The 57,671-nt window shown below is 53.0% G+C and carries 51 protein-coding genes (2 of these 51 cut by a window edge); 33 read left to right on the forward strand and 18 right to left on the reverse strand.

Going from position 1 to position 57,671, the window contains the following annotated elements:
- The 4 genes from parE to serB form a co-directional block, all read left to right on the forward strand.
- Positions 1 to 1,802: the 3' portion of a DNA topoisomerase IV subunit B gene (gene parE, locus HVE01_RS07255; RefSeq protein ID WP_146943264.1), read on the forward strand. Its footprint begins 94 nt before the window's first position; 1,802 of the gene's 1,896 nt are visible here — the last part of the coding sequence; its start codon lies off the left edge, out of view; its stop codon occupies positions 1,800 to 1,802.
- 159 nt (positions 1,803 to 1,961) lie between these two features.
- On the forward strand, positions 1,962 to 3,929 hold the full coding sequence (locus HVE01_RS07260; RefSeq protein ID WP_125749306.1) for a methyl-accepting chemotaxis protein: 1,968 nt from the start codon (positions 1,962 to 1,964) through the stop codon (positions 3,927 to 3,929).
- 74 nt (positions 3,930 to 4,003) lie between these two features.
- Entirely contained in the window at positions 4,004 to 6,259 is a 2,256-nt protein-coding gene (gene parC / locus HVE01_RS07265; RefSeq protein ID WP_213017518.1) for a DNA topoisomerase IV subunit A, read from the forward strand.
- 3 nt (positions 6,260 to 6,262) lie between these two features.
- Positions 6,263 to 7,468 carry a phosphoserine phosphatase SerB gene (serB, locus tag HVE01_RS07270; protein WP_146943266.1) on the forward strand — a complete coding sequence of 402 codons (1,206 nt, stop codon included), beginning with the start codon at positions 6,263 to 6,265 and terminating at the stop codon, positions 7,466 to 7,468.
- A gap of 49 nt (positions 7,469 to 7,517) precedes the next feature.
- On the opposite strand, the gene HVE01_RS07275 is transcribed toward serB, so the two are convergent.
- The 7 genes from HVE01_RS07275 to HVE01_RS07305 form a co-directional block, all read right to left on the reverse strand.
- Positions 7,518 to 8,351, reverse strand: coding sequence for a DUF6694 family lipoprotein (locus tag HVE01_RS07275; protein WP_307725259.1), 834 nt, complete (start codon positions 8,349 to 8,351; stop codon positions 7,518 to 7,520).
- A 143-nt stretch (positions 8,352 to 8,494) separates the two neighbouring features.
- Positions 8,495 to 8,881 carry a Na+/H+ antiporter subunit G gene (locus HVE01_RS07280; protein ID WP_125749297.1) on the reverse strand — a complete coding sequence of 129 codons (387 nt, stop codon included), beginning with the start codon at positions 8,879 to 8,881 and terminating at the stop codon, positions 8,495 to 8,497.
- Positions 8,882 to 8,909: 28 nt separating this feature from the next.
- Complete coding sequence (locus HVE01_RS07285) at positions 8,910 to 9,179, reverse strand: K+/H+ antiporter subunit F (RefSeq protein WP_125749294.1); 270 nt, start codon at positions 9,177 to 9,179, stop codon at positions 8,910 to 8,912.
- Positions 9,173 to 9,670: a Na+/H+ antiporter subunit E gene (locus HVE01_RS07290; protein WP_146943268.1), complete on the reverse strand. Its 498-nt coding sequence runs from the start codon at positions 9,668 to 9,670 to the stop codon at positions 9,173 to 9,175. The genes HVE01_RS07285 and HVE01_RS07290 overlap by 7 nt, the downstream gene beginning before the upstream one ends.
- Entirely contained in the window at positions 9,667 to 11,178 is a 1,512-nt protein-coding gene (locus HVE01_RS07295) for a monovalent cation/H+ antiporter subunit D (protein WP_146943270.1), read from the reverse strand. The genes HVE01_RS07290 and HVE01_RS07295 overlap by 4 nt, the downstream gene beginning before the upstream one ends.
- Entirely contained in the window at positions 11,175 to 11,507 is a 333-nt protein-coding gene (locus HVE01_RS07300; RefSeq protein ID WP_125749285.1) for a Na+/H+ antiporter subunit C, read from the reverse strand. Before HVE01_RS07300 ends, HVE01_RS07295 begins: the two co-directional genes overlap by 4 nt.
- On the reverse strand, positions 11,507 to 14,338 hold the full coding sequence (locus HVE01_RS07305; RefSeq protein WP_146943272.1) for a monovalent cation/H+ antiporter subunit A: 2,832 nt from the start codon (positions 14,336 to 14,338) through the stop codon (positions 11,507 to 11,509). Before HVE01_RS07305 ends, HVE01_RS07300 begins: the two co-directional genes overlap by 1 nt.
- A 159-nt stretch (positions 14,339 to 14,497) precedes the next feature.
- On the opposite strand from HVE01_RS07305, the gene HVE01_RS07310 reads away from it, so the two are divergent.
- A complete protein-coding gene (locus HVE01_RS07310) occupies positions 14,498 to 15,352 on the forward strand; it encodes an ion transporter (protein ID WP_146943274.1) in 855 nt (284 codons plus the stop codon).
- A 61-nt stretch (positions 15,353 to 15,413) separates the two neighbouring features.
- On the forward strand, positions 15,414 to 17,120 hold the full coding sequence (gene leuA / locus HVE01_RS07315) for a 2-isopropylmalate synthase (RefSeq protein WP_146943276.1): 1,707 nt from the start codon (positions 15,414 to 15,416) through the stop codon (positions 17,118 to 17,120).
- A 92-nt stretch (positions 17,121 to 17,212) separates the two neighbouring features.
- On the opposite strand, the gene epmB is transcribed toward leuA, so the two are convergent.
- Positions 17,213 to 18,235 carry an EF-P beta-lysylation protein EpmB gene (gene epmB / locus HVE01_RS07320; protein WP_146943278.1) on the reverse strand — a complete coding sequence of 341 codons (1,023 nt, stop codon included), beginning with the start codon at positions 18,233 to 18,235 and terminating at the stop codon, positions 17,213 to 17,215.
- Positions 18,236 to 18,354: 119 nt separating this feature from the next.
- Between epmB and efp the strand changes: the two genes are divergently transcribed.
- Together efp and epmA are read left to right on the forward strand one after the other, a co-directional pair.
- Positions 18,355 to 18,921, forward strand: coding sequence for an elongation factor P (efp, locus tag HVE01_RS07325; RefSeq protein WP_038485642.1), 567 nt, complete (start codon positions 18,355 to 18,357; stop codon positions 18,919 to 18,921).
- 134 nt (positions 18,922 to 19,055) lie between these two features.
- Positions 19,056 to 20,036 carry an EF-P lysine aminoacylase EpmA gene (epmA, locus tag HVE01_RS07330; protein ID WP_146943280.1) on the forward strand — a complete coding sequence of 327 codons (981 nt, stop codon included), beginning with the start codon at positions 19,056 to 19,058 and terminating at the stop codon, positions 20,034 to 20,036.
- Positions 20,037 to 20,052: 16 nt separating this feature from the next.
- Here the strand turns inward: epmA and asd are convergent, their stop codons facing one another.
- From asd to rsgA, 3 genes are read right to left on the reverse strand one after another with little or no spacing between them, the layout of a single operon-like run.
- The gene (gene asd / locus HVE01_RS07335; RefSeq protein ID WP_125749268.1) at positions 20,053 to 20,886 is read right to left on the reverse strand and encodes an archaetidylserine decarboxylase; all 834 of its coding nucleotides are present in this window, start codon (positions 20,884 to 20,886) and stop codon (positions 20,053 to 20,055) included.
- Between the two features lie 10 nt (positions 20,887 to 20,896).
- On the reverse strand, positions 20,897 to 21,739 hold the full coding sequence (locus tag HVE01_RS07340; RefSeq protein WP_125749266.1) for a sulfurtransferase: 843 nt from the start codon (positions 21,737 to 21,739) through the stop codon (positions 20,897 to 20,899).
- 53 nt (positions 21,740 to 21,792) lie between these two features.
- On the reverse strand, positions 21,793 to 22,812 hold the full coding sequence (rsgA, locus tag HVE01_RS07345; protein WP_125749263.1) for a small ribosomal subunit biogenesis GTPase RsgA: 1,020 nt from the start codon (positions 22,810 to 22,812) through the stop codon (positions 21,793 to 21,795).
- A gap of 146 nt (positions 22,813 to 22,958) precedes the next feature.
- On the opposite strand from rsgA, the gene orn reads away from it, so the two are divergent.
- Positions 22,959 to 23,552 carry an oligoribonuclease gene (gene orn / locus HVE01_RS07350; protein ID WP_125749260.1) on the forward strand — a complete coding sequence of 198 codons (594 nt, stop codon included), beginning with the start codon at positions 22,959 to 22,961 and terminating at the stop codon, positions 23,550 to 23,552.
- Between the two features lie 18 nt (positions 23,553 to 23,570).
- Here the strand turns inward: orn and queG are convergent, their stop codons facing one another.
- Positions 23,571 to 24,683: a tRNA epoxyqueuosine(34) reductase QueG gene (gene queG / locus HVE01_RS07355; RefSeq protein ID WP_125749257.1), complete on the reverse strand. Its 1,113-nt coding sequence runs from the start codon at positions 24,681 to 24,683 to the stop codon at positions 23,571 to 23,573.
- 95 nt (positions 24,684 to 24,778) lie between these two features.
- Here queG and HVE01_RS07360 point away from each other — a divergent pair, with 95 nt between their 5' ends.
- The 11 genes from HVE01_RS07360 (at position 24,779) to HVE01_RS07410 (ending at position 37,961) form a co-directional block, all read left to right on the forward strand.
- On the forward strand, positions 24,779 to 26,272 hold the full coding sequence (locus HVE01_RS07360; protein WP_146943282.1) for an NAD(P)H-hydrate dehydratase: 1,494 nt from the start codon (positions 24,779 to 24,781) through the stop codon (positions 26,270 to 26,272).
- Positions 26,273 to 26,283: 11 nt separating this feature from the next.
- Positions 26,284 to 26,781 carry a tRNA (adenosine(37)-N6)-threonylcarbamoyltransferase complex ATPase subunit type 1 TsaE gene (gene tsaE / locus HVE01_RS07365; protein ID WP_120386757.1) on the forward strand — a complete coding sequence of 166 codons (498 nt, stop codon included), beginning with the start codon at positions 26,284 to 26,286 and terminating at the stop codon, positions 26,779 to 26,781.
- Positions 26,772 to 28,265 carry an N-acetylmuramoyl-L-alanine amidase gene (locus tag HVE01_RS07370; protein WP_146943284.1) on the forward strand — a complete coding sequence of 498 codons (1,494 nt, stop codon included), beginning with the start codon at positions 26,772 to 26,774 and terminating at the stop codon, positions 28,263 to 28,265. The genes tsaE and HVE01_RS07370 overlap by 10 nt, the downstream gene beginning before the upstream one ends.
- Before the next feature lie 22 nt (positions 28,266 to 28,287).
- On the forward strand, positions 28,288 to 30,222 hold the full coding sequence (gene mutL / locus HVE01_RS07375; protein WP_422822484.1) for a DNA mismatch repair endonuclease MutL: 1,935 nt from the start codon (positions 28,288 to 28,290) through the stop codon (positions 30,220 to 30,222).
- A 42-nt stretch (positions 30,223 to 30,264) separates the two neighbouring features.
- A complete protein-coding gene (gene miaA, locus HVE01_RS07380; protein WP_125749245.1) occupies positions 30,265 to 31,203 on the forward strand; it encodes a tRNA (adenosine(37)-N6)-dimethylallyltransferase MiaA in 939 nt (312 codons plus the stop codon).
- A gap of 151 nt (positions 31,204 to 31,354) precedes the next feature.
- The gene (gene hfq, locus HVE01_RS07385; protein WP_009099947.1) at positions 31,355 to 31,603 is read left to right on the forward strand and encodes an RNA chaperone Hfq; all 249 of its coding nucleotides are present in this window, start codon (positions 31,355 to 31,357) and stop codon (positions 31,601 to 31,603) included.
- Positions 31,604 to 31,639: 36 nt separating this feature from the next.
- Entirely contained in the window at positions 31,640 to 32,950 is a 1,311-nt protein-coding gene (gene hflX / locus HVE01_RS07390) for a ribosome rescue GTPase HflX (protein ID WP_125749242.1), read from the forward strand.
- 175 nt (positions 32,951 to 33,125) lie between these two features.
- Entirely contained in the window at positions 33,126 to 34,388 is a 1,263-nt protein-coding gene (hflK, locus tag HVE01_RS07395; RefSeq protein WP_146943286.1) for an FtsH protease activity modulator HflK, read from the forward strand.
- Entirely contained in the window at positions 34,389 to 35,273 is an 885-nt protein-coding gene (gene hflC, locus HVE01_RS07400) for a protease modulator HflC (RefSeq protein ID WP_125749239.1), read from the forward strand.
- A gap of 199 nt (positions 35,274 to 35,472) precedes the next feature.
- Positions 35,473 to 36,666 (forward strand): ATP phosphoribosyltransferase regulatory subunit, encoded by a 1,194-nt coding sequence (locus HVE01_RS07405; protein WP_125749236.1) that lies wholly within the window; start codon positions 35,473 to 35,475, stop codon positions 36,664 to 36,666.
- Entirely contained in the window at positions 36,666 to 37,961 is a 1,296-nt protein-coding gene (locus HVE01_RS07410; protein ID WP_146943288.1) for an adenylosuccinate synthase, read from the forward strand. Before HVE01_RS07405 ends, HVE01_RS07410 begins: the two co-directional genes overlap by 1 nt.
- A gap of 129 nt (positions 37,962 to 38,090) precedes the next feature.
- Here the strand turns inward: HVE01_RS07410 and cobO are convergent, their stop codons facing one another.
- Positions 38,091 to 38,690, reverse strand: a complete 600-nt coding sequence (gene cobO, locus HVE01_RS07415) for a cob(I)yrinic acid a,c-diamide adenosyltransferase (RefSeq protein WP_125749230.1) — start codon at positions 38,688 to 38,690, stop codon at positions 38,091 to 38,093.
- Positions 38,691 to 38,911: 221 nt separating this feature from the next.
- Between cobO and HVE01_RS07420 the strand changes: the two genes are divergently transcribed.
- From HVE01_RS07420 to HVE01_RS07435, 4 genes are all read left to right on the forward strand, one after another.
- Entirely contained in the window at positions 38,912 to 39,397 is a 486-nt protein-coding gene (locus HVE01_RS07420) for a YajQ family cyclic di-GMP-binding protein (RefSeq protein WP_125749226.1), read from the forward strand.
- Positions 39,398 to 39,481: 84 nt separating this feature from the next.
- The gene (pepN, locus tag HVE01_RS07425) at positions 39,482 to 42,112 is read left to right on the forward strand and encodes an aminopeptidase N (RefSeq protein WP_146943290.1); all 2,631 of its coding nucleotides are present in this window, start codon (positions 39,482 to 39,484) and stop codon (positions 42,110 to 42,112) included.
- Positions 42,113 to 42,151: 39 nt separating this feature from the next.
- A complete protein-coding gene (gene yegS / locus HVE01_RS07430) occupies positions 42,152 to 43,111 on the forward strand; it encodes a lipid kinase YegS (RefSeq protein WP_146943292.1) in 960 nt (319 codons plus the stop codon).
- Positions 43,112 to 43,148: 37 nt separating this feature from the next.
- Positions 43,149 to 43,934, forward strand: a complete 786-nt coding sequence (locus HVE01_RS07435) for a hypothetical protein (protein ID WP_146943294.1) — start codon at positions 43,149 to 43,151, stop codon at positions 43,932 to 43,934.
- 70 nt (positions 43,935 to 44,004) lie between these two features.
- Here HVE01_RS07435 and HVE01_RS07440 read toward each other — a convergent pair whose 3' ends face one another.
- The gene (locus HVE01_RS07440) at positions 44,005 to 44,208 is read right to left on the reverse strand and encodes a cold-shock protein (RefSeq protein ID WP_009721950.1); all 204 of its coding nucleotides are present in this window, start codon (positions 44,206 to 44,208) and stop codon (positions 44,005 to 44,007) included.
- A 135-nt stretch (positions 44,209 to 44,343) separates the two neighbouring features.
- On the opposite strand from HVE01_RS07440, the gene HVE01_RS07445 reads away from it, so the two are divergent.
- A complete protein-coding gene (locus HVE01_RS07445; RefSeq protein WP_146943297.1) occupies positions 44,344 to 45,000 on the forward strand; it encodes a LysE family translocator in 657 nt (218 codons plus the stop codon).
- Between the two features lie 34 nt (positions 45,001 to 45,034).
- Here HVE01_RS07445 and HVE01_RS07450 read toward each other — a convergent pair whose 3' ends face one another.
- Entirely contained in the window at positions 45,035 to 46,987 is a 1,953-nt protein-coding gene (locus HVE01_RS07450) for a transglycosylase SLT domain-containing protein (RefSeq protein ID WP_146943299.1), read from the reverse strand.
- Positions 46,988 to 47,114: 127 nt separating this feature from the next.
- On the opposite strand from HVE01_RS07450, the gene HVE01_RS07455 reads away from it, so the two are divergent.
- The 4 genes from HVE01_RS07455 (at position 47,115) to sixA (ending at position 51,131) form a co-directional block, all read left to right on the forward strand.
- Positions 47,115 to 47,462: a YkvA family protein gene (locus tag HVE01_RS07455; protein ID WP_125749212.1), complete on the forward strand. Its 348-nt coding sequence runs from the start codon at positions 47,115 to 47,117 to the stop codon at positions 47,460 to 47,462.
- A 102-nt stretch (positions 47,463 to 47,564) separates the two neighbouring features.
- Positions 47,565 to 49,469, forward strand: coding sequence for a molecular chaperone HtpG (gene htpG / locus HVE01_RS07460; RefSeq protein WP_146943301.1), 1,905 nt, complete (start codon positions 47,565 to 47,567; stop codon positions 49,467 to 49,469).
- Between the two features lie 116 nt (positions 49,470 to 49,585).
- Complete coding sequence (locus tag HVE01_RS07465) at positions 49,586 to 50,656, forward strand: NAD(P)H-dependent glycerol-3-phosphate dehydrogenase (RefSeq protein ID WP_146943303.1); 1,071 nt, start codon at positions 49,586 to 49,588, stop codon at positions 50,654 to 50,656.
- Positions 50,649 to 51,131 carry a phosphohistidine phosphatase SixA gene (gene sixA, locus HVE01_RS07470; protein ID WP_146943305.1) on the forward strand — a complete coding sequence of 161 codons (483 nt, stop codon included), beginning with the start codon at positions 50,649 to 50,651 and terminating at the stop codon, positions 51,129 to 51,131. Before HVE01_RS07465 ends, sixA begins: the two co-directional genes overlap by 8 nt.
- Before the next feature lie 69 nt (positions 51,132 to 51,200).
- Here the strand turns inward: sixA and gatB are convergent, their stop codons facing one another.
- The 3 genes from gatB to gatC all read right to left on the reverse strand — a co-directional run bounded on the left by gatB (position 51,201) and on the right by gatC (position 54,471).
- On the reverse strand, positions 51,201 to 52,655 hold the full coding sequence (gatB, locus tag HVE01_RS07475; RefSeq protein ID WP_146943309.1) for an Asp-tRNA(Asn)/Glu-tRNA(Gln) amidotransferase subunit GatB: 1,455 nt from the start codon (positions 52,653 to 52,655) through the stop codon (positions 51,201 to 51,203).
- On the reverse strand, positions 52,655 to 54,115 hold the full coding sequence (gene gatA / locus HVE01_RS07480; protein WP_146943311.1) for an Asp-tRNA(Asn)/Glu-tRNA(Gln) amidotransferase subunit GatA: 1,461 nt from the start codon (positions 54,113 to 54,115) through the stop codon (positions 52,655 to 52,657). Before gatA ends, gatB begins: the two co-directional genes overlap by 1 nt.
- Before the next feature lie 68 nt (positions 54,116 to 54,183).
- On the reverse strand, positions 54,184 to 54,471 hold the full coding sequence (gene gatC, locus HVE01_RS07485) for an Asp-tRNA(Asn)/Glu-tRNA(Gln) amidotransferase subunit GatC (RefSeq protein WP_083005849.1): 288 nt from the start codon (positions 54,469 to 54,471) through the stop codon (positions 54,184 to 54,186).
- A 229-nt stretch (positions 54,472 to 54,700) separates the two neighbouring features.
- Between gatC and HVE01_RS07490 the strand changes: the two genes are divergently transcribed.
- The 4 genes in view from HVE01_RS07490 to HVE01_RS07505 are tightly spaced (at most 53 nt apart) and all read left to right on the forward strand, a layout consistent with a single transcriptional unit that may run on beyond the window.
- Complete coding sequence (locus tag HVE01_RS07490) at positions 54,701 to 55,738, forward strand: rod shape-determining protein (RefSeq protein ID WP_009721960.1); 1,038 nt, start codon at positions 54,701 to 54,703, stop codon at positions 55,736 to 55,738.
- A 23-nt stretch (positions 55,739 to 55,761) separates the two neighbouring features.
- Positions 55,762 to 56,700, forward strand: coding sequence for a rod shape-determining protein MreC (mreC, locus tag HVE01_RS07495; protein WP_125749195.1), 939 nt, complete (start codon positions 55,762 to 55,764; stop codon positions 56,698 to 56,700).
- Positions 56,700 to 57,188 carry a rod shape-determining protein MreD gene (gene mreD / locus HVE01_RS07500; RefSeq protein WP_125749192.1) on the forward strand — a complete coding sequence of 163 codons (489 nt, stop codon included), beginning with the start codon at positions 56,700 to 56,702 and terminating at the stop codon, positions 57,186 to 57,188. The genes mreC and mreD overlap by 1 nt, the downstream gene beginning before the upstream one ends.
- 53 nt (positions 57,189 to 57,241) lie before the next feature.
- A protein-coding gene (locus tag HVE01_RS07505; RefSeq protein ID WP_146943313.1) for a Maf family protein crosses the window boundary here: on the forward strand, positions 57,242 to 57,671 show its 5' portion. Its footprint extends 182 nt past the window's final position; the window shows 430 of its 612 coding nt (coding positions 1–430); the start codon lies at positions 57,242 to 57,244; its stop codon lies beyond the right edge, outside the window.

Raw genomic sequence — 57,671 nt, forward strand, 5'->3', positions numbered from 1 at the left:
ACACCTCGCGGCCCAATCACTTAGCTCAAGAGGTGATTGATAATAGTGTCGATGAGGCCCTCGCAGGGCATGCATCGGCTATCAGCGTGGTGCTGCATAGCGATGGCGCCATCGAAGTGCAGGATAACGGCCGTGGCATGCCAATCGATATGCATCCTGAGCATGGTGTGTCGGGCGTCGAGCTCATCTTCACTAAGCTCCACTCGGGTGGCAAATTTTCCTCCTCCAGTTATCGCTTCTCGGGTGGTTTGCATGGGGTTGGCGTATCGGTGGTTAATGCCTTATCGCGCCGTTTAGATGTTGAAGTTACGCGTAATGGCGCGCGCCATGCCATGGCCTTTGAGTTTGGCGAAAAAGTCGAAGAGCTACACGAAATTGGTAAAGCGGCGAAAAAAGCGACGGGTACTCTCGTGCGTTTCTGGCCCGATGAGAGCTACTTTGACAGCCCAAAGCTTGCCCTTTCAAAGTTAAAGCACTTGTTACGTGCCAAGGCCGTGCTGTGCCCTGGTCTGGCGGTGACGCTAGTAGAGCCTGATGGCACCAAAACCGAATGGGCCTATGCCGATGGCTTAAAGGACTACCTAGCTGAAGCTACCGATGGCTATGATGTGGTGCCAAATGAGCCCTTTGTAGGCCATTTTAGCGACGATGAGCATGGCGTTGACTGGGCGATTCAGTGGTTGCCCGAAGGCGGCGACGCATTGTTGGAAAGCTACGTGAACCTGATTCCCACGCCCCAGGGCGGCACCCATGTTAATGGCTTCCGTTCAGGATTGTTGGAAGCGCTGCGGGAGTTCTGCGAATACCGCAGCCTGTTGCCCCGCGGCATTAAGCTGACCGCCGACGATTTATGGGAGCGGGCTTCCTTCGTGCTTTCGGTTAAAATGCTTGATCCTCAGTTTGCCGGGCAGACCAAAGAGCGGCTCTCCTCACGCACGATTGCGGGCTTCGTGTCGGGGGTGTTGAAAGATGCTTTCTCGCTTTGGCTTAACCACCACATTGAACAGGCCGAACAGCTGGCCGAAATGGTGATCAGCGCCGCTCAGCAGCGCCAGAAAAAGTCCAAAAAGGTCGCCCGTAAAAAAGTGACTTCTGGCCCCGCGCTACCAGGCAAACTGGCTGACTGTTCCGGTCAAGACCCTGCCCTTAGTGAGCTGTTTTTAGTCGAGGGCGACTCGGCAGGTGGTAGCGCCAAACAAGCGCGCAACCGTGAAACTCAAGCCATTCTTCCGCTGCGCGGAAAAATCCTCAATACCTGGGAAGTCGATACCCACGATATCTATGGCTCTCAGGAAGTGCACGATATTGCTGTGGCGATTGGCGCCGATCCCGGCAGCGCAGATCTTGAAAAACTGCGCTATCACAAAATTTGTATCCTGGCGGATGCGGACTCCGACGGCTTGCACATTGCAACGCTGTTGTGCGCGCTGTTTGTAAAGCACTTCCCCAGCCTTGTGGATGCTGGGCATGTGTTTGTTGCCATGCCACCGCTTTATCGAATCGACTTAGGTAAAGAAGTGCACTACGCCCTGGATGAGAGCGAGAAAGCTGCCATTCTCAAGCAGTTGGCGAAAAAGCGTGGCACACCCAACGTTCAGCGCTTTAAAGGCTTGGGTGAAATGAGTCCGCTACAGCTGCGTGAGACCACTATGTCAGTGGAAACCCGTCGTTTGGTGCAGTTAACGCTGGATGAGGGCGATGGCACGATGGAAATGATGGATATGTTGCTGGCCAAGAAACGTGCCGGTGACCGCAAAAAGTGGCTGGAGGATTACGGTAATCTGGCTGATGTAGAGGTGTAGTGACCGCTATACCAGTTGTAAACACCAGAGGTGTCAGCCGAACCTGCTGAGCAAACGTTAACAGGCATTATTACAGTGCCATGTTATTTGGCCGATAGTTGAATAGGTAGCCTACATACTAAGACGCGTAAAAAAACGCTCATAGACAGGGGAATAACTTTGTTCAACACAATCTCTCGGCAGTTAACGTTGTCTGCAGTGGTGCTCACACTACTCATGGCTGTCAGTATTTACGGCGTGATGGCTTGGCGTGGCCAGCCATTAGTGATCGATGCAAGCCAGTCATTGATTGAGCGGACGGGTGGCTCTATCGTGAATGCGCTGAATGGCCAGTTGGCTCGCGTCGAGGGGAATACCTCGAGCTTAGCAGCGCTGGCCGAGTCGCTTCCCCAAGATGAAGCGATTTACCGGCAAGCACTGCCTAATGTGGTCGATGATAACGGCAATATGACGATTGCCGGAGGTGGTATTTGGCCTGAGCCAGACGCATTTTCGCCAGGTGTTGAGCGCTTTAGTTTTTTCTGGGCACGGAATGCTCAGGGAACGTTGGAGTTTCTGGATGACTACAACGCAAGCACTATTGCGCCTTATCATGACGAAGCATGGTACAGCAGTGCCCGCGATGCCACGCCAGGGCAGTGCGTTTGGTCTGCCGCGTACCGCGACCCAGCCACAGGGGTTGCCATGGTGACCTGTAGTGTTCCGTATTATATCGATGGCGCTTTTTCAGGAGTGGCGACCATTGATATGCAGCTAGGCGGTGTGGCTGAGTTTCTTGCAGAAAATGGCGGTGGCACGGGCGGCTACGCCTTTGTACTAGATAAGGAACACAACGTCGTTGACCTGCCGGGGGTAGAGCAAGCCTCGGATGAGATGAAGCGTTTAGCGGACGTTGCCCGTGATATGCCCTGGCTTCAGCCCGTTGTTACGGCGATCACGGCTGGCCGTGAACAAGCGAGTGTCGAAAACGCAGGCGTGTTAGCAGAACCTGCAGAGGTGCGTTTGTTTGATATGCCACGTACGGGGTGGACGCTAGGGTTAGTAACGCCTAGCGAGCAGGTTACGGCTTTGGCACGCACGCTAACACGTGATCTGCTGCTATTTATTGTTCCCTTACTGGCACTCTTGCTGGGGCTTGGATGGTGGGGCGGTCGCATTTTGCTAGCGCAAATACGCAGTACTACCCGCCAAATCGATCAGCTAGGGCAGGATGACTCGAGTCGCGAGCTGACGATCTATCGCGAGGATGAGATTGGCGAGCTGCGCCGAGCTGTTAATCGATACTCGGAGAAGCTACAGCGGCTATTTGGTGACGTGCGGAGTGTGGCCGATGCCATTGCCAGCGAGTCTACTGAAATTGCGGCAGGTAATACGGAGCTTTCTAGCCGAACAGAACAGCAGGCGGCTTCTCTTCAGGAGACGTCATCAACGATGGAAGAGATGGCGGCTACGGTGAAGCGCAACGCTGATAACGCTCAAGAGGCAGACCTGCGGGCAAAAGAGTCAGCGGATAAAGTGAAGCGCGGCGGCCAACAGGTATCGAGGCTGGCGCAATCCATGGAAGCGATCAACGAAAGTTCTGTTGAAGTCGCTTCAATTGTTCAAGTAATTGAAAATATTGCTTTTCAAACCAATATATTAGCTCTGAATGCCTCAGTAGAAGCAGCGCGTGCGGGTGAGCACGGAAGAGGCTTTGCGGTGGTTGCCAGTGAAGTACGTGAGCTTGCTTCGCGTAGTGCTACATCGGCCAGAAATATTAATGAGCTGATCAAAACCACCTCTGAGCAGATCGCGACGGGCAGCGGTTATGCTCAACAAGCTGAGTCGGCTATGAAAGAGATTGTGGGCGCCATTGAGGAAGTAACGGCACGCATTAGCGAAATCAGCCAAGCTTCCAGCGAACAAACCAATGGCATTGATGAGATTAACCGTGCGGTAACGCAGATGGATACGGTGACCCAGCAGAATGCGGGTTTGGTTAGCCAAGCCGCAGGGGCTGCTAATGAACTGTCGTTACAAGCCCAGCGCTTAAAAGGCTTGCTAGACGAGTTTCACGGCGGTGCGCAAGCGGCATCCCAGGCTCCAGCACTGTCGAATGCATCGCATGAAAAGTATCAATTAACATAGCGTGCCATGCTAAGTGGCCGCGTGTCCGCTTATCAGCCGCCCCGACTGGGGCGGTTTTGTTGTTAAGGTAGGATATGATCGACATGGATATTCAGGTAGCAGAGGGTGACGTCGAACGGCTGTCCCTGCGCGATTACACCGAAAAAGCGTACCTCGACTACTCGATGTACGTCATTTTAGACCGCGCCTTGCCCAATATTGGCGATGGGATGAAACCTGTGCAGCGGCGGATTATTTACGCCATGCGTGAATTGGCGCTACACGCCAATGCCAAGTACAAAAAGTCGGCGCGTACTGTCGGTGATGTACTGGGTAAGTTTCACCCCCATGGCGACGGCGCGTGCTATGAAGCAATGGTGCTAATGGCCCAGTCGTTTAGCTATCGCTATCCACTGGTAGATGGGCAAGGCAACTGGGGGAGTCCTGATGACCCCAAATCCTTTGCCGCCATGCGCTATACCGAAGCCAAGCTGTCTAAGTTTGCAGAAGTGCTGCTTAGCGAGTTAGGTCAGGGTAACGTAGACTGGACTCCCAATTTCGATGGCACGATGCAAGAGCCGGTAGTGCTTCCAGCGCGTTTGCCGCACGTGTTACTCAACGGCGGGACTGGCATCGCGGTGGGGATGGCAACCGATATTCCACCTCACAACGTGTCTGAGGTGGTGGAGGCAACCTGCCACCTGTTGCGGAACCCGGCAGCGACCACTGTCGACCTGATGGAATTTGTACCGGCCCCCGACTTTCCTACCGATGCCGAAATCATCACGCCGAAAGCAGACCTGCGTAAGCTCTACGAGTCAGGCCGCGGTTCGGTCAAGCTGCGCGCTCGCTATGTGCGCGAAGAGGCCAATATCGTGATTACCGCGGTGCCTTATCAGGTCAGCGGTGCCAAAGTGCTGGAGCAGATCGCCGCGCAAATGCAGGCCAAAAAGCTGCCGATGGTAGCCGACCTGCGTGATGAGTCGACCCATGAAGAGCCTACTCGCCTGGTAATTGAGCCTCGTTCTAACCGCGTGGATGTTGAAGCACTGATGGCGCACTTGTTTGCCACCACGGATTTAGAAAAGAACGTGCGGGTGAACATGAACGTGATCGGCCTGGATGGCCGCCCCCGGGTGATGCCGCTACCCGATATGCTGAGCGAGTGGTTGCGCTTTAGGCGAGCGACAGTACGCCGTCGTTTAGAGCATCGTTTAGGTAAAGTCGAAGATCGTCTACATATTCTTGAAGGCCTGCTAACGGCTTACCTCAACCTTGATGAAGTGATCCGTATTATTCGTGAAGAGGATGAGCCTAAGCCAGCATTGATTGCTGCGTTTGGTCTTTCTGAGCGGCAAGCCGAGGCGATCCTGGAGCTGCGACTGCGCCATCTTGCCAAGCTGGAAGAGATGAAAATTCGCGGCGAACAAGATGAGCTGGAAAAAGAGCGCAAGTCGCTGCAAGGCTTGTTGGGTAGTGAAGCTAAGCTAACCACGTTAATTGAAAAAGAGATCCGTGCGGCGGGTAAAGAGCATGGTGATGCGCGTCGTTCGCCGCTGGTTGAGCGTAGTGAAGCAAAAGCGCTCTCTGAAGTAGAGTTGTTAGGCGCTGACCCGATTACCGTCGTGTTGTCGGAAAAAGGCTGGATTCGTGCGGCGAAAGGCCATGATATTGATCCGGAAGGGCTCTCCTATAAGGCCGGCGATAGTTTCCAACTAGCGGCTCGGGGTAAAACCAATCAACCCTTGGTGCTGCTAGATGACACTGGCCGTGCCTATACCCTAGCGGCGCATAACTTACCTAGTGCCCGAGGTCAGGGGGAACCGGTTACTGGCCGTGTCAACGTATCGGCAGGTGCGCGCATGGCAGGGCTAATGCTGGCGCCGCCCACTAAACGCTACGTATTGGCCAGTGATGGTGGCTATGGCTTTATCGCCCAGCTTGAGGCTCTGACAGGTAAAAATAAAGCCGGTAAAGCGGTGCTAAGTGTTCCGAAAGGGTGCAGCGTTATGGCGCCAGTGGAAGTGCCGGAAGGCCAAGGCCATTGGGTTGCATCGGTTTCCAATGAAGGCAGGCTGCTGCTGTTCCCGTTAGACCAATTACCTGAAATGGCTAAAGGGAAAGGCAATAAAATGCTCGATATTCCCGGCCCGCGTGCGGCTCGCCGTGAAGAGTTCGTGCGTGATATTGCCGTTGTGGCAGAGGGGTGTGAACTCATTATTCATGCCGGTAAGCGTAAGCTAACCCTGAAGGCCGACGATCTCGCGTATTATCGTGGTGAGCGCGGTAGGCGAGGCAGTAAACTGCCCCGCGGTTTCCAAAAAGTAGATTGTTTAGAGGCAGGGGAGTAAGTCATGGCAACACGTTATTTGATTCGTGCGACCGGGGTTGCGCGCCCGGGGCAGTTAGCTGGCCTGGGAAATGCGTTGGCGGCTGGGCGTGCCCGGCTGCTGGATATTAATCAAAGCGTGACGTTTGGCATGCTCTCTTTGGAAATACTGGTGGGGCTTGATCAGGACAGCGCTTTAGAAGCCGCGCTTAGTGAAGCGGGAGATACGCTCGGTTTAGACGTGCAAGCAATAGCGGTAAGTGGTGACGACTATCAGCGCTGGAGTGAGCAAGCCAGCCAACCGAGACTCATCTTAAGCCTGTTAGCCCCCAAGCTGCCTGCCGGCATATTAGCTGAAGTAGGGGCGCTGACCGCAGAGTTTGGCCTCACCGTTGAGCTAATTCACCGTCTTTCAGGCCGCGAAGCGCTTGAAGGAGATTCGCCGGCTAACGGTGCTTGCGTTGAGTGTTGGCTCAGAGGAAGCGATGCAGAACTAGAAACCCTACGCGAGAAGGCGCTTGCGCTAGGTGCCCAGCATGGTGTCGATATTGCTATTCAAGAAGATACTATCTGGCGTCGGCATCGTCGTTTAGTGTGTTTTGATATGGACTCGACGCTGATCAAGACCGAGGTGATTGATGAGCTGGCTCGCCGCCATGGCGTTGGAGATGAAGTTGCTGAGGTGACCGAGCGAGCGATGCGTGGCGAGCTTGATTTTCAAGAAAGCTTCCGCGAGCGTATGAGTAAACTGGCGGGTCTAGATGAGTCGGTCTTAAAAGAGATTGCTGCCGAGCTGCCATTAATGGACGGCGTTGAGCGGCTAATGGCGAACTTAAAACGTTTTGGTTACCGCACGGTGATATTGTCCGGGGGCTTTAGCTACTTTGCTCGTCATCTTCAGGAAAAGCTCGGTTTTGACGAAATCCACGCCAACGAGCTGGTCATTGAAAATGGCAAAGTAACCGGTGATGTGAAAGAACCGATTGTTGATGCGCAACGCAAGGCCGATCTATTAGAGCAAATCGCGCTACGGGAAGGCTTTACTTTAGAGCAGACCATTGCCGTTGGTGATGGCGCCAACGATCTTAAAATGTTGGCAAAAGCGGGGCTGGGGATTGCGTTTCGCGCCAAGCCGGTGGTTCGCGCGCAAGCTCGCCAAGCAATTTCAACGTTGGGAATTGATGCGGTACTGTATTTAATTGGCTATCGGGAAGCTGATCTGATCGACTGACGCATCACGCCGCTAAGTGAGCAGGCGGTGCCTTAGCACCGCCTTAGCCCTAGTTGGCCGTATGGCCGTTAACACCGCCATATTCCGCGCGCAGGGCTTCTAGTTTGGCGGCCTCATTTTCGCTAAGCGGTGGTGAATTCCAAAGGGGTTCACCTTGCGCATTATTAATCCCCTCTAGCGTTAGGGTTAGCTGTGAATCGCGGGGGATCTGATTATTACCCCAGGGGCCGAAGCGGTTGGGGGCAAGACTCCATTGGGCGGTCTCGCCGGGGGCTAGGCCACCAGCAATAACATAGTAAAACGTTTCATCTACCCAGGGTGTCTCGTGTCCTGGGCTGGTCAATACGCCGTGTAAAAACAGTTCCGATACCTCTTGGTCAGAGCCATTCGTTACCTGAAGGTCAATGACCGGTTCGAATGCGCCATAGGGGCTGGTGCTGATGTAGTAATCGGCGCTTTCAATGCTCACCCGGGCGCGCTGTTGTTGGTCGTGTTCTGCTCGCGCTTGTTTGGTTTCTAGGCGATCAAGCGTTTGAAGCGCCTGCTCGCGTTCGCGGGCACGGCGCTCACGCAGCATTTTGTCGGCGCGCTCTATAATCTCATCGCCCGTTAGGCCATGCATGTAGGCATTCGCCGACTCGGCAATTTCGGCGGCATTCATACGCTGAGCATTGAGTAAGTCGATGCCGTTAAACGATGACATGGCAATGATCGTTAATGCTTGATCAAACTCATCGCGCTTGTAGGCGGGGAGTGAGTCGCGAACTTTCTCAACGGATACCACGGCGGCTGGCATTGAGCTTGTGTCTATTTTGGGGTCTGAGCAACCCGCTATCATCAACGTGGTTAATGACAGTGCCGACAACCTAAGCAGGCTCCACATATAATTACCTCAAAACAGGCTAACAAAACGCAAGGAGCTTACCGGAAAGTGTCGCTTCCCACTACTATCTCGCGTCGCTGACATATAAAAAGCGCTGGCGTTTCGGCCAGCGCTTGTCAGTCAAGAACGGCTGTTCCTGCCTTTTAGCCATGTCCCTTGTCAGGGTGTGGGACAGGCTTTTCACCGACTTCTTCTGAGCGAAGTTCTACCGGTTTGCCCTGGGTTTTATCTATATGCTTGAGTTGCAGATGAAGACCCGTTTTGGCGAGCAAGTGAGCACTTACCGGTGCGGTAATGAATAAAAACAGCGTGATCAACAGTTCTTGAACGTCAGGCTTGCCATCGATACTCCAAAAGTAACCCATTGAGGCGACAAGCATGCAGCCTATGCCGAGTGTGGTGGCCTTGGTGGGGCCATGCAGGCGCATGTAGAAGTCTCTTAGATGAGCAAGACCCAGCGAGCCGATAAACACGAAAATACCGCCCGCGACCAATAGTAATGAAATCAGCGCTTCGACAAAAAACGACATTGGCGCATCTCCTGAGACGTTACACGGTTCATTCGATAATATCCCCGCGTAAAATGTACTTACAAACGGCCACTGTGCTGATAAAACCAAGCATGGCAATTAACAGCGCAGACTCAAAATAGGTCTTGCTGTTGAGCCATAGTCCCAGCAGTACGATCAGCGCAATTGAATTGACATACATAGTGTCGAGCGCCAGTACGCGATCAGGCAGGTCGGGGCCAATGGTTAGACGATAAAGATTCATCAATAGCGCCATGACGACCAGCGCTAAAGCAATCACGAGTGCGGCGCTTAGCATTCGTAAATCTCCTTAAGAGGGCGCTCATAGCGCTCGCGAATTTGGGCAATTAAAGCGTCCTCGTCGTCTACATCAAGTGCATGAATGAGCAACGATTTTCCGTCCATCCTCAAGTTCGCTGAAACTGTTCCTGGGGTTAGGCTGATAGTGCTTGCGAGAAGCGTAATAGTGAAGCGTTCCTCAAGCATCAGCGGGTATTCAATAAAGTGAGGTTTGACTTTACGCCAAGGGTTAGCAATTAAGTACGCAACTTCGAAGTTGGCGATGACGATATCGCCTAATACGCGAAACGCAAAACGCAGCAGTTTAAACGGTTTGCCAATGCGAGGACGTGCGTCCCAAAAGCGATGGGTCAATAACGGAATAAGGATGGCCAGCGCGCCGCCTAGCACAATCTGGCCGAATGCAAAGCTACGCACAAGCAGTAGCCATACCAACAGCAGTAGCAGCGATAGTACCGGCGTAGGAAGCCAAGCGCGGGGGGCAATCATTGGGTGTCTCCAGCATCAGGCAGAAGCGAATTAATCAACAGCTGCGGGTTGGCCAACTGCTCTCCCGTGGCTTGGGTGTAGCTGCTTACGGGCCCTGCAAAGGCCACCATTAGGGGGGCCGCGCTAAGTAGCCACAGCATACCAATCCATTGGTAACGAGAGAGGTTGCTGCCGCTTGGGCTGCCACGGTGGCTGCGCCAAAACAGCGTAGAGCCTGCGCGAGATAGCGCAATTAACGACGCCAGGCTCGTTAATAGTAGCAGCGGCCAAAGCCACAGACGCTCGCCACCTTCGGCAGCGTTAAGCATGAGAGCCTTCCCCAACGCACCGGATAGCGGCGGTAACCCGGCCACGGCAATAGCACCGATAAAAAAGGTCAGCGCCAGTGCATTGCCTTGCACCAATGGTCGGCCTTTAACAATGCGCGTGCCGGGTTTGCCCCGCTGTAGGCCAATCATTTCCGCTAACAGGAAAAGTCCGCCGGTAATCAGCGTGGTGTGAATGAGGTAATAGAGGAGCGCTGATGTCGCGGCAGGAGAGCGCATGCCAATGCCAGCCAATAGTGTGCCTACCGAAATAAGCACCAGATACGCCACCAGCAGGCGTAAATCGCGTGCGGCGATAACGCCAACACCCGCTGCGGCTAGTGTTGCTAGCGCTAACCACCATACCCAGGGCTGTTCCAGTGCGACTAAACCACCGGCCTGATCGCTGAGGATCAGTGAATAAACGCGCAAAATCGCGTAAATCCCCACCTTTGTCATAATAGCGAATAGCGCTGCCACGGGAGCGGGAGCAGCTGCATAAGCGCGGGGAAGCCAAAAGTAGAGTGGTAAAATAGCCGCTTTTAAACCGAACACCACCAGCAGCATTAATGCCCCGGCGGTGACTAAGCCTTCGCGTTCGGCAGGCAGGCTAGCCAGCTTATGCGCCATATCGGCCATGTTCAGCGTGCCCGTTGCACCATATAAAATGCCTACGGCGATTAGAAACAGTGAGGAGCCCGCTAGGTTAAGTACGACATAGTGAACACTGGCTTGGATGCGTGCTTTGCCACCACCGTGTAGCAGTAAGGCGTAAGAGGCCAGGAGGAGTACTTCGAAAAATACGAAGAGGTTAAACAGGTCGCCGGTTAAAAAGGCCCCGTTAATGCCTAGCAATTGCCATTGAAATAGGCCATGGAAGTTACTGCCTTTTTCATCATCACCGCCGCAGGCAAAAATGACCGCACCGACCGCTAAAATAGCGGTGACTAGCAACATCAATGCCGACAAGCGATCCAACACCAGTACCACGCCAAACGGGGGCTGCCAGTCGCCCAGCGCGTAGTAAGTAATGTCACCACTCGCTGCTTGGTTGACCAGCGCTATTGAGACGAGCAGCAAGAGGATCGAAGCGACAACGCTGACAATACGCTTATAGCGTACTAAGCCCTGGCGTTGATAAAGCAACAAAATACCCGCGACTAACGGTAGCACCACGGGTAATACAATCAGATGCTGGATCATTCGTGGTCTTCCTTTTTGCCGTCGACATGGTCGTTACCTACTTCGCTGCGTGCACGCATGGCCAGGATGACCACAAAGGCGGTCATCGCAAAACCAATCACAATCGCTGTTAATACCAGTGCCTGGGGCAGCGGGTCAGCAATGTCCGTGCTTTCATTGACCAGGGCAGCGCCATCCGTGGTTAAGCCGCCCATGGAAAACAAAAATAGATTGACCGCATAGGAGAGCAGCGTCAGACCCACCACAACGGGAAACGTACGCCCGCGCAGTATTAGATAGAGTCCGCACGCAGTTAATATGCCCGTTGTAATGGCATAGAGCATTTCCATTAGTGGGACTCCTTGTTAGTGGGCGTACTCGAATCATCGCTTGTTTTGGGTTCGGTGACGGGGCGGTGTGGGGTGGTGACTTTACCCAGGTTGGCCAGAATCATCAGCGTTGCACCGACAACCGCTAAATAAACGCCAAGATCAAATAACAGGGCAGTAGCCAGTTCAAAGGTGCCAATCAGGGGCAGCGTAAAGTAACCGAATGATGAGGTCAGGAACGGATAGCCAAAAAGCCAGCTACCTAGCCCTGTAAGTGTTGCAATGGCAACACCTACCACCGCCACTGGCTGGAAGGGGAAGTTGAGGCGCTCTTGTGCCCACTCTACGCCGCGTGCCATATACAGCAAGATAAGGGCGACTGCCGTGATCAATCCGGCGATAAACCCGCCGCCAGGCTGGTTATGACCGCGCAAGAAGATAAACGCAGACACCAGCAGCGCCAGGGGCAGTAACGTCATAGAAATCGACGTTAAAATGGCGGGATAGCGATCAGGCGACCAAACACGGCCTTCGCCATCGCTATGGGGGATAAACAAACGTAGCCGGTTCAATAGTTTAAAGATGGCTAAGCCGGCAATGGCCAGCACCGTAATCTCGCCAAGCGTATCGAAACCACGGAAGTCGACCAAGATCACGTTGACGACGTTATATCCACCGCCGCCAGGTTTGCTGTTTTCAACGAAAAACTCAGAAATTGACAGCGTTTCACGGGTCATCACCGCATAGTTAAGGCTCGCTACCACTAAGCCTAATGCACCTGCCAGTAACATATCCCGGACGTTGCGCTTGGGGCTTGATTCACGCGGCGTTTTTTGGGGTAAGAAAAATAGCGCTAACATCAGCAGTATCATGGTAACAACCTCTACCGATAGCTGTGTCAATGCTAAATCTGGGGCAGAAAAGCGTGCAAAGGTGAGCGCAACGAATAAGCCTACGACCGAAAGCATCAGTAATGAGATTAACCGGTATCGATGGGCTGCGGCTGTTGCTATTCCCCCGAAGATCAGCATGCCGGCACCTAATAAAACGATACCATCAATTGGCTGATTACCTTTTGAACCGGTTAGGCCTTCAATGTTCGCCAGGCCAATCACACCCATCAGTAACGCCGCGAAAAGTAACCAACCCATATAGCGCTGAAGCGAGTTTCCTTCCAGCTTGGTGATAAGCTGTTCGGCGCGATAACCCAGAGTGACGATAAAGCGCTCAAAGGTGCGGCGTGCATCAATACTGGGGAATGATTGCACAAAACGGCGTAGATTCTTATGGCGCCAGTAGAGCGTGATACCCACCACAAAGGCCAGCCCACTCATCATCAATGGTAAGTTGATGCCATGCCAAATAGCTAAATGGAAATCAAGCGGCTCGCCCAATACTGCATGGGTCGCCAGCTGTAAAATACCGGTGGCAAAAAAGGCCGGAAAGAGTCCAACTAAGACGCATAGAGCCACTAAGATTTCCACGGGCAGGCGCATTAAATGCGGTGGTTCGTGAGGCGCTTTAGGCGTTGCCTCTTTGGCTGGTTTATAAAAAACCGCATGCACCAAACGCAGTGAATAAGCCACCGAAAGCATGCCGCCTAACGTTGCCAGCGCGGGCAGTAACCAACTAAGCCCGCCTAGTACCGGGGTGGCTAGTGTTTCGGTAAAGAACATCTCTTTGGAAAGGAATCCGTTAAGTAACGGCACACCTGCCATGGCCGCGGCGGCCAATGTGGTCAACAGCGCTGTAACAGGCATCGCCTTTTTCAAGCCGCCTAATTGCTTAAGCTCTCGGGTACCCGTTTCATGGTCGATAATTCCTGCGCTCATAAACAGAGCCGCTTTGAAGGCCGCATGATTCAAAATATGAAACAGCGCTGCTAACACCGCCATCGGGCTACCAATACCCAATAATACGGTGATCAAGCCTAGGTGGCTGACGGTTGAGAACGCCAGAATTCCTTTTAGGTCGGTCTTAAACAGGGCAAACCAAGCACCGTAGAGTAGCGTGATAGTACCTATGAGCGGCACCACTACGCTCCAAAGTTCGCTGCCAGCAATCGCAGGGTGTAAGCGGGCCATCAGAAAAATACCTGCTTTTACCATGGTGGCTGAGTGCAGATATGCTGAGACTGGCGTCGGGGCCGCCATGGCATGAGGTAGCCAAAACTGGAAGGGAAACTGAGCCGATTTGGTAAATGCACCGAGTAGCACCAGCCCAAGCATCAGCGGATAGCGAGGATCGGCGACAATTGCAGCGCCGCTGCTAAGCACATCATCCATCCGATAGCTGCCGGCCATATCCCCCAGCAGTAGCAGGCCGGCTAACAGAGCCAAACCGCCAGCACCGGTAACGGTCAGCGCCATGCGGGCACCTTTGCGGGCATCAGTACGGTACGACCAAAAGCCAATCAGCAAAAATGACGAAAGGCTGGTTAGTTCCCAGAATAACCAGAGTAAGATGAGGTTGTCTGACATCGAAATGCCCACCATCGATGCCATAAACAGCATCAGAAAGGCATAAAAACGTCCAAATGGCTCCTCTTTGTCTAGGTAAAAATGTGCATACAATAAAATCAGCAGACCGATGCCAATAATCAAAAGATTAAACAGCAACGACAGGCCATCTAAACGAAATGCCAGCTCAAGGCCTAGCTCAGGCATCCATGCCGCGTTAAAACGCAGCGCTTCGCCTTTTAACAGGGCAGGGATCTGCAGCAGTGTCAGCAGCAGGGCAACAGCGGGCAGTATGCTTGTCGCTAGCGAACACAGGGTGCGGCCGCGTTTGGCATTGAATGCCGGCACCAGCACGCCTAGCAGAGGCAGTAGGGCTATCCACAGCAGTGTCATGGGCTTATCCAGCGCAAAAAATCGTGAAACACCAAGGCGGCAATGGCTACCTGGATGGCGGAGATACATCAAGTGAAACAACAAGATATCACTTGTATAGTAAGTACGTGATTTTAGTATAAAGTGGTACCGTTAACCGTTTTAGAGACTCCCTGTTCCATGAGTGAACCATTCAATACCTGGCAAGCCCGCTTCGAAAAGCTGCGTTCAAACAAGCTGTTTGAAGGCGTTGTGATTTCCATCATTGTGATTTCTGCCTTAGTAATAGGCGCGAAAACCTATGAAGAAACCTCCCGAATAGAGCAGTGGCTGCTTTATCTTGATATTGCCGTAACCGTGTTCTTTCTGATTGAGATTTTGATCAGAATGGCAGCCGAGCGCAACTTAGTCAGCTTTTTTAAGAAGGGTTGGAATGTTTTCGATTTTCTGATAGTGACCGCTAGCCTGATCCCCATGGACGACTCAGAGATGGTGCTGCTGGCACGGTTGCTGCGAATTTTCCGTGTTTTGCGCTTGGTGTCGATGATTCCAGAGCTGCAAATGTTGTTGGGCGCGTTGGTGAAGTCGATACCCCGGATGGGCTATGTCGCACTGCTGATGTTTATCATCTTTTATATCTATGCGGCCTTTGGTAGCTTTTTATTCCATAACGTTGACGACTTCTTGTGGGGTAATATTTCCGTGGCGATGCTTACGCTGTTTCGCATCGCCACGTTTGAAGATTGGACTGACGTTATGTATGCCACCCAAGAAGTCTATGCTTGGAGCTGGGTCTATTATTTGACGTTTATATTCCTAACCGCGTTTATTTTCCTCAATATGATGATTGGTATCGTGCTCGATGTTATGCAAAGGGAGAGCGCGCAGATGGAGTTGGATAGCGGGGAAGGAGATTCTGCTCAGCTTCAAGCGTTGCGTAGCGACGTGCATACGTTAAAAGCCCAGCTTGATCGTATGGAGGCCGCCATGTCCCATAAAGGCACTACATCAACTTCAAGTGACCAGGCCGACTAACCTAAAACTGGGTTGCCGAAAACAGGGCTGCCAACAACAGATTAACGACAGGAGCGACGCCATGATGCTGTCCAATCCCTCTAAAAAATATCGTCCCTTCGTGGCCGTTGAATTGCCTGATCGCCGTTGGCCTAACCAGCGCATCGAAATGCCCCCTGTATGGTGCAGTGTCGATTTACGTGATGGTAACCAGTCGTTAATTGATCCCATGGATCAAGAGCGCAAGCAGCGCTTGTTCGACCTGCTGCTAAAAGTGGGGTTTAAAGAGATTGAGGTGGGCTTCCCATCGGCATCGCAAACCGACTTCGACTTTGTCCGTTCATTGATTGAGCAGGATAAGATTCCTGATGATGTGACGATTCAAGTGCTGACTCAGGCGCGCCCGCATTTAATTGAACGCACGTTCGAAGCCCTTAAAGGCGCTAAAAATGCCATTGTGCACGTCTATAATGCCACAGACCCGATGTTTCGACGGGTAGTGTTTAATGTGGACAAAACAGAGTGCATTCAGATTGCTGTTGATGCAACGGCGCAAATCCGCGATTTAATGGCCGCTAATCCAGACACCCATTGGACTTTCCAGTACTCGCCTGAGCTATTCACCACCACGGAGATGGACTTTGCGGTGGAAATTGTCGAAGCGGTGATGGATACCTTCGGGCCTAGCATTGATAACCGGATGATCGTTAACTTACCGGCCACCGTAGAAGTCGCAACACCCAATAACTACGCCGACCAGATTGAATGGTTCTGTCGTCATGTTAAAAAGCGCGACACGCTGATTGTCAGTGTGCATCCGCATAATGACCGCGGTACTGGCGTGGCGGCGGCAGAATTGACGCTAATGGCCGGTGCTGATCGGGTGGAAGGTACGCTGTTTGGCAATGGCGAGCGTACTGGGAACGTGGATATCGTGACGCTTGCGATGAACCTTTATACTCAAGGCGTTCACCCGAACCTGGACTTCTCCAATATTACGCCCATTATGCGTGAGGTTGAGTACTGCAATCAGTTACCCGTCCATCCACGCCATCCCTATGTTGGCGACTTAGTATTTACCGCGTTTTCAGGCTCGCATCAGGATGCGATTAAAAAAGGCATGGCCGATCGTCGTGCTCATCCTGAGGCCCCTTGGGATGTCCCCTATTTACCCATCGACCCGCTGGATGTGGGGCGTAGCTATGAAGCAGTAATTCGCGTTAACAGTCAGTCTGGAAAAGGCGGTATTTCCTATCTGCTGGAACAGGAGCACGGCATCGAATTGCCGCGTCGTCTGTCGATTGAATTTAGCCAAGTCGTACAGGAAGTCGCTGATCGCACTGGGCGCGAAATTACCTCACAAATGATTTACCAGGCATTTGCTGATGAGTACTTAGAGCAGCATTCGCCGCTAGCGCTGATAAGTCATCGCCTTTCCTCTGAGCCTGAAAGCCCAAAAGTTGCGCTTGAAGCGATACTGGAAAGCCAAGGTGAGCGCCAAACGGTAACTGGTGAGGGCAACGGCCCCTTGGCCGCGTTTGTCAAAGCGCTGGTGGCTAGCGGCCAAGAGGTGGAAATAATTGATTACCATGAGCACTCCCGCGGACAAGGGGCCGATGCTGAAGCAATCGCCTATGTTGAGGTGCGCATTGATGGTAAGGCAGTGTTTGGTGTGGGCACCGACGAAAGCATCACCAGCGCATCGATGAAAGGTGTACTCAGCGCTATTAACCGTCACCACTCCAACCAAGCACCGGCTGCCAATGTTACGGCAGAAACGCTAGGGTAAATACCCGATTGGACGTGATCGCTAGCAGACCTATAAGGAGGCGTTGGCCTCCTTATAGGCGGTTAAGGTAACTAGCTTGCTACCTGGTGATGCTAGAGAGGGGTTTTGCTAGCTTTGCCAGGCACTTCGCGCACTAAGCGTGGCATTAAGAAACCTGGCAAGTGTTCAAGTAGCTGCTTAACCAGTGCTTTGGCTTCCGCATCGGGGACGTCAAAATGGGCGGCACCTTGCACCGGGTCGACCACATGCAAATAGTAGGGCAGCACGCCCGCTTCAAACAGGCGTTCTGACAGCGTCGCCAAGGTGCTGACGCTATCGTTTATTCCGCGTAGTAACACGCTTTGGTTGAGCAGCGTCACACCTGCTTGTTTTAAACGTGTACAGGCATTGATGACCGCTTGGTCAATCTCATTGGCGTGGTTAATATGCAGTACCATGACTTTTTGCAAACGCGTCGCCGCTAGCCAGCCAACAAGAGCATCATCAATCCGGTCGGGAATCACCACGGGTAGACGTGTATGGATGCGTAGCCGTTTGAGATGCGGAATATTTTCAAGCTGCTCCACCAGCCACGCCAGCTGGCGATCGTTGGCGGCCAACGGGTCACCGCCAGAAAGAATCGCTTCGTTCAGGCTGGTATCGATGCGCAGGTAATCCAACGCTTCCTGCCACTGTGCTCTGGAAGGGGAGTTGTCACTGTAGGGAAAATGGCGCCGGAAGCAGTAGCGGCAGTTAATTGCACAGTTAGGGCTGGCAATTAACAGCACGCGGTTAGCGTACTTATGAATAAGCCCCTTAACCGGCTGATGCTCTGCTTCTTCTAGCGGGTCGATGACGTAACCTTGCGGTGTTGCAGCTTCATCGCTTACCGGCAGTACTTGGCGGAGCAGAGGGTCATTGGGATCGTCGGGGGCAATGCGCGTAAGATAGGCGTCGGGAACACAGATCTCAAACAGCTGGTGCCCAGTAGCAGCACCAGGTAGCCAGCTGTCGTCCAAGTTTAAACGCTTGCACAGTGTGGCTGGGTCGCGAATCGCTTGGGAAAGCTGCCGCTGCCATGACGCGTAAATCTGGGTAGACTGGCGCTTATCAGCGATAATAATGTTCTCCTGCAAAAAAGCCCTCCTTCGGGTTATCATGCGCGCACTTATTAGACGACGTATACAACGACATTATCAACGGCGAAGCATGGCTTCGCGCACTACGTTACTGAAATAAAACACTGAGAGGCATCATGGCGAACTATTCTACCAATGAATTCAAAGGCGGTTTGAAAGTAATGCTCGACGGCGATCCTTGTTCTATCGTCGAGAACGAACTGGTCAAGCCAGGCAAGGGGCAGGCATTTAACCGCGTTAAGCTACGCAACTTGATGACTGGCCGTGTTGGCGAGCGTACTTTCAAATCCGGTGACTCACTGGAAGGTGCCGATGTCATGGATTTGGAGATGGAATATCTCTACACCGACGGTGACATGTGGTACTTCATGAAGACGGATGGCTCCTTTGAGCAGTACGCCGTTGAAAAGAAAGCGTTGGGCGATACTGAAAAATGGCTCAAGGAGCAGGTGCCTTATATTATTACGCTTTGGAACGATAAAGCGATTTCCGTTACACCGCCCAACTTCATTGAACTGGAAGTGGTTGAGACGGACCCAGGTTTGAAAGGTGACACTGCCCAGGGTGGTTCTAAGCCTGCCACGCTGTCATCTGGTGCGGTTGTGCGTGTACCGTTGTTTATCAACCAGGGTGAAGTGCTGAAGATTGATACGCGCTCTGGTGACTATGTTTCCCGAGCATAGGTGTTTCCCGAGCATAAGTGTTTCTCGAGCATAAGCGCTGCCGTGTGACCGGTAGTTAGTTAGCCGCGAAAGCATCTACTTGATAAAGCCACGTGATCACCATGCGTGGCTTTATAGCATTGGAGGGGACGTAAATGACGGCTAGCTGGCAGCCAACGGCAAGTATCGAAGCGTTGCGCGAGCGTGCGCGCTTACTCGCTGAGGTGCGTGCATTTTTTGCTGAGCGGGATGTGTTGGAGGTGGAAACGCCGGTGTTGGGGCAGGGTGGCAGTACCGATGTGCACTTAGTCTCGCTCTCTAGCATGGCGCGTACGGATAAAGGCCAGCGTAGGCTATGGCTGCAAACGTCGCCTGAGTTTCATATGAAGCGCTTGCTGGCCGCAGGTAGTGGGCCGATATTTCAACTCGCTAAAAGTTTTCGTGATGGTGAAATCGGCAGCCGCCATAATATTGAATTCACTATGCTTGAGTGGTACCGCCCGGGGTTTACCCTGGCGCAGTTGATTGATGAGACGACCACGCTGGTTGCTAACATAATGCCGAGCTTTGCGGGCCCCGTGGTGCATTATCGTTACCGAGAGTTGTTTCATACCTACTTGGCGGTAGACCCCTTTACGACCTCTATTGACATATTGCGCACATTGGCTGCAGAGCGTGGCCAGATGCCGGCGCATGCGTTAACAGAAGAGAGTCGCGATACTTGTCTCGATTTGTTAATGAGTATGGTGATTGAGCCCACGCTTGGCCAAAATGAACTGAGCGTTGTGTTGGATTATCCTGCCAGTCAAGCGGCCTTAGCGCGCCGCCATCAAGACGCAGATGGTGAGTGGGTAGCCTCTCGCTTTGAGCTTTATGTCAACGGTGTCGAGCTGGCAAATGGCTATGATGAGCTGGTTGATGCTGAGGAGCAGCGGCTGCGTTTCAGTGAGGATAATGCCGAGCGCCGCCGTTTAGGTTTATCTGAGGTGGATATTGATGAGCAGCTGCTCGCAGCGTTAGATCATGGAATGCCTGCAAGCGCGGGGGTGGCATTGGGTATGGATCGTCTTATTCAGCTGGCGCTGGGTAAGGCACGCCTGGAAGACGTGCTTACATTTTCAACAGCTAATTGTTAGCACTAGTTTCTCGCGTTTAAGGCTCGCCCAGTGTTTGACCCATTTGTACCTTGGCGCCCAGTGGGTTGTCTTCAAACGCGACTGGCTTGGCAAAGCACATCACCACCGTTGAGCCCAGTTTGAAGCGGCCCATTTCAGCGCCTTTTTCAAGCGTGATGGGTTGCCCGAAACGCATGCGCTGAGGGTGGCCTGAAAGCGGTGTTACTTGGCCTGCCCAGACAGTCTCGATCGCCGCGACGATCATTGCACCTACCAATACCATGGCCAATGGGCCGTGCTCGGTATCGAAAATACACACCAGTCGCTCGTTACGCGCAAACAGTCCTGGCACGTAGTTAGCGGTTGCTTGGTTGACCGAGAAGAGTCGCCCTGGCACATAAATCATCTCGCGCAGGGTACCTGTGACCGGCATATGTACGCGGTGGTAATCTCGTGGCGAGAGGTAAACCGTCGCAAAACTGCCGCCCATAAACTCTTCGGCTAGCGTGCTGTCGCCACCTAGCAGGGTTTGAGCAGAAAACGTGTGGCCTTTCGCCTGCACTAACTGGCCTGCTTGTAAGCGCCCGAACTGTGACAGGGTGCCATCAGCAGGGCTTAGCAGGCCTGCTCCCAAGGGGCGGGCATCGGCCTTCAACGCGCGAGTGAAAAAGTCATTAAATGTTGCATAAGCGCTGGGGTCTGGCTCCAGCGCTTGGCTCATATCCACATCGAATCGTTTGATAAACGTCTTAATTAACGTGTTCTTCACCGAAGGGGCATCGCACTTAGCGAGCTGACCCGTTAAGCGCGACAGCGCATGGTGAGGAAGCGGGTACTGAATTAGGGAAAACGCTTTTTGGGAAACAGTCACAGTTGTATTTTCACTTCTCAATCGGTGTATCGTCGCGGTTGCCCCATTCGCCCCAAGAGCCCGCATAACCACGCATATTAAAGCCTAGTGCCTTCCCGACTAACCACGTGAAACTACTGCGATGGTGGCTTTGGCAATGAGTAGCAATTTCCATGTCAGGCGTCAGGCCGAGCGCGCCTAGTTCGGTTATTAGCTCAGCGTAATCGCGGATGCGAAGCGCGCGATTGCGATCCATGGCGTTGAGCCAGTCCATGTTAACCGCTCCCGGAATGTGGCCAAGGTGCTTATTGTTGCCTTTTTCACCATCAAACTCGCCTTTAGAGCGAGCATCCCAAACAGCGAACTGCTTGTCTTCGAGCTTTTGCTTGATTTCATCGCAGGTGATTAAGGCATGCGGGTTTAAGATCTCCGCTCGGTACTCACTGGGTGTCGGGGCGGTGGATTCAGTGCTTTCTGCCAAGCCGGAATCTCTCCATGCATGGATGCCGCCATTCAAATACGAGTAACGGGTGTGGCCGATTAGCTCCAGTGTCCATAGCAGTCGTGCCGCCCAGCCGCCGCCCTCATCATCATAAGCGACGACGTGAGTATCCCGGGTTAGGCCAAGTGCGCTGAACAGTCGTGAGAGAAACTCAGTGCTCGGCACATCGTTGGGTACCGGCCCTTCGCCACGCATTAGGTAGCGAAAATCAAGGTAAATAGCACCCGGTACATGGCCTTGGCGATAGCTATCGCCATTCACTGGGACATCGATAATTAGCAGCTGTGGATTATCCAGGTGTTCTTGAAGCTGCTCGGGCTCAACAATAAGCGGCAGTAGGTTGGTTTCCGATGAATGGCTAGCGGTGCTCATTGACAGCTCCCTATGCTTAGCAATTGATATATCAGGCATCAAGCTAATAAAAATTATGCGTTTAAGCTATCGAGAATACGCCGATAGCTGGCAAAGCGTTCTGGATGAATCTTGCCTGCCTCGACGGCTTCTAGTAAAGCGCAGCCAGGCTCGTTGCGGTGGCGACAATCTCGGAAGCGGCAATGGCCAATGAACGGATGAAACTCAATAAATCCATCGGTCACTTCCTGTTCATCAAGATGGATCAAGCCAAACTCGCGAATACCCGGTGAATCAATCAGTTCGCCGTTAGCCACTTCGTCACTACTCATCGCATAAAGCCGAGCGGTGGTCGTGGTGTGAGTGCCTTTACGCGAATCTTCTGACAGAGCGCCAATACGCAAAGTTTCATCGGGTAGCAGAAGATCAATTAGTGATGATTTGCCCACGCCACTCTGGCCAACAAACACAGATGTTCGACCTTCAAGCTGCTGGCGCAGATCGTCTAAGCCTGTTTGATTGGCAGTTGTGGTGCGCACTACGGTGTAGCCCAGAGAGTGGTAGCGCTCAAGCAGCTCCCCTAGTTGGCCACCACCTTCTGGTAGCAGGTCGGTTTTGTTAAGCACTAGTACGGGGGCAATGCCTGTTGCTTCGGCGGCGACCAAATAACGGTCAATCAGATTGGGATGAGGAGCGGGCTCTACCGCAAAGACGATCAGCAATTGATCGATGTTAGCCGCCACGGGTTTAAGCTGGCCCCGCGGGTCTGGGCGCTTTAGCACGCTGTCGCGCTCCTCGCGGGCCACGACGACGCCAGAGCCATCCTGGCCTGCTCGCCAAATCACTCGATCGCCGGTGACCAAGCCATCTAGGTTGGCGCGAAGATGGCAGCGCACGGGGGTACCGTCGGCATCGCGTACTTCTAATGTTCGCCCGAAGTGAGCCATAACTCGGCCTGGCTGTTCGGCACCATATTCGCCAGCGGCAAGTTTTTCAGCGTCTTTCACATCGCGCTTTTCAGCACGCTGTGCACGTTCCGCTTGGACTTTATCGACTCGCCACTGTTGCTGGCGACTTAATTTACGTTTGCTCATGACCACCTGATGCTCGGTACAATAATGGCATTGTACTCATCTGGGCAGTCCACTGTCCTGTATTGGGTGCTGGTTAAGGCAATATAAGCCACACTTTAACTCTAATCGCCGTATTAAGTGGCGGTACTGGCTAAGGAATGAACGTAATGAGTGAGCAAACTGCTGACAACGCTACCCCGCGAGATGATTTGCTAGTGTGGATAGACTTGGAAATGACCGGTCTGGATCCAAACAAAGAGCGCATCATTGAAGTGGCCACACTGATTACCGATGCCGATTTAAACGTCGTAGCGGAAGGGCCGGTGATTGCGGTGAAGCAGCCTGATAGCCAGCTGGCACAAATGGATGACTGGAATCAGAAGACCCATGGGGAGAGCGGGCTGGTTGCACGCGTCAAAGCGAGCACTGTGACTACCGCTGAGGCCGAGCAGCAAACGCTCGATTTTCTGCGCCGCTATGTGGTGTCTGGCTCATCGCCTATGTGTGGCAATAGTATTCACCAGGACCGACGTTTCCTTGAGCGCGAAATGCCGCATCTTTGGGCATTTTTCCACTACCGCAATTTGGATGTATCGACCGTTAAGGAGTTGGCAAAACGATGGAACCCGGGGGCCTTAGCAGGATTTAAAAAGCAGAATGTCCATCTGGCGATGGATGACATCAAGGAGTCGATTGCCGAGTTGGCTCACTATCGCAGTACGTTCTTACGCCTCGAAACGCTAACAGATGAAGAGGAGTAAGGTCGTTTAGAAAAGTGGCTAAACGCCATCAGTGGCAATTTTCGCCCCGCGCTTGAGGCGCTGCTCCTCAAGCGCCCAAGCAACGTGCTCACGCACCAAGCTACTCGGGTAGGCTCTTCTGGCCCACAAAGCTGCCTCTACCGCGCGACTCCAGGGGGCATTGCCCAGTCCGATGGCGATATTACGCAGCCAGCGTTCGTAGCCAATACGCCGGATGGGGCTGCCTGCGGTTTTATCCAAAAATTCGTCTTCGCCCCAGGCGAACAGGTTAAGGAGGTCGGCGCGGTCAAGGTCATGGCGTGGTGCAAAGTCATCTTCCTGAGTAACGCGGGTGAAGCGAGTGAAAGGACACACCAACTGGCAGTCGTCGCAACCGTAAATACGGTTGCCCATGGCGCGGCGAAACTCAGTAGGTATCGCGCCGTGGAGCTCAATAGTCAGATAAGAGATGCATTTGCGCGAGTCGACGACCTTGTCATCGACAATGGCACCGGTTGGGCAGGCGGTGCGACAGGCGCTACAGCTGCCACAGTGCTGCTGGGTAAATGGTGTGTCGATAGGCAGTGGCAAGTCGGTATACAGCTCACCGAGGAAAAAAAGCGAGCCCGCCTTGGGGTTGAGTAACATGGCATTTTTACCAAACCAACCAAGGCCTGCTTTTTGCGCTAGGGCGCGCTCCATAACGGGCGCTGAGTCTACAAATGCGCGATAACCAAACGCGCCGACCTGCTGCTCGATTTTTTTAGCGAGTTGCGCCAAACGTTTGCGTATTAATTTATGATAGTCGCGGCCCAGTGCATAGCGTGAAACATAGGCACGGCTAGGTTGCCCCAGCACTTTGGTGCTTTCTACTTCAGCGGGTAAATAGTCCATGCGCACACTAATAACTCGCTGGGTACCCGGTTCAAGCTCCTCCGGGCGGGTGCGTTTGGTACCATGTTTCGCCATAAAGCTCATGTCACCGTGGTAACCTTTTTCAAGCCAAGTAGCTAGGTGTTTTTCATGAACGGCTAGCTGAGTGTCTGTAATACCGACTTGCTGAAAACCTAACTCTCGTCCCCATGTTTTGATCAGGGCTGCAAGGTGCGTTAAGTCATCATCAGATAGTGAAAAGGTGGTGGAGTTTTGCATGGTAAATCAACGGTAGCGCGTTAAGCGCGCTATGCTAACGCATAAGTGGTTATCAACCTACTAGTGCCCAACTGTCACCAGATTAAGGAGAGATCGTGCCCACGTTAAGTACTTCCTCGCTACGCCCCCTTTATACAGCGGCTCAGGTGCGTGAGCTTGATCGGCGTACAATTGCTGGCGGTATTGAAAGTTTTGCTTTAATGCAGCGAGCAGCCTCCAGCGCATGGCACAGTTTTCGCTCCCGCTGGCCGCATGCACGAAGTGTGACAGTGCTGTGTGGGAGCGGTAATAACGGTGGTGATGGCCATGTGCTTGCGGCGTTGGCCATGCAGTCCGGGCTTAAAGTGCAGCGCATTTCACTTAGGCCTTTAGAAGCGTTGACGGGGGATGTTGCCCGCGCTGCCGAACTAGCCTCAGCGGCGGGCGTCGGCTTGGACCAGTGGCAGTCAAACACCACCTTGGTGGGTGAGGTGATTGTTGATGCACTGCTCGGTACCGGGCTGTCGGGGGATGTTGCCGGAGAAATCAGGCAAGTGATTGAAGCGATTAATGCGTCGCATCAGCCGGTATTAGCGCTGGATATTCCCTCTGGAATCTCGGCAGACACGGGGGCTGCTATGGGGCTGGCCGTCAATGCGGCCTGCACGGTGACGTTTATAGGCGACAAAATAGGCTTGCATACTGGCGACGCACCCGCTTACACCGGCGAAATTGACTTTCGTCCGCTAGGTGTAAAAGCGCAAGCGTTTGTTGATATCCCGCCCAGCGCATGGCGTTTGGATGATGAGCTTTTGGGCGAGGTGTTTACGCCGCGCCCCCGTATTAGTCATAAAGGTGATCTGGGGCATGTGGTGGTAATGGGCGGCGCACCAGGATTTGGTGGTGCGGCGTTGCTCGCCTCACAAGCCGCCGCACGTTTAGGCGCCGGCAAGGTCAGCTTGGCAACGGCGCCTGAACATGTGGCCGCCAGTTTGATGCGTTGTCCTGAGGTAATGGCCCACGGCATTCGCGGTGGCGCTGATGCAGCCCAACTGCCTTGCCAGGCAGATGTGGTCGTTGTTGGGCCGGGGCTTGGGCAGGGAGCCTGGGGGCAAGCGATACTGCAAAGTGCTTTGCAATCAGACGTGCCGTTAATTGTTGACGCGGATGCGCTCAATTTGTTGGCTAGTCGTTGGCCCAGTGTGCGTCGCGATAACTGGGTATTAACCCCGCATCCGGGGGAGGCGGCTCGGTTGCTAGGCTGTTCCGTCGCCGATATTCAGGCGGATCGCCCAGCGGCAGCCCGAGCCTTGCAGCAAGCACGGGGCGGTGTCGTAATTTTAAAGGGGGCGGGGAGCTTAGTGGCTGGCCCCAGTGGGTTAGTCATCTGCCCCTATGGCAATCCTGGCATGGCTAGCGGCGGCATGGGGGATGTGCTGAGCGGGATGCTGGGCACGCTGGTTGCTCAGAGCGACAATAGGGAGCGCGGAGCATGGCTTGGGGTGATGGTACATGCGCTAGCAGGCGATGAAGCGGCTAAAGCAACGGGTGAGCGTGGCTTGCTGGCAAGTGATCTGGCATCCTATGCACGAGTGTTAATTAACCCGTGAAGGCGGCCTACATGCAAGTGCAATTGAATAATGAAGTGTCTCACGTTGCCTTTGGTGAGGCATTAGGGCAGGCGCTGCAAGGTCACGGGCGCGTTTATTTAGAGGGCGACTTAGGCGCAGGAAAAACAACATTGACGCGTGGTATATTGCGCGCTTATGGCTACCAGGGGGCGGTTAAAAGTCCTACTTATACCCTGGTAGAGCCTTACGAGCTGGGGGCGCAGCGGATTTATCATTTAGATTTGTATCGTTTAGCAGATCCAGAGGAGCTTGAGTTTATCGGTGGGCGAGATGTGCTTGCCGATGACGCGCTCTGTTTAATTGAATGGCCGAGCCGAGGTGAAGGTTGGCTCCCCGCGCCTGATTTGCGAGTGGCGCTGGAGGTGGCTGATCCTGGCCGCTTGGTTACGCTAACCGCAGAAACTGACTTGGGTGAACGGGTGATCAGCGAGATGGTTAGCAAGCATGGCAGTGAAAAGCTTGAAAGTGGTGTGATTCAATGGCTATAACCAGTGCACTAAACTATCTGGCACGCAATGTGTCGCTTGGCTGTGTTCTTGTGGCGGCAGGTGCTTCATCGCTGCAAGCGGCAACGGTAGAAAGCATGCGCTTGTGGGCGGCTCCTGACCATGCGCGTTTGGTGTTTGATTTGACGGCAGCAGCAAACGCTAATGTATTTTCCCTTGATAACCCATCTCGGTTAGTCATTGATCTTGATGAAAGTTACTTAGACACCGATGTATCTACGCTGCCACTGGATGGAAGCGCCATCGATGAAGTACGAACGGGGGTTCGGGACGGTGGGGGGCTTCGCGTTGTTCTGGAGCTTAATCGCGACATATCCCCACGCCACTTTTCATTGCCACCCAACGACCAGTATGGGCATCGCTTGGTAGTCGATCTTGAGTATCCTGGCGAGAGTGCGGTCGAAAACCCCATTGATCCGATTGAGGCGATGATTCGCGATCAAGAAATCCTTGCCCAAAGGGCTAACACCCAGGCTCAGGCCCAGTCACAGGGGCAAGTGGTTGCTGAAGAGGTCGTGCCGCCAACAGTTGCACCAACGGCGACAGCCGTCCAGCCAGCTCAACCGCATCCTCAGCGGGATATTATTATTGCTGTCGATGCTGGGCATGGCGGTGAAGATCCTGGCGCGATAGGTCCTGCTGGAACGCGTGAGAAAGATGTCGTGCTGGAGATTGCACGACGCCTTGCCGCAGAAGTAAACGGTACACGTGGCTTTAAAGCGGTACTCATCCGCGATGGTGATTACTATTTGGGGCTGCGTCAGCGCACACAGCTTGCTCGGGATCAGAAAGCCGACTTTTTTGTATCGATACATGCCGATGCGTTTACCAGTCCGCGACCCCAGGGAAGCTCTGTTTATGCACTTTCCCAGCGAGGCGCAACGTCTGAAACTGCCCAATGGCTGGCGAATAGCGAAAATCGCTCCGACTTGATTGGTGGTGTTGACGGCAGCCTTTCTTTGCGTGACAAAGATCAAGTGCTACGAGGTGTGTTGCTAGACCTGACGATGACGGCAACGTTAAATGATTCGCTGTCGATTGGTGGTCAAGTCCTCGACCAATTAGGCCGTGTCAACCGTCTCCATAAGTCTCGTGTTGAACAAGCGGGTTTTATGGTGCTTAAGTCGCCCGATATTCCGTCGCTACTGATCGAGCTTGGTTTTATTTCTAACCCTGATGAAGAGCGCCGCCTGCGTGATCCGGCCCATCAGCGTGCATTATCAACGGCTATCTTTAGTGGTTTGCGTGATCACTTCGAGCGTAATCCGCCGCCAGCAAGTCTATTAGCGTGGCAGCGCGATAATCAGCGTCGTCCGAGCGGTAACGAGTACCGTATCCGGTCGGGGGATACATTGTCAGCTATTGCCGTACGCCATGGTGTGCCAGTGAATCAGCTGAAGCAGGCCAACGATATTAACGGTGACGTGATTCGTGTTGGTCAAGTGCTACGCATTCCACGTTCATGATCATAAGTTTCCGAGGTGACGGTTGTCTGAATTGATCTCTTCGCCAACGCGTATTCATGTGCTTGACCCGCGACTAGCGAACCAAATTGCTGCGGGAGAAGTTGTCGAAAGACCTTCGTCGGTGACGAAGGAGCTGATTGAAAATGCCATTGATGCTGGCAGTCAGCGAATTGAAGTGGAGATAGAGCAAGGCGGCGCTCGGCTTATTAAAGTGCGCGACGATGGTATTGGTATTGGCGAACAAGATTTGCCCTTGGCGCTTGCTCGCCATGCGACCAGCAAAATCAATAGCCTTGAAGATCTGGAAGGCGTGAGTTCGTTGGGGTTTCGTGGTGAGGCGTTGGCCTCGATTAGCTCTGTCTCGCGGCTGGAGCTGATCTCTAATGCGGAAGAGGACCCCCGCCAAGGGTGGCGTGTCGTCGCGGAGGGGCGTGGTATGGAAGCGCGGGTAACGCCTGCGCCTCACCCCCGTGGTACCAGTGTCGCGGTACGCGATCTGTTTTTTAATACCCCCGCGCGGCGCAAATTTTTACGCACCGAAAAAACAGAATTTGCCCATGTTGAAGAAGCTTTTCGTCGCCAGGCGTTATCTCGTTACGACGTAGCGTGGGTACTGCGCCATAATCAGAAAGTGGTGCACCAATTGCCGCCGGGTGTGACGCCCGTCGCACGCGAGCGGCGCATTGCTTCTCTGTTGGGTAAAAACTTTATTGAGCATGCCCGCTACATTGAGCGTGAAGCGGGTGGGTTGCGAATTAGTGGCTGGGTTGGCTTGCCCACTCACTCTCGTTCTCAGGCGGATCAGCAATACTTTTTTGTTAACGGTCGCGTCGTTCGTGACCGCTTGGTCGCTCATGCTGTTCGTCAAGCTTATCGCGACGTGTTGTATAACGGCCGCCACCCCGTATTTGTGCTTTACCTGGAACTTGACCCTGATGTCGTCGATGTCAACGTGCATCCAACGAAGCATGAAGTGCGGTTTCGCGATGGGCGGATGGTGCATGACTTTCTTTATTCTAGCCTGCACCACTGCCTTGCTGCTTCTAAGCCTGCTGAAGAAGAGCAGGGTACGTCGTATGGGCATGAAGGTGAAATAGCGGAGGCAGGTGTCACGGGCAACACTAATGAGGCCAGCGATCAAGCGCCTGCTCCCCGTTGGCAGCAGCAAGGGATGGCGCTGTCAGACTCGCCTGAGCGCCACCCTGGGGCAGAACGAGTGCGTCGTTTTATGCAGGGCTACCAGGCGCTGCACCCGGATCATGAAGCATCGCTATTAACGCCGCAGCCGAGTGCGCCAAGCATTAATACATCAAAAGCGACAGAAGTGCGCGAAGCTCCACAGGCGATGCCTGAACACGATGCGACCTCGGCACCGCCGTTGGGGTTTGCGCTTGGGCAGTTACATGGTGTTTATATTTTGGCGCAGAATGCGCAGGGGTTGGTGCTCGTAGACATGCACGCCGCTCACGAACGGATCGTCTACGAGCGCATGAAAAACCAGCTGGCTGCCGCCGACGGGATTGATACACAGCCGTTGCTGGTGCCAGTTTCCCTGGCTGCCAGTCGCGCCGAAGTGGCAACCGCTGAAAGTGAGCGTGATGCTATTGCCCAGTTAGGCGTTGAGCTGGACGTGGCAGGGCCGGAAACCTTGCTAGTCCGGCAATTACCAGCCCTGTTGGCTCAGGCAGATCCAGAAGCCCTGATACGTCAAATGCTCGAAGAGCTGTCGCGGTTTGGCCGAACCCATCAGGTTGAGGCACGCATTCATGAGCTGCTGTCGACCATGGCATGCCATGGTAGTGTCCGTGCAAATAGACGCTTAACCATTGATGAAATGAATGCCTTGCTGCGGGATATGGAGCGCACTGAACGAAGCGACCAGTGCAATCATGGCCGTCCAACCTGGACGCAAATGAGCATGAAAGCACTCGACCGCCTGTTCTTGCGTGGACAGTAGCGGCGTGGTGAGTTAAGACAACGAACGGAGTGCTAAGAGCAGATGGTTGACACACGCCCCTGGGCAATTTTCCTAATGGGCCCCACCGCCGCTGGTAAAACCGATACGGCGATGGCCCTGCATGAGCGTCTGGGGCATGAGCTGATCAGCGTAGACTCCGCGATGGTATATCGTGGAATGGACATTGGCAGTGCCAAGCCGAGTGCTGCCGAGTTGGCGCGCGCTCCGCATCGTCTGATTGATATTCGCGACCCAGCTGAGCCCTATTCGGCCGCTGATTTTCGTGAAGATGCGCTGCAGGAGATGCGGCAAATCAGCGCGGCAGGCAGCGTGCCATTATTGGTTGGCGGAACGATGCTCTACTTTAAGCGACTGGTGGAGGGCGTTGCTAACTTGCCCGCCGCGGATGCCGCCATACGGCAACGGCTGGAAGCTATTCGGCAGCATGAAGGGTTGGCAGCACTTCATCGTATGCTGGCTGAAGTGGATGCCGAATCCGCGCAGCGCATACATCCTAATGATCCACAGCGCTTAATGCGTGCGCTTGAAGTATATTATGTAAGTGGGCGCCCTATGAGTGAGCTGTGGGCGGAGCAGCAGCCGGAAACCTTTCCCTGGCGGGTGATGTCGATAGCATTAGCCCCGAGTGATCGCCAGTTGCTACACAACCGTATTGCAGTGCGTTTTAAAACAATGTTGGCTGAGGGCTTGATAGATGAAGTCGCCGCCCTCAAACAACGTACTGATATCCATCTTGGCTTGCCAGCAATGAAAAGTGTTGGCTATCGTCAGGTATGGGATTATTTAGACGGTAAGTATGACGAAAACGAGTTAATTGAGCGTGGCGTGATAGCAACTCGTCAGCTCGCTAAGCGGCAGCTTACGTGGTTAAGAAGTTGGCCGTCGCTGACGTGGATAGACTCACAGCAGCCTGACGTATTGGATAAGGTGCTGAAATTCGTGCGTGAAAGCGGTGCTTAGCGTAAGATAGTGATTTCGTAAGCAAGTGTTTTCGAGTGGCCGGCTGGCTCTTTAGACAACCCCAGGCCTTTCGGGCAACAAGATTGCGGCGCAGCACCAGTAGGGCGCGCCATTTATAACCAACCCCAACGACAGTTTTAGGGAGAGCAACATGTCCAAAGGGCAGTCCCTTCAAGACCCGTACCTGAACATTTTGCGCAAGGAGCGCATTCCGGTCTCTATTTTTCTGGTGAACGGCATTAAGTTGCAAGGCCAGATTGAATCATTTGACCAGTTTGTCATTTTATTGCGCAATACCGTCAGCCAGATGGTTTATAAACACGCTATTTCCACGGTAGTGCCTTCGCGCAACGTGCGTTTGCCGGCACAAGATCCCGCCGCGCCTGACGCGGACATCTAACACCGTTGGATAGCTAGAGAGTCCACGAGGTATTGATTGTTTTTTGAGCGCCCAGATGCCGGTGAAACGGCAGTACTTGTTCACGTTGATTTTCATGATGAGCAAGCACGTGAAGACCCGGGTGAGTTCTTAGAGCTCGTGCGCTCTGCTGGCGCAGAGCCCGCGACATTACTCACTGCTAGTCGCCAGCGCCCTGACTCCCGAACGTTTATCGGGTCAGGTAAATTGGAGGAGCTGCGAGCCATGCTCGCAGCTCACCAAGCAGAACTGGTGATCTTCAACCATAGCCTAAGCCCCTCCCAAGAGCGCAACCTTGAGCATGAGCTCAAGTGTCGAGTGCTTGATCGTACCGGTTTAATACTCGATATTTTCGCGCAGCGGGCACGAACCCATGAGGGTAAGCTCCAGGTCGAGCTTGCTCAGCTTGAATATATGTCCACTCGCCTAGTACGCGGCTGGACCCACTTAGAGCGCCAGAAGGGCGGTATTGGTTTGCGTGGTCCTGGTGAAACGCAGCTAGAAACCGACCGCCGTTTGTTGCGCGGGCGCATTAAGTCGATTCACAAACGGCTCGATAAAGTGCGCAGTCAGCGTGACCAGAACCGACGCGCTCGTTCGCGTGCCGAGATTCACAGCGTTTCATTAGTTGGCTATACCAATGCCGGTAAATCGACGCTGTTTAACGCGCTGACCAATGCCGAGGTGTACGCGGCTGACCAGCTGTTTGCCACGCTTGACCCCACACTTCGTCGCCTCGAAATTGAAGACGTTGGTCCTGTGGTGATGGCCGATACCGTAGGTTTTATTCGCCATCTGCCTCACAAGTTGGTTGAAGCTTTCCGGGCAACGCTTCAAGAGGCTGCGGAAGCATCGTTGTTGGTGCATGTAATAGATGCTGCTGACCCTGATCGTGATGCCAACGTTGAGCAAGTCGATCGTGTGTTAAAAGAGATAGGCGCTGATAGCGTGCCAGTTCTCAAGGTTATGAATAAAATCGATCGTCTTGATAGTGCGCCGCGAATTGAGCGCGATGGCCACGGTGTTCCTGAGGTTGTGTGGCTCTCGGCTCAGCAGGGACAAGGCCTTGATTTACTGCATGAGGCGCTAACCGAGCGTTTAGCAAATGACGTTATTGGCTTCTCGCTTACACTGTCTCCGGAGCAGGGTAAGCTGCGTGCAGGTCTGCATGAGTTGAATGCAGTTCGAGAAGAGTATTTTGATGAGCAAGGGCAATCTGTTTTGGACGTGCGCTTGCCTAGACGTGATTTTAATCAGCTCATGGCTCAACTTGGTGAGCGTGCCAATACCTATTTACCCGTCGCTTTACGCGAAATTGAAGAGTGGTAGTTAAGTAGGCTGCATCGCCTATACGAGCTTAAATATAAGTAAGTTTGGCTATGTGAGATCCTATGTGAACTCGGGTGGAAGTATGGTACAAGATTTATATAGTAATAATATTAAAAGCACCGGCCTTGCTAACGGCAAGGCTAAGTGCAGGTGAACACCTTAGTGGAGAAGAAGTATGGCCTGGAATGAGCCTGGTGGTGGCAACCAGCACGACCCCTGGAGCAGTGGTGGCCGACGTGGTAATAACGGCGGTGATCGCGGTGGAAGTAATGGTGGAGGTAATAATGGTGGCAATAATCAAGGTCCGCCCGACCTCGATGAAGCACTAAAGAAATTCCAAGATAAGTTAAACGGAATGCTGGGTGGCGGTGGCAAGAAAGGCAGTGGTGGTAACGGGGGGGGCAAAAGCGGTGCTAGTAAACCACGTAACTCGTTTGCGCTACCTGGTTTGTTGGTCGTTGTCGCTTTAGCTATCTGGGCCGCATCCGGTTTTTATCTGGTCGACCAGTCTGAGCGTGGCGTCGTGCTACGTTTTGGTGAATATCAGGGCATTGTTGACCCAGGCCTGCAGTGGAATCCGCCGCTAATTGACGATGTTCGTATGGTGAACGTGACCCGTGTTCGGTCAGTTTCCCAAACGCAGTCTATGTTGACTCGAGACGAAAATATCGTAGAAGTGGAAATTTCCGCTCAGTATCAAGTGGCTAATCCCCGCGACTTCGTATTGAACGTACGTGATCCGGCGCTTTCTATCGAGAATGCTTTGGACTCCGCCCTGCGCCACGTTGTGGGTGGCACGGACATGATCGACATTTTAACGTCGGGTCGTGAAATTTTAGGTAGCTCTGTGGCAAGCCGCCTGCAATCTTATTTGGATGCTTACGGTGCTGGTATTCGTCTACAGACAATTAACATTGAGTCGACCTCCGCGCCTGCACCCGTAATCGATGCATTCGATGATGTTATCCGTGCACGTGAAGATCGGCAGCGTACGATCAACGAGGGGATGGCCTATGCCAATGCCATTATCCCAGCGGCTCAAGGTCAAGCGCAGCGTGTGGTCGAGCAAGGTCAAGGTTACAGGGAGTCAGTCGTAGCTGAAGCGCAAGGTCAAGCTAACCGCTTTAACGCATTGTTGACCGAATATCGCAACGCGCCTGAGATTATGCGCGAGCGTATGTACCTGGATGCAATTGAAGACGTTTTTGGCAATATTCCTAAAGTACTACTGGATGTTAGCGAAAATGCGCCTTTGATGTATTTGCCATTAGATCAAATGCGTAGTGGTAGCGCTGCTGGCGGCAATACTTCTTCTAGCAATAGTGGTGATAGTAGTAGTGAATCGATTGATCCGCGTGTGCTTGATTCATTGCGGGGAAGCCAGAGTAGCTCATCCTCCTCGTCATCAAGTAACCCCATTCGCAGGGAGGGCCGCTAAATGATTAATAATCGATCCCTGCTAATCGTAGGTGGCTTGGCCGCAGTGGCTTGGCTAGCTAGTAATAGCCTGTATGTCGTGGATGAAACCGAGCGTGCCGTTAAGCTGCGTTTTGGTGAAGTCATCGAAGAGAATATTCAGCCTGGACTGCATGTCAAAATACCGATCGCGCAAACGATTCGTAAATTTGATACGCGCCTGCTGACCCTTGATACCGATACCAGTCGTTATCTGACCCTTGAGCAGAAAGCGGTTATTGTCGACTCTTACGTTAAGTGGCAGGTGGTCAACCCCACGCGTTACTACGAGGCGACGGCAGGCGATGAAATGATGGCGATTCGCCTGATTCAGCCGCGCGTAGACGAAAGCTTGCGTAACGAGTTTGGTCGCTTGAACCTTCAGGAAATTATTGCCGAACGTCGCGATGATCTGATGACCGGGCCGACCGCTGAGCTAGATGAGCTGATGCGTGATGAGCTTGGTGTGGCGATACGTGACATTCGTATCAAGCGTATCGATTTGCCAGAAGATGTATCGGCAGCGGTATTTGAGCGGATGCGTTCTGAGCGTGAGCGTGAAGCTCGTGAATGGCGTGCACAAGGTCAGGAAGAGGCTGAACGTATTCGCGCTAATGCTGATCGTCGGCGTCAGGTACTGCTCGCCCAAGCCAATGAGCGTTCTGAAACGCTGCGCGGTGAAGGTGATGCAGAAGCCGCGGCAATTTTCTCCGAGGCTTATGGCCAGGACCAGGAGTTCTTTGCTTTCTGGCGCAGCTTGAATGCTTATCGTGAAAGTTTCTCGGGTGATGACAACCTGCTGGTACTGGAGCCGAATAGCGATTTCTTCCGCTATTTGCGTAGTGCGGTTCCTAGTAACGACGAGTAGTCATATGCGTGCCTAGCCCCGCAAGGTTATGCAAACCTAGCGGGGTTCATCTGGCGCACAAACGTGATAGACTTAATTAACCGGGCGTCGCCCGGTTTTTTTGTGGCCCTCATTTCACTAGCGCTTGTCCATGAACGCCTATAACGCGTCATGATGTAGCTGCTTGTTTGGGCCTTCATTGTCTCGCAGGATTGTTCACATGACCATCGCTGACCGCTGGCTATTGCCCGACGGCATGGATGAGGTGCTGCCGCCTCAGGCAAGCCGCATGGAAGAGCTGCGCCGTGCGCTGCTTGATCTCTACCATTGCTGGGGCTACGACCAAGTAATGCCGCCGCCGGTGGAGTTTTTGGACTCCTTGCTTACGGGTACCGGTACCGATCTAGATCTTCAGACGTTTAAATTAACTGACCAGCTAACGGGTCGAATGATGGGCGCATCTGCCGATGTGACTCCTCAGGTGGCGCGTATGGATGCCCACTCCCTGAAGCGGCAAGGGCCAGTTCGATTGTGCTACTGCACGAATGTGCTGCGTGCAAAAGCCGACCAGCACCAGGGGGGAAGAAGCCCTGTGCAGGTAGGGGTCGAGCTGTTTGGTCACGCAGGTTTAGAAGCTGACAGTGAAATTATTCATTTGGCGCTGGCCAGCTTAAAAGCAGCGGGCGCTGATGAAATTCATCTGGCGCTGGGCCATATTGGCATTTATCGTAGCCTTGTTGAGGCAGCTGCGCTTAGCGATGAGCAGGAGCGGGCGCTGTTTGAAGCATTGGCGCTCAAATCGCCGGGCCAGTTAGCTGAACTCGTTCATCGCAGTGTCAGCGACCCAGCCTTGGCAGATATGCTGATAGCGCTGGGTGAGCTGCATGGTGATGCAAGTGTGTTAGGGCAAGCGCGAGATCGTTTTGCTGGTGCCCCTGCGCCGGTGAGGGCGGCACTTGACCAGTTGGAAGCTCTCTATAAAGGCGTATTGGCGCGCTTTGACGTTTCGCTCTATTTTGATTTAGCGGAGCTGCGTGGTTATCAGTATCACACTGGTATGATGTTTGCTGCCTATGTGCCTGGTTATGGCCATGCATTGGCCAAAGGCGGGCGTTATGATGACACTGGCCGTGCTTTTGGGCGTGCGCGTCCGGCGACCGGTTTTTCTATGGATTTAAAACAATTGGCATCTCTGGCGCTGGCTTCACCCAGCCAGGGGGCTGTTTGGGCGCCTGCCCAAGAAGAAGAGTCGCTTAACGCTGCCATTGCTGCGCTGCGTGAGCAGGGTGAACGCGTGATTCAAGCGCTGCCTGGGCAGCGTACTGGGCCGGCGGAGCACAGTTGTGACCGCCGTCTTGAGTTTATTGACGGTCGTTGGCAGACAATGACCCTGACACAAGAGACGAGTGCATAATGGGTAAGAATGTCGTAGTCCTGGGTACCCAATGGGGTGATGAAGGCAAAGGCAAGATTGTTGACCTGCTCACCGAATCGGCCTCAGCAGTGGTGCGCTTTCAAGGCGGTCATAACGCAGGGCATACCTTGGTGATTGATGGTGAGAAAACGGTTCTTCACCTGATTCCCTCTGGTGTGCTGCGTCCAGGTAAGACCTGTGTGATCGGTAATGGCGTAGTATTGTCGCCTGAAGCGCTGATCAAAGAGATCCGTGAACTTGAAGAGAAAGGCGTACCGGTACGTGAGCGCCTGCGCTTGTCACCGGCTTGTCCGTTGATCCTGCCTTACCATGTGCGTTTAGACCAAGCACGTGAAAAAGCGCGCGGCATTGCTAAGATCGGCACCACTGGTCGTGGTATCGGGCCGGCTTACGAAGATAAAGTTGCCCGTCGTGGTCTGCGTTTAGGCGATATGCTTCACCGTGAGCGCTTCGCTTCGAAGCTTGGTGAGGTGTTGGACTACCATAACTTTGTGTTGGTGAACTATCACGGCGAGCCGGCGGTGGACTTCCAGGAAGTGCTGGATAGTGCTATGCAGATGGCCGAAGAGCTACGTCCGATGGTCGCAGACACCGTTAGTATGGTGCACGATCTGCGAAAAGCCGGTGAGAACATTCTGTTTGAAGGTGCTCAAGGCTCGCTGCTGGATATTGATCACGGTACCTACCCCTACGTCACCAGCTCTAATACCACCGCAGGCGGAACGGCGACCGGTTCAGGGGTTGGCCCGCTTTATCTGGACTACGTATTGGGTATCACCAAAGCCTATACCACCCGCGTTGGCTCTGGCCCATTCCCGACCGAGCTGTTTGACGACCATGGCCGTCACCTAGCCGAGCGTGGACATGAGTTTGGAGCAACTACTGGCCGCGCGCGCCGGTGCGGCTGGTTTGACGCCGTGGCATTGCGTCATGCAGTGCAGATCAACTCAGTCTCTGGTATCTGCCTAACCAAGCTTGATGTTTTGGATGGCCTGGAGAATATTCGTGTGTGCGTGGGCTATCGTAGTAAAGATGGCGATGTGCTGGATAATCCAATTGATTCAGAAGGCTACGAAGCAGTTGAGCCGCTGTACCATGATCTGCCGGGCTGGAAAGAATCTACCCTGGGTGCCAAGAAGGTTGAGGATCTGCCTGCCAACGCACGTGCTTACATCAGCTTCTTAGAAGAGCAGGTAGGTACCAGTATTGATATTATTTCAACTGGCCCTGACCGTATGGAAACCATTATCCTGCGCAACCCTTTTGAAGGGTAAGCTAGCATTCATGCATGAATCATTTGTGTGTTTGTAAGTTGCTGAGCTAATTGAGCAGTTAAAAATAAGCAGGTAAAGAAGGGGGCGATTAAATCGCCCCCTTTTTGCTTTTAATTGACTGAATTAAAACTAAAAATCAATGCCGCGACGGGCTTGCAGACCATTGTTAAACGCGTGCCGTACCTCTTGCATTTCTGTCACTGTATCTGCCATTGCCACCAAATCTCGATGAGCATTGCGCCCGGTAATAATCACCGTTTGCTCCTGCGGCCGATTGATCAGTGCTTGCTTAACTGTATCAATATCTAAATAACCAAATTTCAACATGTAAGTAATTTCATCCAGGACAACAAGGTAAGTCGCTGGGTCTGCGAGCATTTTTTCAGCTTCTTGCCATACTGCTTGGCAAGCTTGGGTATCTGACTCGCGATTCTGGGTATCCCAAGTAAAGCCCGTGGCCATGATGGCAACAGTTAGATTTGCGTCTTCTTCCAGCCGGTTGCGTTCACCGCACTCCCATAATCCCTTGATAAATTGTACGACGCCAACTTTGTAGCCATAGCCAAGCGAGCGAGTGACGGTGCCCCAAGCGGCAGTGGTCTTACCTTTGCCATTACCCGTATTGATTAGTAACAGCCCACGCTGCTCGGTAGCGTTGGCCACTTTCTCGTCAACGCGGGCCTTCAGTTTTTCCATCGACGCTTTGTGGCGTGCATCGCGATCGCTCATGGTCGGTGTCCATCGGTAAGTGATTAAGTCAATGATGGCTAGGTTAATTCATCCAGCGCCAATTTAATATTGCTGTGGTTAAGTCTTGTATAGCTAATGGAGGATTCTGTTCGGTTTTGAGATACCAACATTAGCGCTGCCAGACACATTATGTAAGAAATTGGCCGGTTGGGGGCTAGCTGCTCTAGAATAGTGGGTCATGTCTTACTAGGAACGATGCCATGCCCTCATTTGATATTGTGTCAGAATTTGATCAGCACGAAGCGTCTAACGCTGTCGACCAAGCAAATCGTGAAGTGCAGTCGCGCTTTGATTTTAAAGGTGTTGACGCCAGCTTTTCACTTGAAGGAGAGAAAGTTCAGCTTGAGGCCGAGGTTGATTTCCAATTAAAACAAATGCTTGATGTGTTGCGCAATCGACTGATCGCGCGGGGAATTGATGCCCGTTGTATGGATATTCAAGACCCGCTGTTGTCTGGCGTGAAAGCCCGCCAGGAGGTCGTTCTAAAGCAAGGGCTTGATCAGGCTGAAGCAAAAGATGTGGTTAAGCGTATCAAAGCCAGCAAGCTAAAAGTGCAGGCTCAGATTCAGGGTGAAAAAGTGCGCGTTACGGGTAAAAAGCGCGACGATCTTCAGAGCGTAATGGCGCTTTTACGTGGTGAAGAGGGGCCTGAGCTACCGTTACAGTTCGATAACTTCCGTGATTAATTAACTCGGTCGACAGTCATACGATGGTGCAGCGTTAGGCGCTGCTTCATCAAATAATTTATAAGCTTACAGGAGTCACGCACTATGTCTGATCCGCAGCCGGTTTATTTAAGCGACTATCAGCCGCCCGCCTACCAAGTTACCCATACCGAGCTGACGTTTGATCTTGACCCTGCAGCAACTCGCGTGAAAGCGCGCCTGCAAATAGAGCGTCATCCAAGCACAGATTCACAGGCGCCGTTAGTACTTAACGGTGAGCATCTAACGCTGATATCACTCGCTATCGATGGCAGCCCTGTGTCTGATACTGCGTATCAGTTAACGGATGAGGTGCTGCACATAGCGGATGTGCCTGAGACCTTCATACTAGAGAGTGAGGTGGAGATTTCTCCCAGTAGCAATACTGCCTTGGAAGGGCTATACCAATCTAACGGCATGTATTGCACTCAGTGTGAAGCAGAAGGCTTTCGGCGAATTACCTATTACCCCGATCGTCCTGATGTGATGGCCACTTTTAAGGTAACAGTAATAGGTAATGCCACCAGTGAGCCGGTGTTGCTCGCCAATGGTAACCCTATTGATCAAGGTGTGTTGGAGAATGGTCGCCACTTTGCGACTTGGGAAGATCCGCACCCGAAACCCTGCTATCTATTCGCTTTAGTCGCCGGTAATTTACATAAAGTAGAAGATTCTTTTGAGACCGTGAGTGGTCGCAATGTGGCGCTGCAGTTATGGGTCGAGCAAGAGAACCTAGATAAAACCGAACATGCCATGGCGTCCCTTAAGCGTGCTATGGCGTGGGACGAACAAACCTATGGCCGCGAATACGATCTTGACCTGTTTATGATTGTGGCGGTGAATGACTTCAATATGGGGGCAATGGAAAACAAAGGGCTTAATATATTTAACTCCGCGGCGGTATTAACTCATCCTAGTACTGCGACAGACGCGGCTTTCCAAAATGTGGAAGGGATTGTTGCCCATGAATATTTCCACAACTGGTCAGGCAATCGAGTGACTTGCCGTGACTGGTTTCAACTCTCGTTAAAAGAGGGCTTTACTGTATTTCGTGACCAGTGTTTTTCTGCCGATACTAACTCGGCTCCCGTTAAGCGTATTCAAGACGTGTCGTTTTTCCGCACTGCTCAGTTCGCCGAAGATGCAGGGCCGACGGCGCATCCCATTCGGCCAGATCACTTTATTGAAATCACCAACTTCTACACCCTGACGATTTACGAAAAGGGCGCAGAGGTGGTGCGCATGCTGCGTAATTTACTGGGCTGGGAAGACTTCCGCCGTGGCTCAGACCTTTATTTTGAACGTTTTGATGGACAGGCAGTGACCATCGAAGACTTTGTGGGCTGCATGGCCGAAGTCTCTGATGTCGACCTTGGCCAATTTATGCGTTGGTACTCCCAGGCAGGCACGCCTGAAATCGATGCGCACGGTGAATACGACTATGCTCATGGGGAGTATCACCTCACTCTGCGCCAACGTACCCCCGCAACCCCAGGGCAAGCCGACAAACTGCCGTTACACATTCCCATACGTATGGGGTTAGTGGGCACCAAGTCGGGACAGGACCTGACCCTAACACTGTCAGGTGAGAAGCTAGGTAGCGACGCTGTTATTCATCTTACCGAAGATGAACAGAGGTTTGTCTTTAGTGATGTTGCTGAAGCGCCTGTTCCTTCACTGCTGCGTGATTTTTCTGCACCCGTGAAGCTACACTTTCCCTATTCACGCGAAGATCTTGCGTTTTTGCTGACGCATGATAGCGATGGCTTTAACCGTTGGGATGCGGGTCAGCGGCTTGCTATGCTGGCGTTAGATGATCTGATTGCTGCACACCGTAATGGTGTTGAAAAGGTCATGGATAGTCGTGTTGTGGAAGCCTTTAGAGTGCTCCTTACCGGCTCTATGAGTGATAAAGCGGTACTGGCAGAAATGCTGACGCTACCCTCTGAAGCTTATATTGCCGAGCAGCAACCGATTGTCGATGTGGACGCTATACACGCCGCTCGCGAATTTGTGCGCCAGTCGCTAGCTGTTGCGCTGCGTGATGAATTTGTCGCCGTGTATAAAGCGAACCAAAGCGATGAACCCTATGCGCCAACGCCTGAACAGATCGCCCAGCGTAGTCTCAAAAACGTCGCCTTAACGTATTTAATGGCGATTGAGGACGAAGAGGGAGTTGCGTTTTGCGAAACGCAGTTTGCTGCGGAACATAACATGACCGATGTTCGTCATGCGCTGACCCTGTTGGTGCATAGCAACCGTGATGATATTGCCTCTCCCGCATTGAAAGCATTTGGCGAAAAATGGGCACATGACCCGTTGGTGATGGATCAGTGGTTCACCATACAGGTGTCACGCCCGCAATCAGATGTTTTGGAGCGTGTTCAATACCTAATGCAGCACCCGGCATTTTCAATTAAGAATCCTAATAAAGTGCGTGCCCTGATCGGAGCATTTGCTCAAAATCGGATTAATTTCCATCGTTTAGATGGTAAAGGGTACGCGCTGTTAGCCGACGTGGTTATTGAGCTAAATCGCCTCAATCCCGAAATAGCCGCACGCCTAGTGACACCGTTAACCCGTTGGCAGCGTTTCGACGAAGAGCGTCAACAGTTAATGCGTGATGAGCTTGTGCGTATTAAGCAGGAGCCTTTATCTTCAAACGTATTTGAAGTCGTTGAGAAAGCGCTGGCATAAGGCAAGCCTGCGAACTAACCATGGAGAGGGAATGCGCCGGTGACAGATACACAGCAGCACAATTTACTGATTATTAACGGTAAGTCTGCCGGTAACCCGGCGCTGCGCGAAGCAGTTGAAGAGCAGCGCAAGGCAGGGATGTCGATTATTGTACGTGCGACCTGGGAAGGTGGCGATGCCGCTGAGTTCGCTGCCCAAGCAGTAGAGCTAGGCGCTACGCGGGTGATTGCCTGCGGTGGCGATGGCACCGTTAATGAAGTGGTTAACGGGCTCATGCGGATTGCTTATGATTTGCGACCGGCACTAGGCATTGTGCCGTTAGGCAGTGCCAACGATTTTGCTACCTCCCTGGGTTTGCCGCTGGAGCCAGGGCCAGCGCTTAAAGCCGCAGGATACCTGTCTCCAGCGCCGATTGATGTGATCAGAATGACCGCTCAGTCAGGCTCAGAAAAAGCGATTAGCTATTACGTCAACATGACAACCGGCGGATTTGGTGCTGAAATTACCTCATCGACCCCAAAAACGCTAAAGCGCATGTTAGGCGGTGGCGCATACTCCCTAATGGGGGCTTTGAAAGCATGGCGGCACCGTAGTTATTGCGGCACGTTGCACTGGGGGAATCAGCAGCAAGACGTATCGCTGTTGCTGCTTGCGTTGGGCAATGGCCGCCAATCTGGCGGCGGGCAAGTCTTAGCGCCAAGGGCTAAGCTCGACGATGGCCGTTTCGATGTGCTACTGGTGAAGGACTTTTCATCAGCGACAGAGTTGCCGAGGTTGTTAAATGAACTGCAGCAGTTCCCTGCCGACGGCCGCTTCGTGCGTTATTTTACTGCCAGCCAGCTGTCAGTGACGACTCAGCCATCTGACGAGCCTTGGCCGTTAACCTTAGACGGAGAGGCGCGTCGCTACGAGCGATTTTGCGTCGAAGTTGTGCCACTGGCGCTGAAAGTGCTGCTGCCGGAAGGTTGTTCATTATTGACGGCTAATGATCGCCACTAAATGTTATTTATTTGAACCACTGTTAAGGAGAAATCCAATGGTAAATCGCTTTTGGATGCCGCTACTGGCCAGTCTCGCGCTGCTGCTAAGTGCCTGTGGCGATGCACAGGAAGATACCACGACAGAAAATCAAGAGGGCACCGCTAGCAGTGACGTGGATGCTCAACAGGCGCCTGCTGCTGAAGAGGGTGGCGAAGAGGCAGATGAAGCCGCTAGTGCGGATGATAGCGAAGAAGGTGCTCAAGCGCCTCAAGCGACAGAGCAGCTAGAGGAAGCAGAGGCGCTCAAAGATGACAGTGATGATAGGTCGGAAGTTGTAACGCCGTCCAATAACGAAGAGGTGCAGGCGGATGAAAACACGCTTGCGGCGGACCCGGAAGATGCACTCGATGAAGCCAGTGCTATGCCGGGTGAAACCACTCGTTCAGACGTTGATGACGTTATTGCTGAGACCGAGCGCCGCTTTGAAGAAGCTCAGCGCCGCTTAGATGAGCAATTTCAAGAAGTCGAGCAGCAGACACCTACCTTGGAGCCGATGGATGGTGACGCTCCAGCCCCCAGTTGGGAAACGGAGTCCAGCTTACCCGCTGCATCTGACTTAGATGATAATTTGGAAGCCACCGACGTAGATGCGCTGCTTGAAGACACTGAGCGACGTTTTGAAGAAGCGCAAAAGCGTTTAGAGGAGCAGTTTGAGGCCCTCGAGAGTGAGCAACCGATCAGTGAAAGTATGGATAGTGAAAGTATGGATAGTGACAGTATGGATAATGAAAGTATGAACAGTGTTGGTGAGGAGCAAGAAACTGAGCGTACTCAGGAGTAATGTGCTTACATAATCAGTGAATATGAATAAGGCCCGCTGCATGAGCGGGCCTTGTTTTATTCCTCTGGTGTTAGACCGGACGAATGTTAGAAGCCTGAAGGCCTTTTTTACCCTGTGTTACCTCAAAGCTGACTTTTTGACCGTCTTGCAGGGTCTTGAAACCTTCAGCTTGAATTTCGGAGAAGTGGGCAAATAGATCGTCACCGCCATCATCAGGAGAGATGAAGCCGTAACCTTTGGTCTCGTTGAACCACTTGACAGTGCCAGTTGCCATCGTGCATATCCTTAACATGCTTAATAATTGGGCAAGCATTCATTGCGAACGCCTGCCAAAATTAATGTAGAAGCAAATAATTCAGACGTCCAGCTGCGGGCTTAGGATTTTTTAACTTTTGGCGGGTTTTAAATCATGATGCAAATCGGCTTTATCGACGCTCAGTTTGTCTCGTTCCTTGTAGCGATAACGCTACTATCAATAAGCCCTGGCGTTGATACGCTGCTCGTCATCCGCAACACTGCCCGCGGCGGTGTTCGAGATGGCGTTGCAACCAGTATCGCTATTTGCTGCGGGTTATTTGTCCACGCAACTATTTCAGCGTTGGGTATTTCATTGATACTACTGCAGTCGGCCTGGGCATTTCATATGCTAAAACTGGTGGGGGCGGCTTACTTGATTTGGCTGGGCGTCTCCAGCCTGCTAGCGGCGCGGCGTGGCACTCCCTTGCCTGTTCAAGGAGTGATGACAAGTGGCTCACCAGTGCCATTTTGGCAACCTATCAAAGAAGGGTTGCTGTCTAATGTCTTGAACCCCAAAACCGTGGTGTTCTATATGGCATTTTTACCCCAATTTATCTCGCCTTCTGACCCAGCATTGCTGAAATCATTATGGCTTGCAGGGGTTCATTTCGTGATTGCTAATATCTGGCAAATTAGTGTGGTGCTAATGGTGGGCGGGGCAAGTAAATGGTTGGCCAGCGCGCGTTTTGCACAAACGCTCAATGCCGCCACCGGTGTGGTGCTGGTGGTATTTGGCGTTCGTTTAGCGTTAGAACAGCGCCCGGTATAACTGGGGCGCTGTATCGGTGGAGGGGGTGTCGAGTTTAGCGGCTTACAAGCAGCGCGCGGTCATAGCGGACGGTCTGTTCACTGTCACTAAGTAGCGAGACGCCCTCGCTGTTGCCGCCGTTTGCTAGGCTTTCGAAAATCACTCGATAGCTCAATACTGCCTGCACATAATCTCGGGTTTCCCGGAAAGGGATGCTTTCTACAAACAGGTCAAACGATTCCATGCTGTTGTTGCCTAGCCATTGGTCTACTCGGCCTGGCCCTGCGTTATAAGCAGCAGTAGCGGCCAACCGATTGCCTTGATAGCGTTCCAACTTGTCACGTAAGTAAGTGCTACCTAAGCGAATATTGAGTTCTGGCTCTAAAATGCCGTAGGGACCTGGGTCATTTAGTCCGAGTTGACGACTAACTTGGCTAGCGGTGCCTGGCATTAGCTGCATTAACCCCCGAGCACCGGCAGGCGAGAGGGCAACTGGATTGTAAGCACTTTCACGGCGGGTGATAGCCATCAATAAATAAGGGTCGACGCCGGTTACGCGTCCCCAGTGTAGGAAGCTGTCACGATAAGCTGCTGGAAAACGCCAGTCCAGCGCGTCCCACATTTCGGCCGCGATCGTCGTTTGTACCAAGCGGGCATGCCACTGCTGATGAGCGGCGTAATCGGCGAGCGATCGCGCCTGATAAGGTGTGCCATTCTGTACGGCATATAGCCACTCACTGTTGGCTAGCCCATCTTCGCCTATACGTAGAAGTGCTTCGGTGCGCTGAACCACCGGCAGGCGTGCCGTTTGTGCCCTGGTGGCTTCGTCAAAGTGGTTGCGTTCTAGGTTGAGTTGGTAGGGCTGGTTAAGCTTTTCGGCAGCAGCAAAGCCATAGAAGCTTCTGTCAGTTGCTGCTTGTTGGTAGCGCGCTAACGCTGCTTCACGATTACCCAGTTGGTCATTGGCTCTTGCTAGCCAGTACTGCCAGCGACTGCTTTCCTGCTGGCTGATAGGCATTTCGGTAATCCAGTGGACGACATCGGTCCACTGTCTGTTGGCTAAAGCGTCACGAACGCGCAGTTCTAATACGCGTTCGCTGTTCAGCGAGGGTAGGACGCTGTCGACCCATGAAAGAGTGCCAGGAACGTTGCGCACGAGAGCATAAAACGCAAGCTCTTCTTCGATCGCTTGGCGGTCAGCATGGGCTAAGGTAAGGCGTGGTCCAATGGCTTGCCACGTTGAGAAGGCTGCCGGGGTGTTTTCTCGCGTATAGCGCTGCATGGCGGCTTTATAAAACGCCGCCGTGGCAGCGCATTCAGGGCCAAGGCAGGTAGGCGCTGAGGCAATTGCAGCTGATGAGTTTTTGACCGTTTCAACGGTATTCAGTGCTGTTTGCCACTGACTGCTCAGTAACCCACCTAGATAGCTGCTTAAGCGCTCTTCGCCCGCCTGCCAGGCGAGCATTTTCCGCTCCCAAATGACCGTGTCATCAATGGTGCCATCCGCACGAAGGCGATTGAACAGCGGGTCGCAGGCATCTGGCTGGGAGCGACCCACGCGCCACAGCTCAAGCCCCGCTTCGCGAGCTTCAGCAGGCGCTCTATCCAAGAGAGCAGTGTAGTAGTAACACTGACGAGCAGTGCCTGTTGGTACGCCGTCAGCAACGGCAAGCAGGTCGCCAAATCGGCCCGCATAGCCATATTTTGCGATCGCTTGGCCGCGCATCCATTCTGATAGCGGTGAATCAGCGTGGCGCTCAATAAACTGCAGCACTTGACTGGGGGCTGCATTAGGCAGTTGGCTACGTAGGCGATGGTAGTCCACATAGCCGCTGAGAATATGCCCCTCTATCGCGCGGTCATTGATCTGCTGCCACTGCTGTTGGCGCGCGGCTTCAAGTGCCTCGTGCATCGCTGAGTCAGATGTTGCCCAGGAGGCAGTTGGTAAACCGATGAGCATCGCCGCACATAGGCTGCGAAATGTTAATCGAAATGGCGAAGCTTGCATGGCACTCCCTCTTGCTCGCGAATGGTGTCTAACCGCTATATTGCTAGAACTGTATTGCTGGCTCGATGATGAACTAAATGTGTAAATAATGTTCCCACAATTATGCTACTTGGAGGATTCAATAACGATGGCACGAATGTCTACGTGGTGGTTGTTTCGACGGCTCAAAACACGTGTGTGGGCAGTGAAACGCATTGGCCGAGCCCTAAAGCTATTTCTGCCGATGACGCGTGATGTGCTGCGAGGCAGCTTCCGGCCTATTCCCTGGTCGGCCTTTGGGCTGATGGCGCTAGCACTTGCTTATCTTGTCATGCCTTTTGATCTTATTCCCGACTTTCTCGTAATGATTGGCGTAGCTGATGATGTTTTGATCGTAGGTTGGTTACTTAACCGTGTCGATGCTCATCTGTCAGAATATCGTAATTGGAAATATGCAGAGCAAACGCCAGCCGCTTCTTCTCATTCACCTTCTTGAAATCCCACTGCTTATCCCCATATTGAGTTCACAACCTTTTTCGCTCCTGGCTAACATTCGCCAGGAGCACCAAGCACAACGTGATTAATGAGGGCTAAGCGCATGACGACGGCGACCCACGAAGAAACTCTTGGCTTTCAAACGGAAGTTAAGCAACTCCTAAATTTAATGATTCACTCCCTGTATTCCAACCGGGAGATATTTTTGCGCGAGCTGATCTCTAACTCAGCTGACGCCTGTGACAAGTTGCGTTATGCCGCACTTGATAATGATGCGCTTTATGAAGGCGATAGCGAGCTGCGCATTGAGATTGAGCATGATCGCGAGGCTAACACTATCACGCTACGCGATAATGGCATTGGCATGAATCGCGATGATGTCATTGCGAATCTGGGTACTATCGCACGCTCAGGCACCGCAGAGTTCCTCAAGCAGCTTTCTGGCGAGCAGCAGAAAGACGCTAAGCTGATTGGCCAGTTCGGGGTAGGTTTCTACTCGGGTTTTATCGTGGCTGATGAAGTAGCGGTCCGCACCCGCAAAGCGGGCACTGACGCCTCAGCAGGGGTCGAGTGGCGCTCAAGGGGCGAGGGTGAATTCACCGTTGCTGATATTGAGTGTGAGCGTCACGGCACTGAAATTACGCTGCATCTTAAAGACGATGCGAAAGAGTTTGCCGACGACTATCGTTTGCAAGGGCTAGTGCGCAAATACTCCGATCATATTGAAGTGCCCGTACGCATGCCTAAAACCGAAATGGCGAAGGACGACGAAGGCAACGATATTGAAGGCAGTGAAATCACCACGTGGGAAACGGTTAACGAAGCAACTGCATTATGGGCTCGTCCGAAAAGCGATGTAACCGAAGACGAGTACAAGGCATTTTACAAGCACGTTGCTCACGATTTTAGCGACCCGCTGACCTGGAGCCACAACAAGGTTGAGGGCAAGCTGGAGTACACTAGCCTGCTGTATGTGCCGGGTCGTGCACCGTTTGACATGTTCGATCGTGATGGTGCTAGAGGCGTTAAACTGTATGTTCAGCGTGTGTTCATTATGGACGACGCGGAGCAGTTCTTGCCTCTGTATCTACGCTTTATCAAAGGTGTTTTAGATACCCGCGATCTCTCTCTGAACGTTTCTCGTGAGCTGCTTCAGCAAGATCCCAAGGTCGATAAGATCAAGGGTGCGTTGACCAAGCGAGCGTTGGATATGCTCAAAAAGTTGTCGAAAGACAACGAGCAGTACCAAACTTTCTGGACTACGTTTGGCAGCGTGCTAAAAGAGGGGCCAGGTGAAGACGCCGCTAATCGTGAAAAGATTGCAGGCTTGCTCCGTTTTGCTTCAACGCATACCGATACTGCCGCCCAAGAGCACTCTCTGGTCGACTACATTGAGCGCATGAAAGAGGGGCAGAAGAAGATTTACTACGTGGTTGCCGACAGCTTTAATGCGGCGAAAAACAGCCCCCACTTAGAGATTTTCCGTAAGAAAGGTATCGAAGTTCTGCTGCTATCGGACCGTATTGACGAATGGCTAATGAGTCATCTCACCGAGTTTGATGGTAAATCGTTTGCCGATGTGGCTAAAGGTGAGCTGGACCTTGGCGATGTAGAAGACGAGGAAGAGAAGAAAGCTCAGGAAGAGACTGCTAAGGCCAAAGAAGATTTGGTTAAGCGCGTCAAAGAGGCGTTAAACGAGGGGGTTCAAGAGGTGAAAATCACCCACCGCTTAACCGATTCACCTGCCTGCGTTGTGCTTCCTGAGCATGAAATGGGCTATCAGATGCGTCGTATCATGGAGGCCGCTGGTCAGCCATTGCCTGAGGTGAAGCCGATTCTGGAGCTAAACCCCAACCATGCCCTGGTGGCGCGTCTGGAAAATGCCGAAGGCGATCTGTTTGGCCAGTTGGCGCATATTTTGCTGGATCAGGCGATCATTGCCGAAGGTGGTCATCTTGATGATCCCGCTGCCTATGTTAAGCGGCTTAATCACGTCTTGACGGCTTGATGAATCGGTAGTTGATTGACGCGGCCCGCTTGGATATCCAAGCGGGCCGCTTGTTTTAATAGAGATGATGATAAAGTAAGTGCTAAACGCACGAGACCAATGATCAGGATATCGTCATGGCTGATGAGCAGCAGATGAATGTCGCAGTGCTGGGGGGCGGAAGTTTTGGTACCGCTCTGGCGAGTATTGCAGCAGATAATGGCGCAAAGGTGCGCCAGTGGATGCGCGATGAAGCTTTGGTGACGCAAATAAATCATGAGCATCGCAATGGGCGCTATCTGCCACATTATGTAATTAATCCCGCCGTCATCGCGTCTACGGATCTTCAATCGGTGCTAGAAGACGCTGAGTTAGTGCTGATTGCTATCCCTTCCAAAGCGTTTCGCAGTGTTGTTCAGGCTGCCAAACCCTGGTTAGCCCCGGAGCAAATTCTGGTCAGCACCACCAAAGGTATTGAGCAGGATAGTTTTTTGCTAATGAGCCAAGTGCTTGAGCAGGAAACTGGCTTTCCTCACGTTGGCGTTATAGCAGGGCCTAATTTAGCGTCCGAAATCGCTGATAAGCAGTTGACCGCCACTGTCATTGCCAGTAGCGATGCGCTGACCAGAACGCGGGTACAGCAAGCGTTGGGCTGTCGCTATTTTCGCGTATATGCCAGTAATGATCGCCATGGGGTTGAACTCGGCGGGGCGCTTAAAAATATCTACGCCATTGCCGCAGGTATGGCGGCAGCGCTGGGAATGGGGGAGAACACTCGCAGCATGCTGATGACGCGGGCGCTAGCAGAAATGAGCCGCTTTGCAGTTGCACAGGGTGCCAACCCGATGACGTTTTTAGGCTTGGCTGGTGTCGGTGATTTAATCGTTACCTGCTCTTCAAATCTATCCCGCAACTATCGGGTTGGCTACGCCATGGGGGAAGGGCGAGGTCTTGATGAGGCGGTATCGGCATTGGGTCAAGTCGCTGAAGGGGTAAATACCGTCAAGCTTGTCTGTGCTAAAGCGCGTGAAATGGGTGTTTATATGCCGCTGGCTGAGGGGCTGAATCGCGTGCTGTTTGAAGGTGTTCCGGCTCAGGAGATGGCGCGTACTCTGATGATGGGCGAGCAAAGCAGTGATGTGGAATTTATTCTGCCACGTGAGGCTGTTCAGCAAGCCCACCGTGAAAATGGAGGCAGAAATGGCTAGTGTGCTCGTTATGCGCCATGGTGAAGCTGCGCCGGGGTTTCCCGATCAGGCTCGCCGGCTAACACATCGCGGTGAGCTTGAAGCCGAAAAAATGGCCCGCTGGCTGGCCGTGCGTATTGAGCAGGGTGAACTATCTTGCCCCAGGATTTATGCCAGCCCTTTTGTACGGGCTCAGCAAACAGCTCAGCGGATCTGTGATGCTTTGGGTGTGCCACTGACCACATTGGCGTTTATTACCCCGGAAGATTCACCTAGTGACGTCAGTGAATGGCTGCTAAATCAAGCTGCGGATGCCCCGATTATGCTTGTCAGCCATATGCCGCTGGTGGGTGAGTTGGCGGGCCTGTTAGTCGAAGGAGTGCCGAGCCAGGGGATTGGCTTTCCTACCGCTGCCATTGCAGAGCTGGAGGCTGACGTGTGGGCCGCTGGTTGCGGGCAGCTAAAATGCTTTACCCAGCCAAGTCAGTTGTTATAACGCTTATAGACACAAAAAAGCGGCTGCCGAGGCAGCCGCTATGACCTTGATGTCACTCGTCGGTCGACGTTATAGCAATGCGTCCAGCTTCTCTTTTAACAAGCCATTAACTTGCTGCGGATTCGCCGTGCCGCGAGATGCCTTCATGACTTGGCCAACGAAGTAACCAATCATCTTGCCGCGTTTCTCTGGCTCAGAATCACGATATTGGGCAACCTGTGCCGGGCTGTCTGCGATCACTTGGTCAATCATCGCCTCGATCGCGCCAGTATCCGTTACTTGCTTCAGTCCTTTTGCGTCAATGATGGCGTCGGCGCTATCGCCTTGGCCATTCCACAGTGCTTGGAAGACTTGCTTGGCGGCTTTGCCGTTAATGGTGTCATCCAATACGCGACTAATCAGCTCGCCGAGCTGCTTTGCGGAAACAGGACTGTTTTGAATGCTGAGGTTTTCACGGTTAAGCGCACCCGAAAGTTCCCCTTGTACCCAGTTAGCGGCCTGTTTTGCATCGCCGCACACTTGCTGTACTTCTTCGAAGAACTCGGCCATTTCTCGGCTAGCCGACAGTACGTGGGCATCATAGGCCGATAAGCCTAACTCATTCTGGAAACGCACTCGCTTGTCGGCAGGAAGCTCTGGCAACTGGCTGCGAAGGTGATCAAGATAAGCTTGATCTAACACCACAGGTAGCAGGTCCGGGCAGGGGAAGTAGCGGTAGTCGTTAGCTTCCTCTTTGGTGCGCATGCTGCGGGTTTCGTCGCGCTCAGGATCAAACAGGCGGGTTTCCTGTACGACCTTGCCGCCGTCTTCGATCAGCTCAATCTGGCGCTCGACCTCATAGGCAATGGCGCGCTCAACAAAGCGGAACGAGTTAACGTTTTTGATTTCCGCGCGGGTGCCGAAGGCTTCTTGGCCTTTAGGGCGCACTGAAACGTTAACATCGCAGCGCATTGAGCCTTCCGCCATATTGCCGTCGGAAATGCCCAAATAGGTCACAATAGAGTGAATCGCTTTGAGATACGCGGCAGCCTCTTTTGCGCTGCGCATATCCGGCTCAGAGACGATTTCCAGTAGCGGTGTGCCCGCTCGGTTCAGGTCGATGCCCGTCATGCCGTGGAAGTCTTCGTGCAGTGACTTGCCAGCGTCTTCTTCGAGATGGGCATGATGAATACGAATACGCTTGGTGGATTCGTCATCTAAGGTGATTTCGACATCACCTGCGCCGACGATCGGATGATACATCTGGCTGGTTTGATAGCCCTTGGGCAAATCTGGATAGAAGTAGTTTTTACGGTCGAACACCGATACTTCAGGAATGTCGGCATGTACCGCCAGCCCAAATTGAACGGCCATAGCCACGGCCTGTTCGTTCAGCACGGGCAGAACACCGGGTAAGCCAAGGTCAACAGCACAGGCTTGAGTGTTCGGTTCTGCGCCAAAAGCGGTGGAGGCGCCGGAGAAAATTTTCGAGCGAGTCGCGAGCTGAACGTGTACTTCCAGCCCAATCACGGTTTCCCATTCCATTAGGCGTTCTCCTCGGCAAAAGCAGGGCGTTGTAAGTGCCAATCAGTGGCTTGCTGGAACTGGTGAGCCACGTTTAGCAGCTGTGCTTCTGCAAAGTGGGTCCCCAGGATCTGTAGACCGACCGGGCGGCCATTAGAAAAACCTGCAGGAACACTGATGCCAGGAATGCCGGCTAGGTTAACGGCGATGGTGTAAATGTCTTGTAGATACATGGACACCGGATCTTTCTTGGCGCCAAGATCAAACGCGGGCGTTGGCGATGCTGGCCCCATCAGTACGTCTACGTCTTCAAAGGCGTCCAGGAAGTCCTGTCGAATCAAACGACGCACTTTCTGTGCTTTGGTGTAGTAGGCGTCAAAAAAGCCTTCAGAAAGCGTGTGGGTGCCAATCAGGATGCGCCGTTTTACTTCATCACCGAAACCTTCCGCACGAGACCGCGTGTAGAGATCAATAAGGTCGGCCGGTGCATCGCAGCGGTGTCCGAAACGCACGCCATCATAGCGGGAGAGATTCGAGGACGCCTCGGCGGGGGCGATAACGTAATAAGCCGGAATCGCATAGTGGGTATGCGGCAGGCTCACTTCGCGTACGGTCGCTCCTAATGATTCATATACCTTCACTGCCTCGCGAACCGCTTTTTCGACGTCAGCGTCTAAACCATCGCCAAAGTACTCCTTTGGCAGGCCGATTTTGAGGCCAGAAAGTGGTGCATTAAGCGTTTCTGTGTAGTCGGGAACGCCGCGGGCAACGCTGGTGGAATCACGTGCATCATGGCCAGCAATGACATTGAGCAGATGCGCGCAGTCTTCCGCGCTTTTCGCCATAGGGCCTGCTTGGTCGAGGCTAGACGCATAGGCAATAATGCCATAGCGAGAAACGCGGCCGTACGTAGGCTTCAAGCCGGTGATGCCGCAAAATGCTGCTGGTTGGCGAATAGAGCCGCCGGTATCTGTGCCCATTGCTGCAGGGACAAGGCCGGCCGCGACTGCGGCGGCACTGCCACCTGAGCTGCCACCAGGCACTGCACTAAGGTCCCAGGGGTTTTTAACTGCGCCAAAATAGCTATTTTCGTTGGAAGAGCCCATTGCGAACTCGTCCATGTTGGTTTTACCTAAGCTAATGGTGCCGGCAGCGTTGAGCTTCTCTACCACAGTGGCATTGTATGGCGCGATAAAATTATCGAGCATTTTTGAGCCGCAGCTGGTCTTCACCCCTTGAGTACAAAAGATATCTTTCAGTGCGAAGGGGATGCCTGTTAGCTTGCCAGCCTTGCCTGTAGCACGCGCATTGTCGGCAGCTTCTGCCTGATTAAGTGCTTGCTCGGCGGTGACGGTAATAAAGCTATTGAGCGTGCCATCAGCCTGCTCGATACGCTGTAAAAAGTGTGAAGTCAGCTCTCGGCTAGAAAGCTCACCGCTTTTCAGGGCGGCGGCGAGCTGCGTTACGGTTTTATCATGCATGACCCGGAAGCTCCGTTCGGGGGCGAATAGAAAGAGCAGAAAATAGCGGCCTGTGCCTGGTAATCTGGTTACTCGACGACGCGGGGTACGAGATATAGACCATTTTCTACTGCCGGAGCACAGCGCTGGAAAGCGTCGCGCTGGTTAGTTTCCGTGACTTCGTCGGCTCGCAGCCGTTGTGTAGCATCCAGCGGGTGCGCAAGCGGCGCAACGCCATCGGTGTCCAGGCTCTGTAGCTGGTCGACCATGTCCAGAATGCGGCTTAGATCGTCGACAAAACCACTGGCTTGGTCATCGCTAACGGCGAGTCGGGCCAAGTGTGCGGCCCGGCGCACATGAGATTCTTCAAGCGCCATGATCGAATTTTCCTCGCAAACGTGATGGAACATATTCCGCGTTCAGCGGTATACATACGGTCATCTTAAATTCGTCTTATGTAGCAGACGTAGAAAATAGCCGCAAAAGGTACCACATATTGGCCCCAACGGGCAGTATTAGGCGCGACTCGTGCTTGCTGCCAAGGGGTAGCGGTGATACCGTTTGCATCCGCACAGGGTTCCCGGTCTGCACTAGGTAACAACATCCATGTTCAAACGTTTGAGGGGGCTGTTTTCCAGCGATCTGTCGATCGACTTGGGTACGGCCAACACACTGATTTATGTACGCGGTCGTGGCATCGTGCTCGATGAACCGTCCGTAGTCGCTATCCGCCAGTCTGGCAACATGCGCAGCGTGGCATCGGTTGGCACCGATGCCAAACGTATGCTCGGTCGCACGCCAGGCAATATTACCGCCATCCGCCCCATGAAAGATGGTGTTATTGCTGACTTCACCGTGACAGAGCAGATGCTTCAGCACTTTATTCGTAAAGTGCATCAAAGCACTTTCTTAACACCCAGTCCTCGCGTTTTGGTGTGCGTTCCCTGCATGTCTACGCAGGTTGAACGGCGCGCGATTCGCGAGTCGGCGGAAGGTGCTGGTGCTCGCGAAGTGTTTTTAATCGAAGAGCCGATGGCCGCCGCAATTGGTGCCGGGCTTCCGGTTGAAGAAGCGCAGGGCTCTATGGTGGTTGATATCGGTGGTGGTACTACCGAGATCGCCATTATTTCGCTCAATGGCGTGGTTTATTCAGAATCTATTCGTGTCGGTGGTGACCGCTTTGACGAGGCCATCACTGCGTATGTGCGTCGTCACTACGGCAGCCTGATTGGTGAAGCCACCGCCGAGCGCATTAAAGAAGAGATCGGTTGTGCCTATCCGGGCGGCGAACTGCGTGAAATTGATGTGCGTGGACGCAACCTAGCGGAAGGCATACCGCGCAGCTTTACACTGAATTCCCACGAGATTCTCGAAGCCCTTCAAGAGACCTTGGGGTCTATTGTGGCAGCGGTTAAGAGTGCCCTTGAGCAATCACCACCGGAACTGGCTTCTGATATCGCGGAGCGTGGCTTGGTGCTGACAGGTGGCGGCGCACTGTTGCGTGATCTCGATAAATTGATCGCCGAAGAGACCGGCTTGCCAGTGATTGTGGCTGAAGATCCGCTCACTTGTGTAGCCCGCGGTGGCGGCAAAGCATTGGAAATGATTGATCAGCATACCTTCGAGTTGCTGTCGAGCGACTGATCGTAGCGGTTTATCGCGGGGGATTGCCTATTAAACCGCTATTTTCGCACGCGTCATTGCCAGGGTATCGGCTATTCTTCTGTGTGCTATTGGCAAGCATTTTAATGTTTGCCGATCAGCGATTTACCCGCATGGAAGATGTGCGCGCCCAAATGACGATGATTGTTGCCCCAATTCAGTGGGTCGTTAGCGTGCCTAGCGATCTGCTTAACTGGGGGGCACTGGCGCTTTCTGACCAGCAAGCGCTTGTTGACGAAAATCGTCGCCTGCGTGAGCAAATTTTGACGCTTTCACATCGTGGTCAGCGGTTGGCTAATCTGACCGCGGAGAATGCCGAGTTACGTAATTTACTAAAAGCAGCTCAACGTAGAGATATTCCTTACATAACCGCTGAGCTACTGTCGTTAGATAATGATCCGTTTAGTCATCAGATGGTGGTTGACCGGGGGCATAGAAATGGCGCCTATGTTGGTCAGCCGGTGATTGATGCGTTTGGCTTGGTGGGGCAGGTGACCGCTGTGTCGGCGTACTCAAGCCGCGTTCTGTTGCTAGCGGATGCGAGCCATGCACTACCCGTTCAGGTGAATCGCAATGGCTTGCGATTCATTGTGCAGGGAGCTGGTCGTTACGGCAGCGTGAAAGTGTTGCACGTGCCCGATACAGCCGACATTCGCGAAGGTGATTTGCTGACCACGTCGGGGTTGGCAGGACGCTTCCCGCCAGGCCATCCCGTTGCCAGGGTCACCGACGTTTACCACGACCCGGGTCAGCCTTTCGCTCAAGTGACCGCAGAGCCGTCTGCTCAGTTGCAGCGTTCACGTCACTTCCTATTGTTGTTCCCGCCGCCCCGTGAAGAGATAGAGGATACTATTTGGGGAGAGGGTATGGATATTTCAGCCGCTGCACTGCACGCTGCTCAGCGTATTGGTTTGCAGCAGGATGCTGCACGAGAGGTGCAGTAATGGCTAAGACACCCGCCGTGTCGCTTATCTTTGTATGGTTTACGCTTATCCTGGCATTGTGCTTACAAGTGATGCCTTTAGCTGAAGGGTGGCAAGTATACCGTCCTGAGTGGATAGGACTAATGCTGATTTATTGGTGCATGAGAACGCCGGATAGAGTGGGTGTTTTTCATGGCTTTGTGATCGGCATTCTGCTGGATTTGATCGAAGGTACCGCGCTAGGTCAACATGCTTTGATATTGTCGCTGTTGGCCTTTTTATGTGCTTTGGTTTACCCCCGCTTTCGCGCTTACTCTTTAGTGCAGCAGTCTGTTCTCGTGCTGGTCTTATTAGGCTTGGTGCAGCTAGTCGAGCAATGGTTGCGCACACTGACGGGGGATTTTTCAATCCATTTGTCTTTCTTGATTCCATCATTGATCAGTGCTGTTCTGTGGCCCTGGTGGTCTACCATGCTTAAAGCGCTCGAACAGCGTTTAGCTAGCGTGTGATGATTTATTCGCCCACGCGGTTGAACGTTTAATAAGCTACTGGAGTTGCTGTGATGGATAGTTCACGTTCTGCATCGTCACCTGTGTTATGCCTTGCCTCGGCATCGCCCCGACGTAAAGCGCTGTTAGCATCAATAGGTGTGACGGTTGAGGTCATGCCAAGTGACGTGGATGAAACGCCGCTCAAGGGGGAGTCCGCGCAAGCTTATGTGGAGCGCTTGGCGAGTGCGAAAGCACAAGCGGCTGTTTCAAGAACAGCCCTTCCTGTGCTGGGTTCGGATACAGCCGTGGTGATTGATGGTCAGATATTGGGCAAGCCAATTGATGAGCATGATGCAGCCGTTATGCTTAAGAAGCTGTCGGGGCGTTGTCATAAGGTATTAACAGCGGTCGCGGTGGCTGGTCCCAAGGGTGTACTCTCTTGTTGTGTAACTACGCTCGTCAAGATGCGGGTAATAAGTCAGCAGGAAATAGCTGACTATT

The sequence above is a fragment of the Vreelandella venusta genome, from assembly GCF_007989605.1.
In the GTDB taxonomy this organism is placed as follows: Bacteria; Pseudomonadota; Gammaproteobacteria; order Pseudomonadales; family Halomonadaceae; genus Vreelandella; species Vreelandella venusta.

Coding starts and splice junctions, on each gene's coding strand:
- parC (WP_213017518.1), top strand. CDS start 4,004: ATGATCGACATGGATATTCAGGTAGCAGAGGGTGACGTCGAACGGCTG.
- serB (WP_146943266.1), top strand. CDS start 6,263: ATGGCAACACGTTATTTGATTCGTGCGACCGGGGTTGCGCGCCCGGGG.
- HVE01_RS07275 (WP_307725259.1), bottom strand. CDS start 8,351: ATGTGGAGCCTGCTTAGGTTGTCGGCACTGTCATTAACCACGTTGATG.
- HVE01_RS07280 (WP_125749297.1), bottom strand. CDS start 8,881: ATGTCGTTTTTTGTCGAAGCGCTGATTTCATTACTATTGGTCGCGGGC.
- HVE01_RS07285 (WP_125749294.1), bottom strand. CDS start 9,179: ATGCTAAGCGCCGCACTCGTGATTGCTTTAGCGCTGGTCGTCATGGCG.
- HVE01_RS07290 (WP_146943268.1), bottom strand. CDS start 9,670: ATGATTGCCCCCCGCGCTTGGCTTCCTACGCCGGTACTATCGCTGCTA.
- HVE01_RS07295 (WP_146943270.1), bottom strand. CDS start 11,178: ATGATCCAGCATCTGATTGTATTACCCGTGGTGCTACCGTTAGTCGCG.
- HVE01_RS07300 (WP_125749285.1), bottom strand. CDS start 11,507: ATGGAAATGCTCTATGCCATTACAACGGGCATATTAACTGCGTGCGGA.
- HVE01_RS07305 (WP_146943272.1), bottom strand. CDS start 14,338: ATGACACTGCTGTGGATAGCCCTACTGCCTCTGCTAGGCGTGCTGGTG.
- HVE01_RS07310 (WP_146943274.1), top strand. CDS start 14,498: ATGAGTGAACCATTCAATACCTGGCAAGCCCGCTTCGAAAAGCTGCGT.
- leuA (WP_146943276.1), top strand. CDS start 15,414: ATGATGCTGTCCAATCCCTCTAAAAAATATCGTCCCTTCGTGGCCGTT.
- efp (WP_038485642.1), top strand. CDS start 18,355: ATGGCGAACTATTCTACCAATGAATTCAAAGGCGGTTTGAAAGTAATG.
- epmA (WP_146943280.1), top strand. CDS start 19,056: ATGACGGCTAGCTGGCAGCCAACGGCAAGTATCGAAGCGTTGCGCGAG.
- HVE01_RS07340 (WP_125749266.1), bottom strand. CDS start 21,739: ATGAGCACCGCTAGCCATTCATCGGAAACCAACCTACTGCCGCTTATT.
- rsgA (WP_125749263.1), bottom strand. CDS start 22,812: ATGAGCAAACGTAAATTAAGTCGCCAGCAACAGTGGCGAGTCGATAAA.
- orn (WP_125749260.1), top strand. CDS start 22,959: ATGAGTGAGCAAACTGCTGACAACGCTACCCCGCGAGATGATTTGCTA.
- queG (WP_125749257.1), bottom strand. CDS start 24,683: ATGCAAAACTCCACCACCTTTTCACTATCTGATGATGACTTAACGCAC.
- tsaE (WP_120386757.1), top strand. CDS start 26,284: ATGCAAGTGCAATTGAATAATGAAGTGTCTCACGTTGCCTTTGGTGAG.
- HVE01_RS07370 (WP_146943284.1), top strand. CDS start 26,772: ATGGCTATAACCAGTGCACTAAACTATCTGGCACGCAATGTGTCGCTT.
- miaA (WP_125749245.1), top strand. CDS start 30,265: ATGGTTGACACACGCCCCTGGGCAATTTTCCTAATGGGCCCCACCGCC.
- hfq (WP_009099947.1), top strand. CDS start 31,355: ATGTCCAAAGGGCAGTCCCTTCAAGACCCGTACCTGAACATTTTGCGC.
- hflK (WP_146943286.1), top strand. CDS start 33,126: ATGGCCTGGAATGAGCCTGGTGGTGGCAACCAGCACGACCCCTGGAGC.
- hflC (WP_125749239.1), top strand. CDS start 34,389: ATGATTAATAATCGATCCCTGCTAATCGTAGGTGGCTTGGCCGCAGTG.
- HVE01_RS07405 (WP_125749236.1), top strand. CDS start 35,473: ATGACCATCGCTGACCGCTGGCTATTGCCCGACGGCATGGATGAGGTG.
- HVE01_RS07410 (WP_146943288.1), top strand. CDS start 36,666: ATGGGTAAGAATGTCGTAGTCCTGGGTACCCAATGGGGTGATGAAGGC.
- cobO (WP_125749230.1), bottom strand. CDS start 38,690: ATGAGCGATCGCGATGCACGCCACAAAGCGTCGATGGAAAAACTGAAG.
- HVE01_RS07420 (WP_125749226.1), top strand. CDS start 38,912: ATGCCCTCATTTGATATTGTGTCAGAATTTGATCAGCACGAAGCGTCT.
- pepN (WP_146943290.1), top strand. CDS start 39,482: ATGTCTGATCCGCAGCCGGTTTATTTAAGCGACTATCAGCCGCCCGCC.
- HVE01_RS07435 (WP_146943294.1), top strand. CDS start 43,149: ATGGTAAATCGCTTTTGGATGCCGCTACTGGCCAGTCTCGCGCTGCTG.
- HVE01_RS07440 (WP_009721950.1), bottom strand. CDS start 44,208: ATGGCAACTGGCACTGTCAAGTGGTTCAACGAGACCAAAGGTTACGGC.
- HVE01_RS07445 (WP_146943297.1), top strand. CDS start 44,344: ATGATGCAAATCGGCTTTATCGACGCTCAGTTTGTCTCGTTCCTTGTA.
- HVE01_RS07450 (WP_146943299.1), bottom strand. CDS start 46,987: ATGCAAGCTTCGCCATTTCGATTAACATTTCGCAGCCTATGTGCGGCG.
- HVE01_RS07455 (WP_125749212.1), top strand. CDS start 47,115: ATGGCACGAATGTCTACGTGGTGGTTGTTTCGACGGCTCAAAACACGT.
- htpG (WP_146943301.1), top strand. CDS start 47,565: ATGACGACGGCGACCCACGAAGAAACTCTTGGCTTTCAAACGGAAGTT.
- HVE01_RS07465 (WP_146943303.1), top strand. CDS start 49,586: ATGGCTGATGAGCAGCAGATGAATGTCGCAGTGCTGGGGGGCGGAAGT.
- sixA (WP_146943305.1), top strand. CDS start 50,649: ATGGCTAGTGTGCTCGTTATGCGCCATGGTGAAGCTGCGCCGGGGTTT.
- gatB (WP_146943309.1), bottom strand. CDS start 52,655: ATGGAATGGGAAACCGTGATTGGGCTGGAAGTACACGTTCAGCTCGCG.
- gatA (WP_146943311.1), bottom strand. CDS start 54,115: ATGCATGATAAAACCGTAACGCAGCTCGCCGCCGCCCTGAAAAGCGGT.
- gatC (WP_083005849.1), bottom strand. CDS start 54,471: ATGGCGCTTGAAGAATCTCATGTGCGCCGGGCCGCACACTTGGCCCGA.
- HVE01_RS07490 (WP_009721960.1), top strand. CDS start 54,701: ATGTTCAAACGTTTGAGGGGGCTGTTTTCCAGCGATCTGTCGATCGAC.
- mreD (WP_125749192.1), top strand. CDS start 56,700: ATGGCTAAGACACCCGCCGTGTCGCTTATCTTTGTATGGTTTACGCTT.